We start from the raw sequence: 51,341 nt of genomic DNA on the forward strand, positions 1-51,341 counted from the left end.
GGAACGTTCCGGGGTGGCGGCCCTTCGTCGTCACAGCACGGAACGCTCGTCCGCGATGACCTTGGGTTCCTCGGGCGGATGGGTGAACTGGATCACCATGGCCGCCAGGACGCCGCCGACCAGCGGGGCCAGGATGAACAGCCACAGCTGGGTGAGCGCCGAGCCGCCCGCGAAGAGGGCCGGGCCCAGGCTCCGCGCCGGGTTCACCGAGGTGCCGGTGAGCGGGATGCCCACCAGGTGGACGACGGCCAGCGCCAGGCCGATCGGCAGGCCGTCGAAGCCGACGACCGCCACGCGGTGGGTGACCGCCAGCACGACGTACACGAACAGGAACGTCAGGATCAGCTCGGCCAGGAAGGCGCCGCCGAGGTTGATGTGCACGGCGGAGCGGTCGCCCCAGCCGTTGCTGCCGAACGCCTCGTCGGTCTTCAGGCCGGGGATCTGGTTGGCCAGCAGGTAGAGCAGGGCGGCGCCGACGATGGCGCCCAGGATCTGGGCGATCCAGTACTCCACCGCCGTGCGGACGGTGATCCGCCGGGCCAGCAGCATGCCGATCGTCACCGCCGGGTTCAGGTGCGAACCCGAGGTCGGGCCGAGCGCGTAGGCCAGGGCCAGCATGACGAAGCCGAAGGTCAGGGCGATGCCGAAGGTGCCGATGTACTCGCCGGCCAGGACGGCCGAGCCGACGGCGAAGAACACCAGGAGCAGCGTGCCGAGGAATTCGGATACGACCGTGCGGGTCTCCATGGCCTCCAGTGCGCGGAACTCCATGGCCATAAGGTCCTCCTCCAGTCCTCCTCGCGAAGATCTCTCTTTCCTCGCATTCTGGGTGCCTGGGGAGGAATCCGCCTCTTGGCCGCACAGCGTCAGCGGGCGGGGTCCGGCGCGGCCGGGCTCACCGGGTGAACAGCGGCTCTCCGGGGATCTCGGCGTCCGGCGGCAGGAGGGCCAGGTCCAGGCCGCGGACGAGGCGGGCGCGGAGCGTCTCGTCGGCGGCCAGCGCGGCGGCCAGCCGCTGGGCGACCTCGGCGGTGACGGCGTCCGGGGTCAGGCCGAGGGCGAGCGTGCCGTCGGTGTCGGCGGAGGGCTCCAGACGGGCGACGCGCACCCCGGGCTCGGCGTCCAGCAGCGCGCGCAGCGCGTCGGTGACGGCCGGGTCGGCGAGCGGGTCGCTGTCGTGCCGGCCCTCGGCGAGGGCGCGCAGCGCGGGGCCGGTGAGGGGGTAGGTCACCGGTCCTGCCATGTCGATGAGCAGCGTGTCGGCCTTCTCGTGGGCGGTCGCCAGCAGCGCCTGCCGCAGGGGCACCGCGACCGGGCGGGCGTCCGGGCGCCAGCGGTGCAGGGTCTCCATGGAGGTGAACGCGGGCAGCGCGCGCCGGCCGTCGGGGGCCTGGAGGGTGGGGACGGCCATGTCGCTGGTCTTCTCGCGGCGCAGCCCGTCCGGGCCGGTCTCCACCTCGCCGAGGACGGCCACGACGGGGACCAGGAGCCGGGCGTCGGCCAGCGCCGCGAGCAGCCGCGGCTCGGCGGAGCGGTCCTCGGCGTACGCGGCGAGCGCCGCGGCGAGTTCGGGGTCGGCCGAGCCGTTGTCGTCGGAGTAACCGGGGTCCGGGATGTTCTTGAGCGCCACGCGGCGAGCCTAACCGCTGAGAGGCCGGGGGCTGCGGTGGGGCCGTTCGGGTGGGAGGCGGGGGCCGGGTGGGGTGGGAGCGGGCGGGGTCCGGGGGGGGCGGTCGGCCGCTGGTGGGTGGGACTGCCTCTGGGGCCGGTCGGCCTCTTGCGGGTGGGCGCGGGGGCAGATCTCCGGGGCTGCAGGTGGGCGCGGGACGGATCTTCGGGGCGGCCGGCGCGCGTCCCATGAGCAGCGGTGGCCCGTCCTCGGGGTGCGGCGCGGCGGAGAAGGCCGCCTCCGTGGCCGGTCGGCCCTGGTAGGTGAGGGCACCTCTGTGGCACGGACCCGGGGCCGGTCGGCCGGGTGGCCCGTCCTCAGGGTGCGGCGCGGCGGAGGGGGTCGCGCCAGATGACGGCGGCGGTGGCGATCAGGAGGAGGCCGGCTCCGGTGGCGGCCCACGGCAGCCAGGTGGTGCCGGTCGCGCGCTCATGGGGGGCGGCGGGGCCGCGGCCGAAGTGGCGGGCGGTGTGGGCGGCGGGGACGGGTTCCTGGGGTTCGGGTTTCAGGTGGGCGCCCGCGTCGATGGCCGCCGCCGGGTCGACCATCCCCGCGCCCAACGCGTCGTTGCGGCCCTCTTCCGGGGCGTCCTGGGCGGTGTCGGTGAGCAGCCGCTTGATCTGGGCGGGGCTCAGGTCGGGGTGGGCCGCGCGGACGAGGGCGACGGCGCCGGAGACGAAGGCGGCGGCGGCGCTGGTGCCCCAGCCCTCGTAGTACCTGCGGTCCGGGTTGGCGATGACCACGCCCACGCCGGGGGCGCAGACCGTGGCGTACCAGCGGCGGGTGGAGAACGGGGCGCGGGAGCCGTAGCGGTCCACGGCCGTGACGGCGATCACGCCCGGGTAGGCGGCCGGGTAGGAGACGTGGTCGCCGTCCGCGCCGCCGTTGCCCGCGGAGGCGATCACGGGGACGCCCTTGCCCAGCGCGTACTGGATGGCGGCGTCCTCGCGCGGCTCCGGGTGGGCCGACTCGCTGTCGTCCCCGAGGGAGAGGTTGATGACGTCGGCGCCGTGGTCGGCGGCCCAGCGGATGCCGTCGGCCAGGGCGCCCGCGCGTTCGCTGCGGGCCCGCGCGCGCTGCGGGTCGCGGTCCTCCAGGATGACCCGGACGGGCAGGATCCTGGCCCCGGGGGCGATGCCGAGGACGCCGTCCGCGCGGCCCGGCCCGTGGCCGCGGCCGGCGATGATCCCCGACATGCCGGTGCCGTGCACGGCCCAGGACTTCTCGCCGCGCCGGGCGCCGAAGCCCACCAGGTCCTTGAGGGGGAGCACCTGGCCGGCGAGGTCGGGGTGGGTGGCGTCCACGCCGGTGTCCAGGACGGCGACGGTGACGCCCTCCCCCTTGGTGGTCCGCCACGCCTGCTGGACGTGCAGGGCGTCCAGGGCCCATTCCTCCGTCCGTATGCCGTCGGCCCGCGCGGGGGCGGACGGCAGCACGGCCAGCGCGGCGGCGGCCAGCGCCAGGCCGAGGGCGCGCAGCGGGTGCCTGGTCATCGCGGACGCTCCGTGGGGTGCTGGGTGGGCCGTTCCTCGACGAGTTCCTCGACGATCTGCTGGACGGCGTCGGCCGCGCCCTTCGCGTCGTGGCCCAGTCCGGACTGGGCGGGCGTGCTCGTGGCGCCGTCCCGGGTCGCCTCGGCGGCGGGGCGCGGATCGGGGACCGCGCGGCCGTCGGCGAACCCGGAAACGGCGTACAGGACGAGCGGCAGATCCGTCCGGACGCGGATGCTCCAGCTCGCGCGCTGGGCCGGGCCGAACCCGGCCGCGGCGGTGCCCTTCGCCGCGTACGGCCGGGGCAGCAGGTCGGTGCGGCGGTCCAGCCGCTCGTTGGCGAAGCGTTTGCTCAACGCCTTCATGCCGACGGGATCGGTCTTGGTGGTCTGCACGCCGACGGTGACGAGGCTGGTGCGCGTCGCGTCGAGGTAGGTGGCGCGCACCAGCCGGGCGCAGCCGACCGGCGCGAGCACCTTGGCCAGTAGGGGGTCGTACGCGCCGGAGCAGCCGCTGTCCGGGGCGACGGCGATCCGCGTCCAGGTGCGGTCGGCGCCGCCGGGACCGGCCGCGGGGCCGTCCAGCGTCGGCGGGAAGAGGGTGTCCACCGGGGCGGTGTGCCACAGCTCGCGCCCCTTGGCGAAGGTGACCTCGGCGGCCGGCCGGTCGTCCACGTCCGACGCCAGCCAGCTCCCGGCCGCCGCCCCGCCGAGCAACCCGAGCCCGAGGACCAGGCAGACGCCCGCGGCGGCGACCCGGCGGGCGGAGCGGCGGGGGGCGGGGGCGGTCCGCCGGGGGCCGGGGACTACGGGGGCGCCGGACGCGGCGGGTGCAGGCGTGCCGGAAACGGCGGGGGCGGACGCGCTTTCCCCGGGTCCGGAGGGTGCGGGCGTGCCGGTGCCGTACGGGCCCGTCGGGGCGGGCACGGTAGGCGGGGCCAACGGCGGCGCGGCCTCCGGGGGGAGGGGGGTGCGTACACCGGGGACGGGACGGGGGCCAGCGGTGGGGGCGGGCCGGGGGCCGACTGGGGCGTTCGGCGCGGGCGGAACGGGCCGGGGGGCGTCGTCGCGGGGTGCATCGGTGCGAGGGGGAACGGGCCCGGGAGCGTCGTTGCGCGGTGCATCGGTGCGCGGAGGTACGGGCCCGGGGCCACCGTTGCGGAGTGCGCCCGCGCGAGGAATGGACCCGGGGGTGTTGTCGCGGGGTGCGCCCGCGCCAGGAGGAACGGAGCCAGGGCCGCCGTTGCGGGCTGCATCGGTGCGCGGAGCGACCTGCCCGAGGCCATCGTTGCCCGGCGCACCCGCGCCAGGAGGAACAGAGCCGGGGCCGCCGTTACGAGGTGCATCGGTGCGCGGAGCAACATGCCCGGGAGTGTCGTTGCGGAGCGCCCCCGAGCCAGGAAGCACGGGCCCAGGACCGCCGTTGCGAGGTGCATCGGTGCGCGGAGCAACATGCCCGAGGCCGTCGTTGCCCGGCGCACCCGTGCGCGGAGGAACGGCCCCAGGGCCATCGTTGCGAGGTGCGCCCGCGCCACGGGACACGGGCCCGGCCTCCCCGCCCTCCGGGTGCCGGTCCGCGTTCCAGAGGGCGCCGCTGTTGGCCAGGTGGAAGGCGGCGGTGTCCCGGTAGGTGGCGGGTGGCACGGCGGGCTTCCGGGGGGTGGGCAGGGTGGCCGGCGGCTCCGGGGCCGGGGGGACGAACGGGGTCTCCGCACCCGGCCGGTGGGCGGCGGGGCTCTTGGTGGGGACGGGCGGCACGGCGGGCGTCCCCTGGAGCGGCCGGGAATCCGAGGGAGCGGACGGCACGGGCGGCTGAGCGTCCTCCGGACGGCCGGCCGCGGCGGGGCGGTGCGCCGGCGGGGCGGTCGGCTTGGGCGGTACGGGCCGTCGGCGCGGGGCGTCTTCCGGACGGCCGCCCACGGTCGGGCGGTGCGCCGGCGGGGGTGGTATGGGAGGGACGGGGCGCGCGTCGGCGCGGTCGGCTTCGGTGCTCACCCGCGCTCCCCCTCGCGCCGCTCGGCCCCGGCCCGACCGGCAATCGGGGCAGGCTGGTTGTTTCCCGGACATCGCACCGCTGACCTGCTGGTGGCGGCGCCCGCCACTCTACGGCCAGCCGGCGGCGGCGCTCCAACCCGTGTCCGGTCTGTCGCCATCTCTCCCCTACCCAGCGGTAGTCGGAGGTGGCAGGCTGCGCGCATGCCGCCGTACTCCTCCGACGCCCCTGGCGACCGGGCCCGTTACGACCGGGCCACCGCCCATCTGGACGCTCCGTTCGCCGTCGTCGACCTGAGGGCCTTCGACGCCAACGCCGCCGACCTGGTACGCCGGGCGCGCGGCAAGCCGATCCGGGTGGCGAGCAAGTCGGTGCGCTGCCGCGCCCTGCTGGAACGGGTGCTGGAGCGGGACGGGTTCGCCGGGATCATGAGCTTCACGCTCGCCGAGTCGCTGTGGCTGGCCCGCTCGGGTTTCCCCGACGTCCTGCTGGCCTACCCGTCGGCGGACCGCGCCGGCTTCGCCGAGCTGGCCGCCGATCCGAAACTGGCGGCGGCGGTGACCGTCATGGTCGACGACGTCGCGCACCTGGAGCTGATCGACGCGGCGCGGGCGGGCGGGACCGAGGAGATCCGGGTGTGCCTGGAGTGGGACACCGCGCTGCGGCTGCTGGGCGGCCGGGTGCGGATCGGTGCCCGGCGCTCCCCGTTGCGCGAGCCCGCGCAGCTGGCGGAGCTGGCCCGGTCGGTGGTCCGCCGGCCCGGGTTCCGGCTGGTGGGGCTGATGGCGTACGAGGCCCATGTGGCCGGGGTGGGCGACGCGGTGACGGGGCGTCCGGTGCGCTCGGCCGCCGTCCGGGCGATGCAGGCCGTGGCGCGCCGGGAGCTGGCGGCGCGGCGCGCGGAGGCGGTCCGCGCCGTGCGGGCCGTGGCGCCGGACCTGGAGTTCGTCAACGGCGGCGGCACGGGGAGCGTCGGGCACACCGCGGCGGAGGCGGCGGTGACGGAGGTCGCGGCCGGGTCCGGCCTGTACGTGCCCCGGCTGTTCGACCACTACCGGTCCTTCCGCGGGCGCCCGGCGGCGCTGTTCGCGCTGCCGGTGGTCCGCCGTCCGGGGCGCGCGGGCGCCAGGACCGGTGTGGTGACGGTGCTCGGCGGCGGCTACCCCGCGTCCGGTGTGGCGGGCCGGGACCGGCTGCCGGTCCCGCACCTGCCGCGCGGGCTGCGCTACGACCCCCAGGAGGGCGCGGGCGAGGTGCAGACGCCGCTGCTGGGCCCGGCCGCCGACCGGCTGCGGGTCGGCGACCGGGTGTGGTTCCGGCACGCCAAGGCGGGCGAGCTGTGCGAACGGTTCGACGCGCTGCACCTGATCGAGGGCGACCGGGTGACGCGGACGGTGCCGACGTACCGCGGGGAGGGACGGACCTTCCTCTGAGCCCGTCCTCCCTTCCTCTGAGCCCGTCCTCGTCGGTCGCGGCGTCCGGACCGGCTGCGCCGCAGAGACCAGCCTCCGCAGCCGCCGCGTCCTGACCGGCCCCGTCGTCCCCCGTCCCGATGGGTCTCATGCGAGCCCTGCGGCGGTGCGCCGCGTCATCCCTGACCGCCCGTCGTCACCGGCCCGTCCCCCGCGGCTGCCCCATACGGACCAGCCTCCGTCGTCACCCGTCCCGATGAGACACCCGTCCCGATGGGACGTCAGACCAGCCCTACGGCGGCACGCCCCCGTCCTCACCGGCCGCCCCGCCTCGACCGGACCCGCCTCGACGGGGCCCCGTCCTCCCCGGCCGCCCGTCGCCACCGGCCCGTCCTCCGCGGAGGCCCGCCCTCACCAGGCGCGAGGGCTCACTTCCGCCCGTACGCCCGGTCCTTCTGGTCCGGCACCACGGACCCGTCCGCGCGCCGCAGCGGACCCTTCGTGCCGTCGGCGTTGGTGTGGCCCTGGGTGGCGCAGGGGTAGACGCCGGACTTGCGCGGCAGCGGGTCGATGAACATCGGCTGGGCGACCCAGCGCCGGTCGGCGTTGTCGTAGGCGCGGCACATCAGCTCGGTCTTGTTGCGGTTGAGGGCCAGGTGGGCGCCGGTGGCGTCGTTCACGAACGTCACGTCGGTGTCGGCGTCGCCCGCGCCGAGGGCGATGCGGTGGGACCAGTCCTGCCGGTCCCAGGCGGCCTTGCCCTTGATCTTGAAGATCTCCTGGTTGATCCAGCAGCGCTTGCCGTCCATGTACGGCAGCACCTCGCCGTGGCCGTCCTTGACGTCACCGCAGCCGCGGATGCCGGTGGTGAGCCTGCCGTGGCGCGTCAGGCTGCGGATGCCGAGGGTGTGCGCGCGGTCCAGGCCGACGCCGCCGGACCACGCCTCGGCGATCGGCTCGGAGGAGGCGGAGACGATGTAGACGTCAAACCCGGCGGCCTTGAGGGTGCGGATCAGGTCGCGCTGCTGGTCGTAGTAGCGGACGTACGCCGGGAGCGTGTGGGTGCCGACCTTCTGGACGCTGCCGATCGGCGCGGCGAGCGCCTCGGCGCGGGCCTGGCGGGCGTACGAGCCGAGCGTGGCCGGGCGCAGGCCCGCGAACAGCTGGGGCACCCAGGCGTACTGGGGCACCGTACGGCGGTGGTGCCAGGTGCCCGCGAACGCCGGCTTGCCGTCCATGGTGCGGCCCTCGCTGCGGATCTCCATGATCTCGTCGGCGCAGGCGGCGTTGCGGGAGGTGCGCAGCGGGGCGCCCACGGGGACGGTGGTGCCGCAGGCCTTGGTCAGGGTGCGGTCGGCGGCGGCGGTCAGCCACGGGTTGGTGGCGCGCCAGGTCCTGGGGCGGGGGATCTTGTCGTGCCGCAGCGCCCAGGCGACGGTGGCGTCCGAGATGTCGTTCTTGACGACGGTGTTGTCCCAGTCGAAGGCGGCGACGGGGCGGCCCGACGGCCCGGGCTTGGGGTGCGAGCAGATGCCGCGCTCGTCGATCATCCGCTGGAGCCGGGCGCGGTTGTCGCCGTGCCACTTCAGGTTCTTGGAGAGCTGCGGGCAGTACGTGCGCTCGCCGGGGCGGGCGGCGGGCGCCGCGCCGGCGGCCGGGACGGACGTCGCCAGGGCGGCGGCGGTCACCAGGCCGGTGAGCAGGGTGCGCGTGATCCTCATATGTCTGATCTCCTCATACGTCCGGTGGGGACGCGTCCGATGGACGGGCCGCAGGGCGCCATTCGGACCTCCCGGGGCAGGACGGACATCGGGACCGGCGCGGGCCGGTCCCGATGTTGATCTTGAACGTCGGTCGGAGCCTACAGCGGAGTGACGTACGCCCCCGCGATGCCGCCGTCCACCAGGAATTCGGCCGCGTTGACGAACGAGGAGTCGTCGCTGGCCAGGAAGGCGACCGCGGCGGCGATCTCCTCGGGCTCGGCGAACCGGCCGGCCGGGACGTGCACCAGGCGGCGGGCGGCGCGCTCGGGGTCCTTGGCGAACAGTTCCTTCAGCAGCGGGGTGTTCACCGGCCCGGGGCACAGCGCGTTGACCCGGATGCCCTCCCGCGCGAACTGCACGCCCAGTTCGCGGGACATGGACAGCACGCCGCCCTTGGACGCGGTGTAGCTGATCTGGGAGGTGGCGGCGCCCATCACGGCCACGAAGGAGGCGGTGTTGATGATGGAGCCCTTGCCCTGCCGCCGCATGTAGGGCAGGACGTGCTTGCAGCACAGGTAGACCGAGGTGAGGTTGACCTCCTGCACGCGCTTCCAGGCGTCCAGTCCGGTGGTGAGGATCGAGTCGTCCTCGGGCGGGGAGATGCCCGCGTTGTTGAAGGCGACGTCGACCGATCCGTAGGTGTCGTAAGCGGTCTTGAACAGCGCCTCGACCTGGTCGGAGTCGGTCACGTCGACCTTGACGAACAGGCCGCCGACCTCCTCGGCCGCGGCCTTGCCCGAGGTCTCGTCGATGTCCGCGCACACCACGCGGGCGCCCTCGGCGGCCAGGCGGCGGGCGGTGGCCAGGCCGATGCCGCTGCCGGCACCGGTGATCACGGCGGTGCGGTCCACCAGGCGGCGGCAGACGGGCGGGGTGGCGGACGTAGCAGACCGGGCGGTCCGGTCGGCAGAGTCGGCGGAGTCGGCGGAGGCGTTCTGGTCGGCCGGGGCGGGCTGGTCGCTCACTCAGTTCTCCTCGGTGCTGATGAAGACGTTCTTGGTCTCGGTGAAGGCGGTCAGCGCGTCCGGGCCCAGCTCGCGGCCCAGTCCCGACTGTTTGAACCCGCCGAAGGGGGTCCAGTAGCGCACGCTGCTGTGGGAGTTGACGGAAAGGTTGCCCGCCGCCACGGCGCGCGCCACGCGCACCGCACGGCCCACGTCGCGGGTCCACACCGAGCCCGACAGGCCGTAGTCGGTGGCGTTGGCGATGCGGACGGCGTCCACCTCGTCCTCGAACGGGATGGCCACCGCGACCGGGCCGAAGATCTCCTCCACGGCGGCGCGGTCGGTCGGCGAGCCCTCCAGGACGGTCGGCGGGTACCAGAAGCCCTTGCCGGTGGGCGCCTGGCCCCGGATGGCGACCGGGGCGTCCTCGGGGACGTAGGACCGTACGCGGTCCCGCTGGGCGGCGGAGATCAGCGGGCCCATGTCGGTCGCCGGGTCGGCCGGGTCGCCGACGGCGACGGCCTTGACGGCCGGTTCGAGGAGCTCCATGAAGCGGTCGTAGACGGAGCGCTGGACGAGGATGCGGCTGCGGGCGCAGCAGTCCTGCCCGGCGTTGTCCAGGAAGGAGCCGGGGGCGGTGGCGGCGGCCCGTTCGAGGTCGGCGTCGGCGAAGACGATGTTGGGGCTCTTGCCGCCGAGTTCGAGGGTGAGCCGCTTGGTCCGCGCGGCGCACTTGGCGGCGATGGCGCGGCCGACGGCGGTGGAGCCGGTGAAGACGATCTTCGCGACGCCCGGGTGCTCGACCAGGGCGGCGCCGGTGACCGTCCCCTTCCCCGGCAGGACCTGGAAGAGCCCTTCGGGCAGCCCGGCCTCCCGCGCGTACTCCGCCAGGCGCAGGGCGGTCAGCGGCGTGTTCTCGGCGGGCTTGAGGAGGACGGCGTTGCCCGCGGCGAGCGCCGGGGCGGCGCCCCAGGCGGCGATCGGCATCGGGAAGTTCCACGGGACGATGACGCCGACCACGCCCAGCGGCTCGTGGAAGGTGACGTTCAGCCCGCCGGCGACCGGGATCTGCGCCCCGGTCAGCCGCTCCACGCCGCCGGCGGCGTAGTGCAGCAGGTCGCGGACGTTGCCCGCCTCCCACCGGCCGGCGGCCGTCGGGTGGCCCGCCTCGGCCAGCTCCAGTCCGGCCAGCACCGGGATGTTCGCGTCCACGACCTGGGCGAACCGGCGCAGGACGAGGGCCCGTTCGCCGGGCGGCAGGGCGGCCCACTTCTCCTGGGCCCGGGCGGCCCGCCGGACGGCGGCGTCCACCTCGGCGGGGGTGGTGCCGCGGACGGTGGCGACGACTTCCTCGGTCGCGGGGTTGACGACCTTCAGTTCGTGCTCGGTGGGGTCCACGTGGCCGGTGGCGGGACTGCCGTCCGCGTGGCCGGTGGGGTGGCTGCCGTCCACGCGGCCGGTGGGCTGGCGGTCGTGTGCGTGCTTCGGGTCGTGGTTCGGTGTGTGCGGCACGTTCGCGGTCCTCACATCCGCTCGAAGGAGCGGTGGCGCTCCCAGTCCGTGACGGCGGCGTCGTAGGCGTCCTGCTCGACGCGCGCCATGTGCAGGTAGTGCTCGACGACCTCGGCGCCGAACGCCTCCCGGGCGATGGCGCTGCCCTCCCACAGGGCGGCGGCCTCGCGCAGGGTGGCCGGGACGTGGGCGGCGGCGCTGGTGTAGGCGTTGCCGGTGACCGGCTCGGGGAGGTCGAGTCCGCGCTCCACGCCGTGCAGCCCGGCGGCGATCATCGCGGCGACGGTCAGGTACGGGTTCACGTCGCCGCCGGGGAGCCGGTTCTCCAGGCGGTGGGCGGCACCGTGGCCGACGACGCGCAGCGCGCAGGTGCGGTTGTCCGGGCCCCAGGCGACGGCGGTGGGGGCGAAGGAGCCGGGCCGGAAGCGCTTGTAGGAGTTGATGTTCGGGGCGTGGAAGAGGGTGAGTTCGCGCAGCGCGGCGAGCTGTCCGGCGAGGAAGTGCCGCATGACCGGGGACATCCCGTAGGGGTCGGTGTCGTCGGCCAGGACGGGCCGCCCGGCCTCGTCGCGCAGGGAGAGGTGGACGTGGCAGGAGTTGCCCTCGCGCTCGTCGTACTTGGCCATGAAGGTGAGCGCCATGCCCTCCTGAGCCGCTATCTCCTTGGCGCCGGTCTTGTAGATCGCGTGCTGGTCGCAGGTCGTCAGCGCCTCGTCGTAGACGAACACGATCTCGTGCTGGCCGAGGTTGCACTCGCCCTTGGCGGACTCCACGGTCATGCCCGCGGCGCCCATCTCGTTGCGGACCCGGCGCAGCAGCGGCTCGACCCGGCCGGTGCCGAGCACGGAGTAGTCGACGTTGTACTGGTTCGCCGGGCGCAGGTCGCGGTAGCCGCGGTTCCAGGCGTCCTCGTAGGTGTCCTTGAAGACCATGAACTCCAGCTCGGTACCGGCGTACGCGGTCCAGCCGCGCTCGGCGAGGCGGTCGAGCTGGCGGCGCAGGATCTGCCGCGGCGAGGCGACCACCGGCGAACCGTCGTGCCAGGCGAGGTCGGCCAGCAGCAGGGCGGTGCCCTCGTTCCAGGGGGTGCGGCGCAGCGTTCCCACGTCGCCGTGCAGGGCGAAGTCGCCGTACCCGCGTTCCCAGGAGGCCATCGCGTAGCCGTCGACGGTGTTCAGTTCCACGTCCACCGCGAGGAGGTAGTTGCACCCCTCGGTACCGTGCTCCAGCACCCGGTCGAGGAAGAACGGGGCGGCGAACCGCTTGCCCTGGAGCCGGCCCTGCATGTCGGTGAAGGCCAGGACGACGGTGTCGATCTCCCCGGTGCCGACGAGCCTGCGCAGCTCCTCGACGGCGAGCGGGGGCGTGCGGTCTGCCACGGTCATGCCTCCTGTCGGTGCATCCGGAGGTCATAAGGTAGGTCCGAGAACCATTGGTTGGGAAGGGGCTCCGATGTCGGCGGGACCGGTGACGAGGGGGGCGGCGGTGGGGAGTTCGCGGGCACGGCGTGCGGGAACGGCCCGCCCGGGGCCGGAGGGCCCGGCGGACGCGGCGGGGGCCGGCGGGGGGCCGGACGGGCGGTGCGCGGCGGACCGGCTGGGGTCCGTACTGCGTCCGGTGCGGGCCGGCAACGGCTTCGAGGAGGCGCTGGAGCAGATACTCCAGGTCGTCCGGCTGGGCCTGGTCCCCCAGGGCGAACGGCTGCCCGCCGAGCGCGAGTTGGCCGACCGGCTGGGGATCAGCCGGGTGACGCTGCGCGAGGTGCTGAAGGTCCTCCAGGACGAGGGGCTGGTGGAGAGCCGGCGCGGACGCTACGGCGGGACGTTCGTGCGGGGCCGCGCGGAGGGCGCCGGCGAGGCGGAACTGCGGCGCCGCGTCGAACAGGTGGACATCGAGGACACCCTGCGGTTCCGCGAGGTCCTGGAGGTGGGCGCGGCGGAGCTGTGCGCCGCCCGGGGGCTGCCGGACGCGGGCGCGCGGCGGCTGCGCGACGCCCTGGCCGCCACCCACGACGCCCCGCTGCCCGACTACCGCCGCCGCGACACGCTGCTCCACCTCACGCTGGCCGAGCTGTCCGGCTCCCCCTCGCTGGCCGCCCAGTACGCGGCCGTCCGGGCGACCGTGAACGACCTGCTGGACTGCATCCCGCTGCTGGTGCGCAACCTGGAGCACTCGCAGGCGCAGCACGCCGCGCTGGTCGACGCGGTGCTGCGGGGCGACGCGGACGGCGCGCGGGAGGCGATGCGCGAGCACTGCGGGGGGACAGCGGCGCTTTTGCGGGGGTTCTTGGCGCGGCCGGGGTGTTGAGGAGCGGGGGTCGGGGGCGTGAGGGAGCGAGGGCCGGGCGCGGACCGGGAAGGTGACGAGCGGGGCCGGGGCACGCCGGAAACGGGAGGAGCGGGGCTCGCTCGGCGCCGTCGTCCGTCTTTTACGCCCGGGGGCTTGCGCGCGGGCCGCCGGGAACGCAAAGGTATGCGGCTGAACCATTGATCGGATCGGTCTGGGTCCCGTCGTCGAAGTGTCTCGAAGCGGCGTCGCCCGTCGTCCCCGTTCGTCAAAGGGACGGCGTTCGCCCGGCGGGCATCACTCCGGAGGGCAGGCTCCAGGCCGAGCCGGCACCGCACGCCCTCGTCCCATCCTTCGTCCCACCCCTTCGTCTCTTCCCCCTACGTCCCTTCCCCCTACGTCCCTTCGCCCCCGGCGAGGCAGGAGCGGCAGATGGCCGACAGCAGGGATCCCCGTACCGCACCCCCCGGCGCGTCCGTGTCCTACGACGGCGGGTCCGGGACCGGCGGGCACGCGCCCGGCGGACCGTCCCCCGACACCCCGTCCGCCGGCGGGGGCGCGGCAGCCCCCGCGGACGCCTACCTGGAGCGGCGCGCGCTCCGGCGCGGCAGCGCGGGGCCGCTGCTGCTGACCGGGCTGGGCGTCGCCTACGTCGTCTCGGGCGACTTCTCAGGCTGGAACAACGGCCTGGCGCAGGGCGGTTTCGGCGGGCTCGCCATCGCCGCCGTCCTGATGGGCCTGATGTACACCTGCCTGGTCTTCGCGCTGGCGGAGCTGGCCTCCGTCCTGCCGACGGCGGGCGGCGGCTACGGCTTCGCCCGCCGCGCGCTGGGCACCTGGGGCGGCTTCCTGACCGGGACCGCCATCCTCATCGAGTACGTGCTCGCGCCCGCCGCGATCTCCATCTTCATCGGCGACTACGTGCGGTCCCTGGGCCTGTTCGGGCTGACCTCCGGCTGGCCGGTCTACCTCGCCTGCTTCGTCGTCTTCATCGGCATCCACCTGTGGGGCGTCGGGGAGGCGCTGCGGTTCAGCCTCGTGGTCACGGCCGTGGCGGTCGCCGCCGTCCTGGTCTTCGCCGTCGCCGCGCTCACGGACTTCCGGGTGGCCGCGCTCGACGACATCCCGGTCGACGCGAACGCGTGGGGGGCGAATTCCTGGCTGCCGTTCGGGGTGCTGGGCATCTGGGCGGCGTTCCCGTTCGGCATGTGGTTCTTCCTCGGGGTGGAGGGCGTCCCGCTGGCCGCCGAGGAGACCCGCGACCCGGCCCGCACGCTGCCGAAGGCAATGGCCGCCGCGATGGGCATCCTGCTGCTGCTCGCCGTGGTCACCTTCCTCGCGGCGACCGGCGCCCGCGGCTCGGCGGCCCTCCAGTCGGTGGGCGACCCGCTGGTCCAGGCGCTGCGACCGGACGGGAAGCCCACGGCGGTGAGCCGGATCGTCAACTACGCCGGGCTCGCCGGGCTGGTGGCGTCCTTCTTCTCCCTGATCTTCGCGGGTTCGCGGCAGCTGTTCGCGCTCTCCCGGGCCGGTTACCTGCCCCGCTTCCTGTCCCTGACCAGCCGCCGCAAGGCCCCCTACCTCGGCCTGCTGGTGCCGGGCGCCCTCGGCTTCACGCTCGCCGCGGCCACCGGGGACGGGGCGCGCATGCTGAACATCGCGGTCTTCGGCGCCACGATCTCCTACGCGCTCATGTCGCTCTCCCACATCGTCCTGCGCCGCCGCGAACCCGAACTCCACCGCCCCTACCGCACCCCCGGCGGCAGCCTGACCTCCACCGTCGCCTTCGTCCTGTCCTGCGCCGCGCTGGTGGCGACGTTCCTCGTGGACCGGACGGCGGCCTTCCTCGCCCTGGGCGTGTACGGGGTCGCGCTGGCCTACTTCGCCCTGTACTCCCGGCACCGGCTGGTGGCGGCGGCCCCCGAGGAGGAGTTCGCGGCCCTGGCGGCGGCGGAGGCGGAGTTGAAACGGGAGTGACCCCGACCGTACGCCCGAACCACCGCACCCCGGAGGAGTCGTGACCCCACCCCTGATCGGCGTCAGCACCTACCTGGAGGACGAGGCCCGCTGGGGCGTGTGGGCCCAGCCCGCCGCCCTGCTCCCCGCCGGCTATCACCGGCTCGTCCAACAGGCGGGCGGACTGGCCGCCCTGCTGCCGCCCGACGCCCCGGAGGCCGCCCCCGCCGCGGTCGCCCGGCTGGACGGCCTGGTGATCGCGGGCGGCCCGGACGTCCAGCCCGCCCGGTACGGCGCCGCGCCCGACCCCCGTACGGGCCCGCCCGCGCCCGAGCGGGACGCGTGGGAACTGGCCCTGATCGACGCGGCGCTGACCGGCGGGGTCCCGCTGCTGGGCATCTGCCGGGGGCTGCAACTGCTGAACGTGGCGCGCGGCGGCACGCTCGTCCAGCACATCGACGCGCACGCCGGGCCGCCCGGCGTGTTCGCCCGGCACGAGGTCGAACCGGTGCCGGGGACGGAGCTGGCCGACGTACTGCCCGGACCGGTGTCGGTGCCGACCTACCACCACCAGGCGGTGGACCGGCTCGGCGACGGCCTGCGCGCGAGCGCGCACGCGGCCGACGGCACGATCGAGGCGCTGGAACTCCCGGGCGCCGCCGGGTTCGCGCTGGCCGTGCAGTGGCATCCGGAGGCCGGGGAGGACGTCCGGGTGATGGAGGCGCTGGTGAGGGCGGCGCGGGAGCGGTCGGCGGGGCGGTGAGGGGGCGCGCCGCACGGGCGCGGTGCCGGAAGCGGTTGCCCGCGGCACGCGTCAGGAGAAGGGATCGCCCGCGACACCGGCGATCCGCACGAGCCCGTCTCCGTCGGAATCGGACACCTTCACGTAGAGGGTGAACGTCCAGTCCTCCTCGTCCGCCCGGCCGTGCGCCCATGCCAGGACTTCTTCGACGGTTGACCCGGTCACCTCGTATTCGTGCGAGGTGACGGCATTCCTGTCCCAGAAATAGACGCGGAATGTGGGGGTCTCTTGCTCCCAGGAAATGTCTCGCGGGTCTACGCGTCGTTTCTCCATGTCGGCATGCTAGGGAGGCCCGTCGCGTGGCGGTGGTCGGCAAGCGACCGCCACGCGTCAAGCGACCGCCACGCTCGGCGCGATGCGAGCGAACCTCTACCCAGGTGCCTTCACCCCGCCCTCCTCCGCGTGAGCCCCAGCAGATCGCGGGCCGGGCCCGCGGGGCGGCGGCCGGTGGGCCACACCGCCCGGAGTTCGCGCCGCAGGCGCAGGTCGCGGACCGGGACCTCGACCAGGCGCCGGGCGGCGAGTTCCTCCCGCACGGCCAGTTCGCTCAGCACGGCGGGCGCCGCCTCGTTCACGGCCGCCGCCTTCACCGCCGTGGTGGAGGACAGCTCCAGCAGCGGTTCCGCGAGGCCGCCGTGCCCGGCGAGCGCCGCGTCCAGCACCTGGCGCGTGCCCGAGCCGCGCTCGCGCAGCACCAACGGAGCGGCGGCCAACTCGGCGGCGGTCAGCCCGGCACGCCGCCGGGCCCACGGGTGCCCGGGCGCGGCGACGACGACGAGCCGGTCGTGCCCGACGACCGCGCCGTCCAGTCCCGTGGGCACGTCCAGCCCCTCGACGAAGCCGAGGTCCGCGTCCTCGTCCAGCAGCCGCCGCGCGACCGCCGCGGAATTGCCCGCGAGCAGGGAGACGGCGGTGTCCGGGCGTTCGGCGCGCAGCGCGATGAGCCAGCCGGGCAGCAAATATTCGGCGATGGTCATGCTCGCCGCGACCCGTAGCCGCGAGTCGCGCCGGACCCGCAGCGCCTGGGCCCCGGCGTCGAACGCCTCGGCGGCCTCCACGATCCGCCGCGCCCAATCCGTGACGAGCGCCCCGGCGTCGGTGAGCCGGGAACCGCGCGGGGAACGCTCCACCAGCCCGACCCCGAGTTGCCGCTCCATCGAACGGATGCGGCTGCTCGCGGCGGGCTGGGTGATGCCCATCTGCCGGGCGGCCCGCCCCAGGCTGCCCAGCCGCGCCACCGCCAGCAGCAGTTCCAGGGCGCCCAGGTCGGGCACCCGGTGCGCGAGCGGAGCGCCTTCCCGGTGCCGCTCCTCCACCGGCTCAGCGCCCATGCCGTCCGGCCTCCCCGGCCCGTACGGAGCACCCCGCGCTCGTCACCCACCTGCAACACGTCATAAACCCAGCTTATGACCTCATAGATCCGTACTCCCTGGTGGCACCGGACGGCCCTGGACAGGCTGGCCCCATGGCACCTCAAGCACGTCTCCGGCCACCGAGCGGCACCGGCTCCCACCCGGACACCGGGCGGACCGGCCCTCGCACCGTCCCGTCCCCCCGCACCGCCTCGTCCCCCTCCGTGCGCCACCTGGGCCCCAACTGGTACGCCACGGTCATGGGCACCGCGATCGTCGCCACCGCCGGCACCGCCGTGTTCCCCTCCGGCCCGCACCTCGTCTACCAGGTCGTGTGGGCGCTCTCGGTTGCGATGCTGGCGGCGCTCGTGACCGCGCGGGCGGTCCACTGGCTGCGCCACGCCGACCAGGCCAGACGGCACCTCCTCGATCCGGCCGTGGCGCCCTTCCACGGCTGCACGGCCATGGCGCCGCTCGCGGTCGCCGGCGCCACGACGGCCGTCGGCCCCGGGGTGATCGGCGAGCGGGCCGCGGTGCTCGTCCACGGGGTGCTGTGGGTCGCCGGTACGGCCCTGGGGCTGGTCGCCGCGGCGGGCATCCCGTACCTGATGGCGACCCGGCACCGGATCGCCGCGGACGGCGCGTCGCCCGTCTGGCTGCTGCCGGTCGTGGCGCCCATGGTGTCCGCCGCCACGGGGCCCGCGCTGGTGCCGCACCTTCCGGCCGGGCAGGCGCGGGCGACCCTGTTGCTGGCGTGCTGCGCGCTGTTCGGGATGTCGCTGTTCGCCACGCTGCTGATCCTGCCGCTGGTGTTCTCGCGGCTGCTGCGGCACGGCCCGCCCGCGCTCCCGCTGACGCCGACCCTCTTCCTCGTCCTGGGTCCGCTCGGCCAGTCCACGACCGCCGTGCACAACGTCGCGGAGGCGGCGCCGGGCGTGCTCGGGCACCCGTACGCGGACGCGTTCCGGGCGTTCGCCGTGGTGTACGGCGTGCCGGTGACGGGGTTCGCGCTGCTGTGGCTGGCGGTGGCGGTGGCCATGACGGTGCGCGCCGTGCGGGCGGGCCTGCCGTTCGCCATGACGTGGTGGGGGGCGACCTTCCCGGTCGGCACGTGCGTGACGGGGGCGGCGGGCCTGGCCCGCCAGACCGGCCTCACCGCCTTCCTCTGGCTCGCGGCGGGCCTGTACGCGCTACTGGTGGCGGCCTGGCTGACGGCGGGCACCCGGACGGCGCTGGGGCTGTGGCGGGGCGACCTGCTGGCACCGCCGGCGGCGAAGGCCACGCCCGTCGGGACGGCGGATGTCGCGTCCGCCAAGACGACGGATGTCGCGTCCGTGGAGACGGCTGGCGCCACGTCCGTCAGGACACCGGTCGCCGGACCCACCAAGACGCCGGACGCCGCGTCCGTCTGGACCACGCCGGCGCCCCCGGGCCCTTCCCCCTACGCCCGCACGGAAGCCCCCGTCACCCCGCAGCCCTCAACGCGGCCGTGAGGACCGCCGGCGCCTCCACCAACGACGGCCCGTACCACGTCAGATGGCGCCCGCTGACGAGCGCCGCGGGCAGACCGGGGAACGCCTCGGGGCCGTCGTCGGCCGTGAAGAGGTACGGCTCGTCGGGGAGGACGACGAGGTCGGCGCCGGACGCGTTCAGCTCCTCGACGGGCACCCGCGGATAGCGTTCGGCGTGGTGCGCGTAGAGGTTCGCCACGCCCAGGCGGGCCAGCAGGTCGCCCGCGAAGGTGTCGCGGCCGAGCACCATCCAGGGCCGCCGCCACACCGGCACCACGGCGCGCCGCGCCTCGGCGGGCCGCACGTCCCGCCACGCCTCCGCGGCCTCGTCGAGCCAGCCCGGCCGGGGCAGCCCGCAGCCGCGCACCAATACCCGTTCCAGCTCGCGCAGCGCCTGGTCCAGGTCGCGGACCTCGGTGACCACGACTTCCAGGCCCGCGGCGCGCAGCACGGCGAGGTCCGGGGCGCGGTTCTCCTCCTCGTTGGCGATGACGAGGTCGGGGGCGAGGGCAATGATCCGGTCGGTGTCCGGGTTCTTCGTCCCGCCGACGCGGGCGACGTCGAGTTCCGCCGGGTGGGAGCACCAGTCGGTGACCCCGACCAGCATCTCGGGCGCCTCGGCGGCCACCGCCTCGGTCAGGGACGGCACGAGCGACACCACACGCCGCCGAGCTGTGGGACGGGTCATTCCCCCACGGTACGCCGCGGGCCGCTCCCGGTGAGCGGCGGGTCGGGGCGGGGGACGTTCTCCTGACTCTGCGTCAATTCACGTCGTTCCGGAGCGGATCGTCACCCGGTGCGAACTTTCACGCGGTGCGGATCGTCACCTGGTGCGCATCGTCACCCGGATCGGATGATCACCCGGTGCGGCTGTGCCGCCGGATGATGTACGCCGTCCCGGCCGCGACCGCCAGCAGCACCACCCCGCCCGCCGCCTGCGAGGTGCTCACCTCACCCACGCTGCCGCCCAGCCCGGTCCGGGAACCGTCGTTCACGCCGCGGGTCGCCGCCCCTCCCTGGACGACCACCACGTCCGTGTACGTGGTGCCGCCGGGGCCGCACTCGATGGTGACCTGGTACGTCCCGTCGGACGCGGACGAGCTGATCGGCACCTCCGCCGCCATCCGCCCCGCTCCGGGGCGGAGGCTCACCTCCCCGAAGAGGTCCGATCTGGCCGCCGCCCCTTGGGACGGGGCGCAGCGCCGGTCGTCGCTGATGCTGACGGGGTGCCCCGGGACGATCGGGTTGGGCTCGGCGGAAGCCGACGCGGCGGGGGCCGCCAGGCCCACGGTGGCGGCGGCCAGCAAGGCGGTGGCGGAGAGGCGCGCAACGTTCATGGTCAGCTCCTGCCGCCGGCCGCGGTCTCGATGGCCGCGAACGAAGAACCGGCTCACTGGGAGTGAAACACCACCTACCTCGCGTCGCGACGCGAGGCCGGGTGCGAGGCCCCGGCCGGGCCGGGGTCCTCGGGCCTCCGGTGGCCTCAGCGCGGGGCTCGGCGGGTGATTCGCGGGCGGTCACCCGGACGGCCCAACGGCCCGCACGGGCTGGGAGAGCGGTCCGGTCCGAAGCGCTGTGGCGGCGGGTGGCGGGTGATCTTTGGGTGCCGGTGAACGCCGGGGGCGTTGTCCTCAATCGCCGGACGGGCTTGATTTTGCCGCGCACGGGCTTGGGTTTGCCGCGAACAGGCTTAGCTTCGTCGGGCACGGGCTTGGGTTCGTCGGGCACGGGCTTGGTTTTGCCGCGTACGGGCCTGGTTTCGCCGCCCACGGGCCTGGTTTCGTCGCGCACGGCTTGGTTTTGCCGCACACGGGCTTGGTTTCGTCGGGCTCGCCGACCCAGCGGGGGCCTGGCCGTCCGTCGTCGTTCCGAGGTCCGTGATCCTGCGCTAGCGTGACCGATCGAGCACCGTTGTGTCAGGCTCTGTCCCTTCTCGTCGGGTGTCGAGGCGGCGACTCCGCCAGCGCCCGCGAGCGCGGCGACTCCGCCGGCGCCCGCGAGCGACGCGCTTTCGGCGACGGCGGACGCGGGACCGCGGGACGGGCCCTGGGAGAGGTCATGCGGCGCGTGGCACGTCGTCCGCCGCGCCGGTCACGGCACACCACTGGGAGGCCCCGTGCGCGCTCCGGTCCACCTCGGCCCCGGCTCCGTCAAGCGGCGGGAAAGGCCCGGTCCCGGCTCCGCCGAGCTCCAGGAGCGGCCCGGCCCGAACGGCGCCGCGCCCGGCCTGCGGCTCGGCTCCCTCGAATCCGGCGGGACCAAGGTGATCTGCCTGGTCGGCTCGGCGCCCGACCGCGTCGAGGCGCGGACCCGGTTCCCGACCGGCGCGCCGGGGCCGACGCTGGCGCGGGCGGTCGCGTTCTTCCGGGACGCGGTGGCCGCCGGAGGCCCGTTGGACGCCGTGGGCATCGCCTCGTTCGGCCCCCTCGAACTGCGTCCGTCCCACCCCCGGTACGGGCACCTCGCCGCGACGCCGAAGCCGGGGTGGTCGGGCGTGGACGTCCTGGGGCCGGTGCGCGCGGCGCTCGGGGTGCCGGTGGCGATCGACACCGACGTCAACGCCGCCGCCCTCGGTGAGGGCCGGTGGGGCGCGACCCGCGGGCTGTCCACCTACGTGTACGTGACGGTCGGCACCGGGCTCGGCGGGGGCGGCGTCAGCGGCGGGCGGGTCGTCCGCGGGCTGGTGCACACGGAGATGGGGCACGTGAGCGTGCCCCGCGTGCCGGGCGACGACTTCCCCGGGTGCTGCCCATTCCACGGGGACTGCTGGGAGGGGCTGGCGAGCGGCTCGGCCCTGGCGGCCCGTTGGGGGCGGCCTGCCGAGGAGCTGACGGGTGCCACGCTGCGCCGCGCCGTGCGCTGGGAGGCGCGCTACCTGGCGGCCGGGCTGCGCAACGTCGTGTACGCGACCGCGCCCGAACGCGTGGTGATCGGCGGCGGGGTCACGGCGCTGCCCGGCCTGTTCCCGCTGCTGCGGGCGGAGCTCGGCGCGGCGCTGGCGGGGTACCCGGGCCTGCCGGAGCACGCCGCCGAGGACTTCGTGGTGCCCGCCGCGCTCGGGCCGCTCGCCGGACCGGCCGGGGGCCTGGCGCTCGCGGCGGGCGCCGCCGAGGCCCACCAGGCTGATGTCCGGCGACGGTGAGGGCCTGGACGCCGCGACCCGCGCCTGGCTGACGGAGCGGGTGTTCGGCGGCCTGCGGCGGTGGCGCGCGCACCCGTTGCCCGGCGGGTTCACCAACGAGATGGTCCTGCTGACGGGGCCGGACGACGAGCGGTACGTGCTGCGCCGGTACCGGCCCAGCGCCACGCGGGTGCCCCGCAACCCGTGCGCGGTGGAACTGGCCGTGATCCGCCGCGCCGCGCGCGCCGTGCCGGTGGCGGACGTGGTCGCGGCCGACCCGCACGGCCGCGCCACCGGGCGCCCCGCGCTCGTCTACCGGTACGTGGACGCGTCGCCGCTGAGCGAGATCCTGGACGCGCCGCCGCCCGGCGAAGCCTCGGACGCGTCCCCGCCCCGCGAAGGCGCGGGCACGTCCCCGCTCGGCCATGCCTCGGACACCTCCCCACTCAGCGAAGGCCCGGACACCTCCACCGCCGACCCACCCGGATTGGGCCATGCGGTGGGCGCGGTGCTCGCCGCGCTCGGGACGGTGACACTGCCCGGGCCGGGCCTCTTCCCCGACGCCGCGCTCGTCCCGGCCGACGGCCGCGCGCCCACCGCCGACCTGCCCGGCTTCGTCGAGCACTGCCTGGCCACCGGCCGGGCGGACGGCCCGCTGACCGCCCGCGACGGCGCGGCGCTGCGCGACCTCGCCCGGCGCACCGCGCACCGGGCCGCCGCCGTGGCCGACGCCCGCCACCTGGTGCACGGGGACTTCAACCCCAAGAACGTGCTGGTCACGCGACGGGCGGGCCGGTGGACGGTGGCCTGCGTGCTGGACTGGGAGCTCTCCTTCAGCGGCTCCCCGCTCGTCGACGTCGGCAACATGCTGCGCTTCGCGCACGCCTATCCCCCGTCCTTCACGGACGGCTTCACGGCGGGTTTCCGGGACGGCGGAGGGCACCTGCCGCCCGGCTGGCGGTCGCTGTGCCGGACGCTGGACCTGTACGCGCTCGCGGACATCCTCACCGCGCCGCCGGACGCCGCCTACTTCGCCCGCGTCCGGTCGGTGCTCCTCCGGCACCTCGCGGAGGACGGCGGCCCATCCGAGAGCGCGCACCATCCCTGACGGCGGGACGCCCAAGGGCGCGCCGTACCCGTCGGCGGGACGCCCAAGGGCGCACCGTTCAACGGCAGCGAGACGCCCGAGGGCGCGCACCGTCCCCGACGGCGGCCGGCGCACCCCTGCTCGTCACGAGCCGCTCCCCGGGCAGCCCCCAACCCGTCCCGAAGCAACCCCACGAGCGCCCCCGGCCCGCGCCGCTCCCCGAACGCCCCGCCAGCACCAACCCAATGATCCGGAAAACCCCTCCCCCGCAGATCCATTTCCCTCCCACCCGCTTTTTACCCGACGCCCAAAAACACCAGAGACCCGGCGACATCAGCGAAAAGGAAATCGACCCAAGGTACCGGAACACCAGCTAGCCAGCGGCGGGGCGGATCGTTACGCTGCCAGGAGGCCGGAAGTTCCCCGATCAAGGGAGGATTTCAACGTGGACGAGAAGAGGCCGGAAAGCGTCTTAAGTTCTCCGCCGGCGGCGGCTACAAGCTCGGGCGGGCGCACGACGGCCGACGAAAAACTGACACCCACGCCCGAGTGCATTTGCCGCGGCACACCCCCCACCCCGGAGCAGAACGAGGGCCCGTACTACAAGCCCTATACGCCGAAGAAGACCAGTTTCCGGGGCGACGTGGAGAACGGCACCCCGCTGGTGCTGCACGGACGGGTCGTCACTGTCGACGGCTTCCCCGTGGGCGGCGCGCTGCTCGACTTCTGGCAGGTGGGCGAGGAGGGCGTGTACGACGAGACCGGGTTCCGGCTGCGTGGCCACCAGTTCGCCGACGCGGACGGCCGGTGGCGGCTGGATACCGTGGTGCCCGCCGAGTACCCGGGCCGCACGCGCCACGTACACGTCAAAGTGCAGCCCCCGGACGGCGAGGTGCTGACCACCATGCTGTATTTCCCGGGTGAGCGGCGGAATCACCTGGACAAGCACTTCCGGCCGGAGTGTCTGATGGACGTGCACAAGACGGCCGAGGGCTGGAGTGCCGCCTTCACCTTCGTTCTGGACGGGTGAACCAGGTGCCCGCCGACGCGCACCGGATGCCGTGGCGGATGCTGTTCCGGATGCCGTTCCGGGTGCCCTGAAAACGTGAACCCGATGCCATGGGTACGCGGATACCGCGGCACGGATAAACGGATCGGGCCACCCCGGGAAAGCGTCATCCGGGTTCCGTTTCCATCGAATTCCAGGTGACCCGTCGCACCGTCCCGGAATGCGGGACGCGACCGGCCGGAGACCGGCTATCGATCATCGGTCACCGGCCATGGAGATCCCTGTCGTGAATTCAGGCAGGAGAACAACGGTGGACCTCAAGCGCGCACACGAGCTGATCTATTACCCGGTCAGCGATCACATGATGGAGCACGGCGAGGGAATCTACCTGTACGACGCGGACGGGAAGCAGTACATCGACTGCGCGTCCGGGACCTTCAACCTCAGCCTCGGGTACGGCCATCCGGAAGTGGTCAAGGCCCTGCGCGACCAGGCGGAGCGCCTGGTGCACGCGACCTCGGTCTTCCAGACCGAGCCCGTCAACGCGCTGGTCCGCCGCCTGGTGGAGCTCTCCCCCGCCAACCTCACCAAGGTCCACCTCAAGGTCTCCGGCGGCTCCACCGCCAACGAGGGCGCGGTGAAGATGGCGCAGGTCCTCACCGGGCGACGGGACGTGATCACGCTGTTCCGCAGCCATCACGGCCAGACCCTGATGACGGCGACGATGTCGGGCGAGTCCTTCCGCAAGGCCCCCTTCCCCAGTCTCCTGCCGGGGGTCCTGCACGTGCCCGACCCGTACTGCCTGCGCTGCTTCTACCGGGAGCGGCCCGAGACCTGCGGGCTGCTCTGCGTGGAGCGGATCAACGACTTCATCGAACACGCCAGTTCCGGCAGCGTCGCCTGCGTCGTCGTGGAACCGGTCTCGGGCAGCGGCGGCAACATCGTGCCGCCGGACGGCTATCTGGCCGCGCTGCGCCGCCTGTGCGACGAGCGGGGCATCGTCCTGATCTTCGACGAGGTGCAGACGGGCATCGGCCGGGTCGGGCGCATGTTCGCCGCCGAGCACTTCGGGGTCCGGCCCGACATCCTGACCACCGCGAAGGGGCTCGGCGGTTCCGGCGCGCAGGTCGCGGCCATCCTCGCCGACGAGCGGCTGTCCGGGCTGAGCGGCGACCACCACTCGTTCACCTATGGCGGCAACACGCTGGCCGCCGCCGCGGCGGTGGCGACGCTGGACGTCATCGCGCGCCCCGGGTTCCTGGAGAACGTGCGCGAGGTCGGCGCCCACATCATGGAGCGGCTGCGGCACCTGGCCGCCGCGCACCCGTACGTCGTGGACGTGCGCGGGCTCGGCCTGATGATCGGCGTCGAGGTCGCCGACCGGGACGGCCGCCCGGACGCCGCGCTGGCCAGGTCGCTCGCCCGGCACGGCATGGACCACGGCCTCATCCTGCGGACCTCGCGCTACGGGCGGGGCAACGTGGTCAAGATCCGTCCGCCGCTGGTCATCACCCGCCCCGAGGCCGACCTGCTCTGCGACCGGCTGGACGCCCTCTTCGCGGCGGAGGCGGCGGCATGAAGGGACGCGCCGGGGCCCGGCCGGGGCGCGCCCGGAGCACCGGCCGGTGGGCGGCGGCCACCGGTCCGACGCCCCGCGCGGGGACCGGACGAAGCGGCGCTCCCGCCCGCAGCGGCGAGAAACCCGCCGCCGGTCGCCGGGCCCCCGGACAGGACAAGGAGAAGGAGGAGGAGCCGTGTCCCCCACGCTCCCCGCGGACGGCACCGAGTTCCGCGCGCTGCTCGACCGCCTCTCCGACAAGGCGACGGCGGACTACTACAACCCGTACACGGCCTTCGACTGGCCGCCGGAGCTCCCGGCCGGGGAGTTCTGGATGTCCCCCGAGCTGCTGACCGTCCACGGCACGGAGCTGATGGACGAGCTGCCGCCCGACCGGCTGCGGGCGCTCAGCCGCTGGGAGAGCGTCCACTTCTACAGCCTGAACGTGCACGGCATCCGGGAGCTGCTGATCGAGGTGATGCGGCGCGTCCACACGCCCGGGTTCGAGGTCCCGTCGGAGTTCTTCCACCACTTCATCGGTGAGGAGAACGACCACATGTGGTTCTTCGCCACCTTCTGCCTCAAGTACGGGGGGAAGATCTACCCGGACAAGACGCTGCGGCTGCCCGAGCCGGCCCGTGACCCCCGCGTGGAGAACTTCCTCGTCTTCGCCCGCATCCTGGTCTTCGAGCAGATCGTCGACCACTACAACGTCCACCTGGCCGCGGACGACCGGCTGCACCCCACCATCCGCCACCTCAACCGCCTGCACCACCAGGACGAGTCCCGCCACATCGCCTTCGGCCGCCGCCTGGTGCGCCTGCTGTGGGAGCAGCTCGCCGAGGCCGGGGTGGACGAGGCGACCCGGCGTGCCGCCGGCGACTACATCGGCCGCTACGTCACCGCGAGCGTGGAGTCCTTCTACCAGCCCGGGGTCTACCGCGACGCGGGCATCCCGGACGGGTTCGCCCTCCGGCGGCGGCTGCTGGGCCACCCCGCCCGGCAGGCCGCGCACGCCCGGGTGCTGCACAAGACCACCGACTTCCTGACCCGGATCGGGGTGCTCGATGACGGTCGCTGATCGCCCGCCCCGTCCCGCGCCCCCGTGGTCCGTCCGGGACGGGCTGGCCACCCTGGACGAGCCCGCGACGGAGCTGCTGCGCACGCTGGACGACACCTTCGCCGCCTGGGGCACGGCCGCCGGGGCGGTCCGGATGACCTTCCCCCCGCTGCTGCGCGCCGCCGACCTGCGCACGCTGGACTACTTCCGCAACTTCCCGCACCTGGGCAGCCTGGTCGCCCGCCTCCGCCCGGACCGGCTGACGGCGTACGGCGACGGGGCGTCCCCGGCGTCCGGCGGCTCCACGGACGTCACCCCTGCCCCCGCCAACGGCACCACCGGCACCGTCCCCGCCCACGACCTCACCGCCGCCGCCCACCTGCTGCCCTCCGCCGCCTGCTACGCCTGCTTCCTGCACTTCTCCGGGATGCGCACCGACGCCCCCCTCCTCGTCACCACCGCCGCCCAGTGCTTCCGCAACGAGGACCGCCACGACGGGCTGCGCCGGATGTGGGGGTTCACCATGCGGGAGATCGTCTGCGTCGGCCCGGCCGACCGCGTCCGCGACCACCTCGACCGGTCCCACGCACGGATCGCGGCCTTCGCCGCCCGGCTCGGCCTGCCCCTGTCACGGCAGCCCGCGACCGACCCGTTCTTCCAGAAGGACGGCGCCCGCTCCGTGATGCAGGTCCTCGCCCCGGTGAAGGACGAATACGTGCACACGGACGGCACCGCCGTGGCGTCGGTGAACCACCACCGCAACTTCTTCGGGGAGCGGTGCGACATCCGGTACGCCGGGCGACCCGCCTTCACCGGCTGCGTGGCCTTCGGGCTGGAACGGTGGCTGCACGTCCTGGCGGAGCGGTTCGCCGGGGACCTGGACGCCGCCCGCGCGGCCGTGCGCGAGGCGGGGGCGGCCGTACGCGACGCCGGGGAGCGGCCGTGAGCCCGCCTCCGGAGCGCACGCCGGGGTACGGGGCAGGCACCGGCGCGGAGCGCGGGGGACGCGCCGCCGGGCCCGTACCAAAAGGGGGCTCCCAGCCCGCGCCCACCGGCCACGCCCTGGAGCGCGCCCTCGGCCTCGACCTGCCCCTCCTCCAAGCCGGCATGGGCGGAGTCGCCGGCCCCGACCTGTGCGCCGCGGTGTCCCGCGCCGGTGCGGGCGGCACCCTCGCGCTCTACAAGGAGCCACCCGACCGGATCCGCGAACTGGTCGCCGCCGTCGCCACAGCGACCACGCGCCCCTTCGGCGTGAACCTCGTCCCCGAGGTGACCGACCCCGCCACCTGCCGGGCCCAGCTCCGCGCGGCCCTCGAACGCCTCCCCGACCACGGCTTCGTCACGTTCTTCGGCCTCCCGCCCCCCGAGGCGGCGCGCACCGTCGTCCGCACGGGTCATCCCCTGGTGATCCAGATCGGCAGCGTGCAGGACGCCGGGCGGGCGCTGCGTCTGGGGGCCGGTGTCCTCGTCCTTCAAGGCATGGAGGCCGGGGGGCACCTGCTGGGCGCGATGACGGGGCCGCAGTTGCTGCGGGAGGTCCGGGCCCGCCATCCCCGGGCCGTCCTGGCAGTGGCGGGCGGGATCGCGACCGGCGCCGATCTGGCGGCGGCGCGCCGCCGGGGGGCCGACGGCGCGGTGGCGGGCACGCTGTTCGTCCCCACCGACGAGTCCGACGCGCATCCGCTGTTCAAGCGGCGGGTGGTCGAGGCGTCGGCCCGGGACACCGTCGTCACGGGGCTGTACGACATCGGCTGGCCCGACCGCCCGCACCGGGTGCTGCGCAACGCCCTCACCGCCGACGCGACCCGCCGCCCCGCGGTGTTCATCGCCAGTGCCCGCGTGGGGGCCCGGCGGGTGCCCGTGCCGCGCTACAGCGCGGCGGCGCCGTCGGCCGGTACGGAGGGCCGGATCGAGGAGATGGCGATGTACTGCGGGCGCTCGTGCGCGGGCGTCACCGGCCGGCATCCGGTGGCGTCCGTCGTCGAGCGGTTCCGCCGGGAGTACGAGGCGGCCGAGCCGCCCCGCGACCGTTTTGCCGAGGGGGAAGCATGGACGACCCGCTCAAGCCGGTGACCGACTGGCTGCGCGCCCGGAACCCGGACGTCGAGGCCATCCCGCCGGATCTGGACCTGATCGAGAACCGCCTGGTCGACTCGCTCGGCTTCATGGAATTCATCCTGCTCCTGGAAGACCTCGTCGGCCGTGAGCTGCCGTTGGAGGAGCTGGACGTGGACCGGTTCCGGACGCTGGAGGCGATCTCCGCGAACTTCCTGACGCCCCAGCGCACCGGTCACTGAGGGGCCCGGGCACCCGGGCCCTCCACCCCTGCCGGGCCCGCGGTGCCCCGGACGCCCCGAAAGGACCGGAACCGGCGCCCCCGGCCGCGCGTGGTGCGGCCGGGGGACGACCGGTTCCGTCCCTGTGTCACCTGTGTCACTGAGGCTCACGACGCGGCGGCCATGAGGACCCTCAGGCCCTCACTTCACCGGCGCCATCGCGTCCACGATGCCCGGATGGGCGTCGATCCACTTCTGCACGCCCGCGTCCTCGCGCCCCTTGCCGGCGTCCTGGACGGCCTGCTCCAGGCTCCCCAGCTCCTCGGGCGTCATCTTCCAGTCCTTCAGCCAGCCGTAAAGCTCCGGGTACTTCTTCGGGAAGCTCTTGTTGCCGAGCGTCTTGATCTGGTTGTTGGCGCCCCAGGTGCCCTTGGGGTCCTTCAGCTTGGTCAGGTCGTACTTGCTGTAGGCCCAGTGCGGCGACCACAGGACGACCGCGACCGGCTCCTTCTTGGCGTAGGCGCGCTCCAGCTCCGCGAGCATGGCGCTGGTCCCGGCCTCGGTGATCTCGAAGCCGTCCAGGCCGTAGGCGGGGGCGACGACGTCCTTCAGGCGCTTCATCTGGCCGGTCCCCGGCTCGATCCCAATGATCTTGCCGTGGAACTCGTCCTTGTGCTCCCGCAGGTCGTCCAGCGTCTTGACGTCCTTGACGTAGGACGGGACGGCGATCTCCAGCGAGGTCTTGTCGTACCAGGCCCCGACGTCGACCAGGTCCTTCTTGTACGTGTCCCAGTACTGCTTCTGCGCGACCGGCAGCCAGCCGTCCAGTTCCACGTCGATCTGCCCGGTGGACAGGCCGGTCCACATGGGGCCGACGTCCAGGTTGCGGATCTTGGGCCGGTAGCCGCGCTTCTCCAGGACGTTCTTCCACAGGTAGGTGGTGGCGATCCCCTCGTCCCAGGCCGGGTAGCCGATCACGGGGGCGGCGCCGGCGTCCCGGCCCTTGGCGTACGCGGTGGAGGCGGACGGGGCGAGCTTGTTCACCAGGCCGGGGTGCTCCTTGAGCCAGGCGCGCACGCCGTCCTGCTCGTGGCCCTCGCCCGCCTCCTTGAGGGTGTTCTCCAGGCTGGTGAGCTGCGACTCGTCCAGGTGGAAGTTCTTCATCCACCCGGCGACCTCGGGCTCGTCCCCCGAGAAGCCCTCGCGGCCCAGCAGGTGCAGGCCGTCACCGGTGCCGAAGGCGCCCTTGGGGTCCTTGAGCTTGGTGAGGTCGTACTTGTCGTACGCCCAGTGGGGCGACCACAGCGTGACAGCGATCGGCTTCTTCGCCGCGTAGGCGCGGTCCAGCTCGGCGAGCATGGAGGAGGTGCTGGCCTCGGTGAGCTTGTACTCGCCCGCCAGGCCGTATTCCTTCTGCACCTTGTCCTTGTAGATCTTCATCTCGCCGGCGCCCGGCTCGATCCCGATGATCTTGCCGCCGAACTCGCCGGCCTTGCCCTTGAGGTCCTCCAGGGACTTCACGTCCTTGACGTAGGACGGGACGGCGATCTCCAGCGAGGTCTTGTCGTACCAGGTGCCCAGGTCCTCCAGCTTGTCCCGGTACTTCTCCCAGTACGACGCGTGGGTGGTGGGCAGCCAGGCGTTGGTCTGCACGTCGATGTCGCCGCGCGCCTGCCCGGTGAACAGGGCGCCCGCCTCCAGGGGCTGGGCGGTGACCTTGTAGCCGCGCTGTTCGAGGATCTCCTTCCACAGGTACGTGGTGGCCTTGCCCTCGTCCCAGTTGACGTACCCGATGCGGATCGTGCGGCCCTTGCCGCCGCCGGCGGCGCCGCCGTCCTTGCCACCGCCGAAGATCCCCAGACCGCCCGCGACCAGCGCGAGGACGACCACCCCGACCATCGCCACCGACGTGCCGGGCTTCCACCGGAGGAACCTCATCCCGCCCAGCGCCGCCTGCGCCTTGGCCAGCGCGCGCCGCCCGAGCGGCGAGACCCGCTGGTTGAGCGCGCCGGTCATCCGGTCCAGGTACATGGCCAGGATGACGACGGCGAGACCGGCCTCCGAGCCGAGCGCCACGTCCACGGAGCTGATCGCGTTGTAGACCGACGCGCCGAGCCCGCCGCCGCCGACCATGCCCGCGATGACGACCATCGACAGGGCCAGCATGATGACCTGGTTGACGCCCGCCATGATGGTGGGCAGCGCCAGCGGCAGCTGCACCCGCAGCAGCGTGCGGCGCGGGTGGGTGCCGAACGCCTCGGCCGCCTCGACCAGTTCCCCGTCCACCTGCCGGATGCCCAGCTCCGTCATGCGGACGGCCGGGGGCATGGCGAACACGATGGTCGCCACGATGCCGGGCACCACGCCGATGCCGAAGAAGAGGATGCCGGGGATGAGGTAGACCATCGCCGGCATCGTCTGCATCAGGTCCAGGACGGGGCGCAGCGCGCCGCTGACCGCGCGGCTGCGGGACGCCCAGATGCCGAGCGGCACGGCGAGCACGATCGTGATGACGCAGGCGACGAGCACCAGCGACAGCGACTCCATGGTCGCGCCCCACTGCTGGATCGAGTCGATCAGCGCGAAGCCCAGGAAGGTCAGGACCGCGGCCGGCAGCCCGCGCAGCCACCAGGCGAGCACCGCGAAGATGCCGGCCAGCAGGAGCGGTTCGGGGGCCGCGAGGACGGCGTGGATGCCGTCGTACATGCCGTTCAGGACGGTGGAGACGAAGTCGAACAGCCAGGCGACGTTGTCACGCAGCCAGTCCACCGCGGAACTGACCCACGACCCGAGGTTGATCCTAGGCACCGGCGCTCACCTTGCCCTGCTCGGCCTGGGAAGCGCGGCCGGGGGTGCCCGGCTGGTGGGCGGCGTCCGGCGTGGTGCCGCCCGGCTTGTCGGAATCCTGCCGGGCGGCGGCGGGACCGGCCGCAGAAGGTCCGGAAGTCCCCCCGCGCGTCGTGCGCACCCGGCGCGGCAGTTCGGCCCGCCCCGCCGGCTCGCCCAGGGCCGCCAGCAGCCCCGCGGCCGTCACGGCGCCGACGAGCGCGCCGGAGGCGTCGGTCACGGCCACCGGGACCGGGCTCGCGCAGGGCGCGAACAGCTCGGCGACCGGCGTGTCGGGGCGGACGGTGGCGGGCGCGGCGGCGAGGAGGTCGGCGGCGGTGGCCAGCACGCGGCCGTCCGCGGCGGCGGTGCCCAGCACCGTGTCCGGGCGCGCCATGACGGCCCCGGCGGTCAGCACCCGGGAGCGGTCCACGTCCTGGATGAAGGACGCGACGTAGTCGTTGGCCGGGCGCAGCAGGATGTCCTCCGCGGTCCCGTTCTGCACGATGCGCCCGTCCCGCATGACGGCGATCCGGTCGCCGAGGCGCATCGCCTCGTTCAGGTCGTGGGTGATGAAGACGATGGTCTTCTTGAGGGTCTTCTGCAGTTCCAGGAGCTGGTCCTGCATGTCCCGGCGGATCAGCGGGTCCAGGGCGCTGAAGGACTCGTCCATGAGCAGCAGGTCGGCGTCGGTGGCCAGCGCGCGGGCCAGCCCCACGCGCTGCTGCATGCCGCCGGACAGCTCGTCCGGCCAGGACTTCTCCCAGCCCTTGAGCCCGGCCAGCTCCAGCGCCTCGGTGGCGCGCCGCTGCCGCTCGGCGCGCGGGACGCCGCGCACCTGGAGCCCGTAGGCGGCGTTCTCCAGCACGCTGCGGTGCGGGAAGAGCGCGAAGTGCTGGAAGACCATGGAGATCTTCTCGGAGCGGACCGCGCGCAGTTCCTTGGCTGTGAGCGAGGTGAGGTCCTGGCCGTCGAACCGGACGCTTCCGGCGGTCGGCTCCAGCAGCCCGTTGAGGGTGCGCAGGAGCGTGGACTTCCCGGATCCGGACAGACCCATGACGACGAAGATCTGGCCCTCGTCGACGGAGAACGACGCGTCGATCACCGCGGCCGTGGTGCCCTCGGCACGCAGTTCGTCGCGGCCGGCGCCGTCTTCGAGCCGCCGTACCGCCTCCTCGGGTCTTCTGCCGAACACCTTGTACACGTGCTCGGCTTGCAGCCTGGACACATACACCTCTCTGGTCGACGGGGAACGACCCGTCTCCCCCGGTGACCGGCCGTGGCTCGGTACGGGTTCCGCCCGTATCAACCGGCGCAAAAGTTGAATATGCATCGGTTCCGATCCGCGAGCGCGCCTGCCCGGATGATCGGGACACAAACACCACAGTGATCCACTTCACACCAAGGGGGATGTCACAGGCGTACGGCATCATGCGGGATGTGACCCGACGCCTGATGCTCCTCGACACCGCCTCCTTGTACTTCCGCGCCTACTTCGGCGTGCCCGAATCCGTCAAAGCCCCCGACGGCACGCCGGTCAACGCGGTGCGCGGCCTGCTGGACTTCATCGCCCGCCTCGTCCAGGACCACCGCCCCGACGACCTGGTGGCCTGCATGGACGCCGACTGGCGCCCCCAGTGGCGGGTCGACCTGATCCCCACCTACAAGGCCCACCGCGTCGCCGAGGAGGCGCCCGCGGGCTCCACCGCGCCGGACGCGGAGGAGATCCCGGACACCCTCTCCCCCCAGGTCCCGGTGATCGAGGAGGTGCTGGACGCGCTCGGCATCGCCCGCGTCGGCGTCCCCGAGTACGAGGCGGACGACGTCATCGGCACCCTGACCCAGCGGGCGACCGGCCCGGTGGACATCGTCACCGGCGACCGGGATCTCTTCCAGCTCGTGGACGACGGGCGGGGCGTGCGCGTGCTGTACCCGGTCAAGGGCGTCGGCACGCTCCAGGTGACGGACGAGACCGCGCTGCGCGAGAAGTACGGCGTGGACGGCTCCGGCTACGCCGACCTCGCCCTGCTGCGCGGCGACCCGAGCGACGGACTGCCGGGCGTGGCCGGCATCGGCGAGAAGACCGCGGCCAAGCTGCTGGCCACGTACGGCGACCTGGCGGGCATCCTGGCCGCCGTGGACGACCCGGCCGCCAAGCTCACCCCGTCCCAGCGCAAGCGCCTCACCGAGGGGCGCCCCTATCTCGCCGTCGCCCCCAAGGTCGTCCGGGTCGCCACGGACGTTCCGCTGCCGGACTTCGACCCCGCCCTGCCCCGGGAGGCGGCCGATCCCGAGCGGCTGGAAGCGCTCGCCCACCAGTGGGGGCTCGGCGGATCCCTCCAAAGGCTGCTTGCCGCGCTCGGACAGTGAGCTGTTAGGTTAGGTAAACCTAACAAGAATCACGATCATGGCAGGGGAGACCACCGTGGCAGAAGAGCGTCCGGCCCGCAGGAAGTCCAAGCTCCACCGCGCCCAGGTGGTGCGCACCGAGCAGCTCGCCCCGCACATGGTGCGGGTGGTCGTGGGCGGCGACGGCCTGGCGGAGTTCTCCGCCGGCGAATACACCGACCACTACATCAAGCTGGTCTTCCCGCTCCCCGGCGTGGAGTACCCGGAGCCCTTCGACATCGCGCGGATCCGCGCCGACTTCCCGCGCGACCAGTGGCCCCGGATCCGCACCTACACCGTGCGGACCTGGGACCCTGCAACCCGCGAGCTGGCGATCGACTTCGTCGCGCACGGGGACGAAGGCCTGGCCGGCCCGTGGGCGATGGGCACCAAGCCCGGCGACGAGCTCCTGTTCCTGGGCCCCGGCGGCGCCTACGCCCCGTCCGCCGACTACGACTGGCACCTCCTCGCCGGCGACGAGAGCGCCCTGCCCGCCATCGCCGCCGCCCTCGAACACGCCCCCTCCGGCGCCCCCGTCCGCGCCTTCATCGAGGTCGCGGGCCCGGAGGAGGAGCAGCCGCTGCACACGCCCGAGGGCGCCGAGATCGTCTGGGTGCACCGCGGCGATGCGCCGGTGGGCGACCGCCTGGTCGAGGCGGTGCGCGCTCTGGAGTTCCCCGCCGGGCAGCGCGTCCAGGCGTTCGTCCACGGCGAGGCCGGCTTCGTCAAGGAACTCCGCCGCCTGCTGCGCGTCGAGCGCGAGATCCCGCGCGAGGCGCTCTCCATCTCCGGCTACTGGCGCCGCGGCCACGACGAGGACGGCTGGCAGGCCTCCAAAAAGCAGTGGAACGAGCAGGTCGAGGCCGAGCAGGAGAAGACGGTCCCGACGGGGTCGTGAGCCGGGGCACGAGGCGGGGCCGCGTTTCCGGATGACGTTTCCCTGCGTCCCTGTGGTCCGGGCGGGCCCATGGGCCGGTGGCCGGCCCTGAGCGGCACCCCTCGCTTCCCCGCACGTCGGACGGCGCGCAGACCACCGGCATATGAGCGGACCCCACTCGCACTGGCCGGGACGGCACCTCGGATGGTCCCACCGCGCGCCGCCCTGTCACCCGCCTACCGGGCCCGCCACCCCGGCTTGGAATCCCCGCCGCGGCGGGGGCATCGGGCCGCCGCCGTATCCGCCTTCGGCGGGTGGGGTGTGTGGGGCGGACGCCCGGTGTGTTTGTGGGTCGGGGCCGCCCCGGGGTACCTCCTCGCGGCAGTTGCGCTTACCCGACGTCATCTTGTGGCGGGGCCGCCGCGCCCCAGTCCGCTGCGGGGGCACCCCGGGACGTCCCCTTCGGCCGGTGGCGCGCCCGCCCCTTGTGGGGGGGATGGACAGGCACGGGTCGGCCCGTCACAGGTCGGTGCCGGCCGTGGGCACGGAGGGCCGTCGTTTGGGGGCGGGAGGCCACCGGTTTCGACCTACGCGGGCCTATGCCGGTGCGGGCTTGCTGTGTACTGCCCGTCCTGCACTTTCCGTTCGTATGCAGGACGAACCGCCCCCGTGAGCGGCGTGCGGAAGACGGTGTCCTCTCGGGCGGCATGCGCGGTGGCCACCTTCTACGGAGACGGCAAGGCACCCGTCTGGTTCTGTCCCCGTGACCTTTCCGCTCTGTCGCGGGCCGACCCGCAAATCTTTTCCCTCCCCCCACAAGGGGCGGGCGCGCATCCCACGGAAGGGGACGTCCCGGGGTGCCCCCGCAGCGGACTGGGGCGCGGCGGCCCCGCCACAAGATGACGTCGGGGAAGCGCAACTGCCGCGAGGAGGTACCCCGGGGCGGCCCCGACCCAAAAGAACACCGGGCGTCCGCCCCACCACGCCCCTCCCGCCGAAGGCGGCAAACCAACACACCAGGGACTGCGAAACAGAGAGCGCCGCCCGCAGCCGATCGGCGCAGGCACGCCCCCGCAAGGGACAGGCGCCCGCCCCGGCGCCCACGGCGTGTCGGCCAGCACCCGCCCGCTCCCCGCGACACGCCGAAGCGGAGGAACGACAGAAGCGGAACGAAGCCGGAACGGTCCCCCCACCACCGAAACCGCCCGGCCTCCACCGGCCCCCGGACCCCGCAGCACGCCGGGATCCGGGCCACCCGTCACCCCACCGACGAGTACGCCACCACACCCCGCAACACGCCATCCATCGCCTTCCGCGCGCTACGCGCCACATCCCCACCCGGCGGCGCCGCCGCCGCGATCTGGCCGAGCACGTCGAGCAACTGCTTGCACCAGCGCACGAAGTCACCGGCCGGCATCTCCGCGTCCCGCAGCACCTCGTCCAGGCTCACGCCGGACGCCCAGCGGTATGCCGCCCAGGCGAAGCCGAGGTCCGGCTCGCGCTGGCCGACGCCCTCGGCCTGGTTGATCTTGTGCCGCTCCTCCAGGGCGTCCAGCCGGCCCCAGATGCGCACCATCTCGGCCAGCGCGTCCCGCGCCCGCCCCGAGGGCAGCTTCGGCGCGACCGCGTCGTCCGCCTGCCGGGCCTCGTACACCAGCGCCGAGGCGCAGGCCGCCAGCTCGGCGGGGCCCAGGCCCTCCCAGACGCCGTCCCGCAGGCACTCGCTGGCCAGCAGGTCCAGCTCGCCGTAGAGCCGGGCCAGCCGCCGCCCCTCGTCGGTGACCGTGTCGCCTTCCAGGTAGTCCAGCTCGGTCAGCAGCGCGCAGATCCGGTCGAAGGTGCGCGCGATGGTGTTCGTGCGGCCTTCTATCCGGCGTTCGAGCTGGCGGGTGTCGCGCAGCAGCCGGTGGTACCGCTCGGCCCAGCGGGCGTGGTCCTCGCGCTCGGCGCAGCCGTGGCAGGGGTGGGCGCGGATGGCCGCGCGCAACCGCGCGATCTGCTCGTCGTCCGTCGCCGCCGACCGCTGCCGGCGCTGCCGTTCCGGCGCCAGGTGCCCGGCCTTCGTGCGCAGCGCGGAGGCCAGGTCGCGGCGCGACTGCGGGCTGCGGGCGTTGAAGGTCTTGGGGATGCGCATCCGCTCCAGCGGCTGCACCGGCACCGGGAAGTCGATCGACGCCAGCCGCTTGACCTGCCGCTCCGCGGTGAGCACCAGCGGCCGGGGCCCGTCGTGCGCGTCGAACCCGCGGTGCCCGTTGGAGCGGCCGGACGGCGTGCCCGGATCCAGCACCAGGGCGAGACCCGCGTACTTGCCGGTCGGGACGTGGATGACGTCGCCGGGGCGCAGCCGCTCCAGCGCCGCCGCGGCGGCGGCCCGGCGCTGCGCCGCGCCCTGCTTGGCGAGCTCGGTCTCGCGGTCCTTCAGCTCCCGGCGGAGCCGCGCGTACTCCTCGAAGTCCCCGAGGTGGCAGGTCATCGACTCGCGGTAGCCCGCGAGGCCGTCCTCGTTCTTCTGCACCTGCCGCGAGATGCCCACGACCGACTTGTCGGCCTGGAACTGCGCGAAGGACATCTCCAGCAGCTCGCGCGAACGGTGCCGCCCGAACTGGGAGACGAGGTTGACCGCCATGTTGTACGACGGCTTGAAGGAGGAGCGCAGCGGATACGTCCGCGTCCCGGCCAGGCCCGCGAGCGCGCCCGGGTCCATGCCGCGCTGCCACAGCACGACCGCGTGGCCCTCGACGTCGATGCCGCGCCGCCCGGCCCGCCCGGTGAGCTGGGTGTACTCGCCGGGCGTGATGTCGGCGTGCTGCTCGCCGTTCCACTTGACGAGCTTCTCCAGGACGACGGAGCGGGCCGGCATGTTGATGCCCAGCGCCAGTGTCTCGGTCGCGAACACCGCCTTGACCAGGCCCTTGACGAACAGCTCCTCCACGACCTCCTTGAAGGTCGGCAGCATCCCGGCGTGGTGCGCGGCGATGCCCCGCTCCAGGCCCTCCAGCCACTCGAAGTAGCCCAGGACGTGCAGGTCCTCGTCCGGAATCCCGGCCGTGCGGGCCTCCACGATGCGGCGGACCTTCTCCCGGCCCTCCTGGTCGTTGAGCCGCAGCCCGGCGTACAGGCACTGCTGCACCGCCGACTCGCAGCCGGCCCGGCTGAAGATGAAGGTGATGGCGGGCAGCAGCCCCTCGCTGTCGAGCCGGTCGATCACCTCGGCCCGGCCGGGCGTCCAGATGCGCCCGCGCTGGCGCCGCTCGCGTTCGCGGTCCGCCTCGCGCATGACGCGGCCCCGGCGCTTGTCGCGGCCGAAGGAGGGGCGGCTGTTCTCCATCCGGGCCAGCCGCTCCAGGTCGGGGTTGACCTCGCGTCTGCCGCCGCCGTGCCCGTCGCGCTCCTCGAAGAGGTCGTACATCCGGCGGCCCACCAGGACGTGCTGCCACAGCGGGACCGGACGGTGCTCGGAAACGATCACTTCGGTGTCACCGCGGACCGTGTCCAGCCAGTCCCCGAACTCCTCCGCGTTGGAGACCGTCGCCGAGAGCGAGACGAGCGTCACCGACTCCGGAAGGTGGATGATCACCTCTTCCCACACGGCCCCCCGGAACCGGTCGGAGAGGTAGTGCACCTCGTCCATGACCACGTACCCCAGGCCGGACAGCGACTGCGAACCCGCGTAGAGCATGTTCCGCAGCACCTCGGTGGTCATCACGACCACCGGCGCGTCCGCGTTGACGCTGTTGTCGCCGGTCAGCAGGCCCACCCGGTCCGCGCCGTAGCGGCGGACGAGGTCGGTGTACTTCTGGTTCGACAGCGCCTTGATGGGCGTGGTGTAGAAGCATTTGCGGCCCTGCTCCAGGGCCAGGTGGACGGCGAACTCGCCCACGATCGTCTTGCCGGAGCCGGTCGGCGCCGCCACCAGCACGCCCTTCCCGGCCTCCAGGGCCTGGCACGCCTCGATCTGGAACGGGTCCAGCGCGAAGTCGTACATCTCGCGGAAGGAAGCGAGTGCGGTGGCCTGCTCGGCCGCCCTGGCGCGGGCGGCGGCATAGCGCTCAGCAGGGGACATGTCCTCGGTCATCGTGCTTACGAGCGTACCGGCCGCCTCTGACAACATCGCGATCTTTAGGGACGGCCTTTACCCACGGCCCCTCCGGGCTTCCCCGATGCCGGTGACCCCGCCCGGCCGACCGCCCGGACCGGGCCGGGCCGCGCGGCGCCCCCGGGCTTCCCTGTCCCCCACCACGCGTTCGGAAGCCGAATCCCCTACGACGAAGCCCCGCCGCCCGCTCGCGCGGGGACGGGGCTTCCGGAACGAACCGCTCGTCAGGTCACGTCACGTCGTCGTAGCCGCCTCGGCGCGGCCGGGCGGAGCCGTCCGCGGACCCGCCGGCCTGCTCGGGCACCACCGGGGCGATGGGCTCCACGTCGTCGATCGCCTCGGGCGTGAGGTCGAGCTCGGACGCCTCGTCGTCGGACGGCCCCTCGGCCAGCCTCTTCGCCTTCCGGGCGTCGTTCATCGTGGCGATCACGAGGGCAGCCGCGTAGAGGAGGACGATCGGCAGCGCCAGCGCGACCATGGACAGCGGGTCGGTGCTGGGCGTGGCGATGGCCGCGAAGACCGTGATGCCCATGACCATGCCGCGCCACCAGCCGCGCATCCGCTGGGCGCTGAGCACCCCGCCGAAGTTCAGCATGACCAGCGCCAGCGGGAGCTGGAAGGACAGGCCGAACACCACGATCATGCGGACGACCAGGTCGAGCAGCTTCTCCAGCGTCAGCAGGTTGTTCACGCCGTACGGGGTGAACTCGATGAGCACCTTCGCGGTGGTCGGCAGGATCGAGTAGGCGAAGTACGCGCCGATGAGGAACAGCGGGAAGCCGACGCCGACGAAGCTGAGCGAGTACTTTTTCTCGTGCCGGTGGAGCCCGGGCGCCAGGAACGCCCACAGCTGGTAGAGCCAGACCGGGGCGGACAGGATGACACCGCTCATCAGGGACACCTTCAGCGCCAGCGTGAACGGCCCGAGCAGGTCGAGCATCACGATCTGGGCGCAGGTGCTGCCCTTGTCCTGTTTGGCGAGGTCCGTGAACAGGGACTCACAGCCGACCGTCTGCAGGATCGGCTTGGTCACGAAGTTGATGATGTCCCCGTAGAAGAACGCGGCGACAACCGTGCCGACCAGAATGGCCAGCACGGACTTCAGGAGCCGGTTGCGCAGCTCGCGCAAGTGCTCCATGAGCGGCATCCGACCCTCAGGGTCTTTGTCCTTGCGTTTCTTCGGAAGGGCGGATTTGAGCACCCCACGTCCTCATCTCGTACAAGAGGCAACGGCCGCGGACCGCTGCCCCACTACGGCCCTCGGTCAGCGCTGCGTCGTGCTGTCGGTCGGCTGCGCGACCGGCCGGGCACTGGTGACGTCGCCCGGAGCGGCCTGAATGGTCTTGGGGGCTTCCTGCGCCGCGTTCGGCGGGTCGGACGGCGCCGCCTGCGTGTCCTTGCCCTCCGACTTCATCGCCTTGGCCTCGCTCTTGAGGATGCGGGCGGACTTGCCGAGGGAACGCGCCATGTCGGGGAGCTTCTTCGCACCGAACAGCAGAATGATCACGACAAGGATGAGGAGGATCTCGGGAACGCCGATCTTTCCACCGAACATAACTGTGTACCTTCTCACCGAGGCGGCTGGGAGTGGGGCTGCCCGACTGATCGGACACGTGTCCGTCCTGCCGTGCTTGCAGCGATCGTAACGCGCAGGGGTGAACGAGCGGCAATCCCTGTGCATACGCCCGGTTGCGGGCCGCGCCTCGCTCCTCGGCCCGCCTTCAGCAGCGTACCGTTCGCTCGTACGTCCCAGCAGGGTCCGTCATTCCTTTCCTCGCCCCCTGGCGGCCAGCGGCGTCGCCGCCCGCTCCAGGTCGGCCGCCGCCCTCTGGATGCGCCGCGAGGTCTCCCCGACCTGCCGTGCCAGCCTCCTGACCTCGACGAACACCCGTACGGCGAGGATGGCGAGCACGGCGACACCGAGGAAGCCGAGGGTGACAGCGATCATGGGCCAGAGCATGGAACGAGCCTATCCAGGGGCGGGGCGGGGACGGTCGGCCGCTTCCGCCGTCCGGGACGCGGGAGCGGCGATTACCGGCCAGGGGTCAGCCGATGTGCAGCCGGAGGGTGCGCACGCCGCCTCCCGTGAGGAGCTCGACGATCCGCTCCCCGGCGGGCTTGCGGACCGCCGCGCCGCACTCGGGGCAGGTGAAGGAGTAGAAGGTGGTGCGGCGGCTGGCGCCGATGGCCAGCCGGAAGGCGTCCGAGGCCAGCTCGAAGCGCGCCCGGCAGTCAGGACAGGCGGCCTTGAAGAGCACCGGGCCGGACGACGTCATGGCGCGTGCCATTCCCGCGCTTCCCCCTACTCCTCGTACGCGGCGAGCGCCTGCCGCGCGGCCTCCCGGGCGCTGTCCGCCAGCACCGGCGGCGAGACGATCCGGCCGTCCCGCCCCAGCCGCAGCCCGAGCCGCCGCAGGGTGGCCGGATCCGGCGTGCGCAGCGTGATCCGCAACCCCCCGTCGGGCAGCTCCTCGGCGCTGTCGTGCGGGTAGTACTCGGCGACCCAGCGCCCGCCCGGCCCGACCTCGATGACCACCTCGGGGTCCTCGGCGGACGGCTGGACGAGCCCTTCGGACAGGTCGCGCAGCTCGACGGGCGGCGGGTCGGACGGCGCGTCCAGCAGCTTGATCTCGGCGACCCGGTCCAGCCGGAAGGTGCGGCGCGCCTCGGACAGCCGGCACCACGCCTCCATGTACGTGTGCCCGACGGCGAACAGCCGGATCGGGTCCACCTCGCGCTCGGTCAGCTCGTCGCGTCCGGGCGAGTAGTAGCGCAGCCACAGCCGGCGCCGCTCGGCGATCGCCCGGTCCACGTCCGCGAACACGCCGCCCTCGGACTCGAAGGTCACCGACAGCCGGGAGCTGGCACCCGCCGCCTCGCCGGCCGCGGCCTCCAGCTTCGCGGTGGCCCGCAGCAGCGCCTGCCGGTCGCCCTCGCGCAGGCCGGGGAGGGTGGCCACGGCGCGGGCCGCCACCAGCAGCGCGGTGGCCTCGTCGGCGGCCAGCCGCAGCGGCTCGGCCACGTCGTCCGGGTTGTGCCACCAGATGCGGTCGCCGTCGGTGTCGATGTCCAGCAGGTCGCCGCCGCGGAAGCTCGTCCCGCACATGGGCAGCACGTTCAGGTCGGCGATCAGCTCGTCCTCGCTGATGCCGAAGGCGCGCGCCACGTCGGAGACGTGGGCGCCGGGCCGCTCGCGCAGGTACGTCACCAGGGACAGCATCCGGCGGGTCTGGTCGATCGCGTTCGTCGCCACGGAAGTGTCGTCCCTCTCAGCCCTTGGCCACGGCGCGCAGCCGGTCCACCACGTCGGCCCGCAGCTCGGCGGGTTCCAGCACGACCACGTCCGGTCCGAACTCCACGAGCCAGGCGTCCAGCCCGTGCCCGTAGGGGATCTCCAGCTCGTCCCAGCCGTCGTCCAGCGCCCGGACGCTCAGCGCGCGGGCGCGCAGCGGGTAGCCGTGGTCGGCGCGGAGCCGGATCCGGGCGGTGCCGGTAGCGGTCTCCCCCGCCCAGCTCTCGACGGTCTCGCGGACGGTGACGTGGTCGGGCACCTCGGCGGTGAACGCGCCCTGCCGGGAGCGGACCTTGCCGGTGATCCGGGAGAGCCGGAAAACGCGCTCGGCCTGCCGGTCGCGGTCCCAGCCGGCCAGGTACCAGTGACCCCGCCAGCACTCCAGTATCCAGGGCTCGACCTGGCGCTTCTCCGGGTGGGCGGCATTCGACCGGCGGTAGTCGAAGACCACCGGACGGCGGTCGCGGCAGGCCAGCATCAGCGGCTCGAAGGCCGCCTCGTGGGCGGGGATGCGCGGTTCGAGGGCGCTGTGGACCTGCGGTCCGTCGTACGCGGCGCCGTCCTCGGCCAGCGGCATCCCGGCGGCCCGCAGCTTCTGCAGCGCGCCGCTGGCGGCCCCGGCCAGCCGGGCCTGCTGCCAGATCTTGGCGGCCAGCCCGAGGGCGGCGGCCTCCTCGGCGTCCAGGGTGATGGGCGGCAGCCGGTTGCTGTCCCGGCGGGCGAGGTAACCGGTGTCGCCTTCGAGCCCCTCGACGGTCTCGATGACGAGGCCCAGCTCGCGGAGATCGTCCTTGTCCCGCTCGAACATGCGGTTGAACGAGTCGTCACTGCCCGACGGGCCGTCACCCGACCCGAACGCCTCGACGTACGCCTCGATCGAGGACCGCAGCTCGTGCTTGGTGAGCGGGCGCCGGGTTCCCAGCAGACACAGCGCCAGGTTCATCAACCGCTCCGCCTTGGCAATCGCCATCGACGCCCTTTCTTTTCGCACTCCCGACCGTCGACCGTACCGCCCCCGGTCCGTACGACAAAAGCCGAGTCCCCCCACCAGGAAGGACCCGCCCTCCCCCGGCCACACCCTGACCGGATGCCGACGGTCGACACGACACAGAATCGAGCCCGTCCGGCGCTTGAGGACAACGCCCCCGGCGTTCACCGGACCCAAAAACACCCGCACCCAGCCCCCACCGCCCCCAGGCGCACCGGCGCGCATCTCATGCCCGTCCGTTCCCGGATACCGGAGGACGACGAGCCTCCACATCCAGCCCGTCCGGCGCTTGAGGACAACGCCCCCGGCGTTCACCGGACCCAAAAACACCCGCACCCAGACATCCGCCCCCAGGCGGACACGGCACGCATCTCAAGCCCGTCCGGCGCTTGAGGACACCCACCGGCGGTCCGACAGACACGGCACAAAACCCAGCCCGTCCGTCGCGGAAGGACGACAAGCCACCACACCCAGCCCGTCCGGCGCTTGAGGACAACGCCCCCGGCGTTCACCGGACCCAAGAACGCCCGCACCCAGACATCCGCCCCCAGCCCCCACCGCCAAAACGCCAACGACCCGGCGACCAGACCCCCCGCAAGGGGCCGGCCACCGGGTCGATGTCCCGGAAAAAGGGACAGGCCCCGGAAAGGGGATACGTCCCAAAAAGGGAAAGACCTCAGACCGAAACCAGGTCGCAGACGAAGATCAGCGTCTCACCCGGCGCGATCCGGCCACCGCCGGCCCCGCGGTCGCCATACGCCAGGTGCGCCGGAATCGTCAGCCGACGACGGCCACCGACCTTCATCCCCTGGATGCCCCGGTCCCAGCCGACGATGACCTGACCGGCACCGAGCTGGAACTGCAGCGGCGTGCCGCGGTTCCAGCTCGCGTCGAACTCCTCACCGGTGCTGTAGGCGACGCCGACGTAGTGGACGGAGACGGTGTCCCCGGCCTTGGCGACCGGCCCGTCGCCCTCCCACAGGTCCACGATCTCCAGCTCGGTGGGGGCCGGGCCCTCCGGGAAGTCGATCTCGGGCTTGTCGATGTTCACGGATGTGCTCCTATGCGCGAATCTTTACGAATCTCGCACAGTCTCGCAGATCACCGATCAGGCCGTGCCCAGGATGTCCACGGAGAAGACCAGCGTGTTCTTCTGCAGCTCGCTGCTCGGAGCGTCACCGTAACCGAGCTTCGGCGGGATCACGACCAGCACCCGGTCCCCGACGTGCTTGCCGACGAGCGACTGGTCCCAGCCCTTGACGACCGACTGGTTACCGATCTGGAAGGCGGTGGCCCCACCGTGGTCCCAGGAGGAGTCGAACTTCTTGCCGTCCTCCCATTTCACGCCGGTGTACTGGGCGATCAGCCCCTGTCCGGCCTTGACCTCCGGGCCCTTGCCCTTGATGAGGACCTGCTGCTTGAGCTCGGTGGGGGCCTTCTCGCCCTTGGGAACGGTGATCTCCGCGGCCTTCTCCCCCTCGGCCTTCACCTTCGGCATCCCGTCCTCGGGCGCCGCCTGCTCGCCCTCGGCCTTGGCCTTCTTGTCCACCGAGGCGGTGCCCGCCACGTCCACGACCCACACCAGGCCGTCCTCGGGCTTGATGCCGGCCTGCGGGTTCAGCTCACCGACCAGCGCCTTCGCCGTGCCCTCGACCTCGACACGGCTGCCGACCTTCTTGCCCTCCACGGCCTTCAGCAGGTGCTCCATCACGGCGGGCGGGAGCTGCCCCTGCGGGTCCTGCGGAGCGGTGGTCTGTACGAGCATCTGGTGGCGCGGCAGCTTGGGGTCCATGTTGGGCCGCGGGGACCAGGTGTCGCCGAGGTTCTGGCCGTCCTTCATGGTCTGGCCGGCGTAGTCGAGCCGGACGTAGTCGCCCTTCTTCACCGTGGCGCCGTCGCCCTCGATCACCGTCTTGGTGACCACGTCGTCGCTCGGCTTGGCGTCCTTCGGCGTGGTGATCTTGGGCTTCTCCCCGAACTTGCCCTCCACCTTGACGACCGCGGAGCCCGATGAGCCCTCCTTGCCGTCGTCGTTGCCGCAGGCGGTGGCGAAGAGCAGGAGGGGCACGGTCAGCGCCGCGGCGGCGGCGCGCCGGGTGTTCTTCGTGAGGTTCATCAGTCCAACTCGGGCTCGGGGGATCAGTGGGCAGTGCCCGCCACTCTACGACCTGCCCCCGGAACCGGAACCCTGTACGACGTGGCGGGGTGCCAGGAGCCTCCCGCCCCCTGGCACCCCGCCACGTCGGCCGCCGCGCCTCACATGCCCGCGATCAGCTTCTCCACCCGGTCGTCCACGGAACGGAACGGGTCTTTGCACAGCACCGTGCGCTGCGCCTGGTCGTTCAGTTTCAGGTGGACCCAGTCCACCGTGAAGTCCCGGCGCTGTTCCTGGGCGCGGCGGATGAAGTCACCGCGCAGCCGGGCACGCGTCGTCTGCGGGGGCACGGACTTGCCCTCGAAGATTTTCAAGTCGTTGCAGATGCGGGCGGCTTGCCCCTTGCGTTCCAAGAGGTAGTACAGCCCCCGGCGGCGGTGGATGTCGTGATAGGCGAGGTCTATCTGCGCGATCCTCGGGTGCGACATCGTGATGTTGTTCTTCGCGCGGTACCGCTCGATCAGCTGGTATTTCATCACCCAGTCGATCTCGGTGGCGACCTTGTCGAGGTCTTCGTCCCGAATGGCGTCGAGGGTGCGGCCCCAGAGTTCCAGGACGCGTTCGACGGTGCCGGTGCGGATTCCGCGCCGTTCGCAGAAATCCACGGCCTTTTCGTAGTACTCCTGCTGGACCTCCAGGGCCGACGCCTCGCGCCCGCTCGCCAGCCGGACCTTGCGCCGGCCGGTGATGTCGTGGCTGACCTCGCGGATGGCCCGGATCGGGTTCTCCAGCGTCAGGTCGCGCATGACCGTGCCGGCCTCGATCATGCGCAGCACCAGGTCGGTGGCGCCGACCTTCAACAGCATGGTCGTCTCGGACATGTTGGAGTCGCCGACGATGACGTGCAGCCGGCGGTAGCGCTCGGCGTCGGCGTGCGGCTCGTCGCGGGTGTTGATGATCGGCCGCGAGCGGGTCGTCGCCGAGGAGACGCCCTCCCAGATGTGCTCGGCGCGCTGGCTGACGCAGTAGACCGCGCCGCGCGGGGTCTGCAGCACCTTGCCCGCGCCGCACAGCAGCTGGCGGGTCACCAGGAACGGGATGAGGATGTCCGCGAGCCGGGAGAACTCCCCGTGCCGGGCCACGAGGTAGTTCTCGTGGCAGCCGTAGGAGTTGCCCGCCGAATCGGTGTTGTTCTTGAAAAGGTAGACGTCGCCCGCGATTCCTTCCTCGTGCAGGCGGCGTTCGGCGTCCACGAGCAGACCTTCGAGAATGCGCTCACCGGCCTTGTCGTGGGTGACCAGTTCCGTCACGTTGTCGCACTCGGGTGTTGCGTATTCCGGGTGCGATCCCACGTCGAGGTACAGGCGGGCGCCGTTCCGCAGAAAGACATTGCTGCTGCGGCCCCATGACACGACACGGCGGAAGAGGTACCGCGCCACTTCGTCGGGAGACAGTCGGCGCTGTCCCCTGAACGTGCATGTGACGCCGTACTCGTTCTCCAGCCCGAAAATGCGGCGGTCCATGATGGAACATTACGCCTGACGGCCTGCTCTGAAACCGTGTTCGACGGCCCCTTTCCGATCATTTTCCGCCGTGACCGGCGCGTGCGCGGGCCGCGCGGGAGGCGCCAGGAACCGCCGGGCGGCCAGCATGACGAGCAGCGCGGCGACGCCGCCCGCGCCCGCGACGCCGAATCCGGCCGCCGGTCCGCCCGCCTCCACGGCGGGCCCGACGGCGGTCATCCCGACCGCCGACCCCACCCCGAACGCCGTGACGAGCCAGGAGAACGCCTCGGTGACCGTCCCCCGCGGCGCGTGCCGGTCCACGACCACGAAGGCACAGGCGAGCGCGGGCGCCAGGAACACCCCGGCGAAGGCGGCCAGCGCGGTCATCCCCGCCACCCCTGGCGTGAGCGCGAGCGGCGCGTACCCCAGCGCCAGCAGGGCCATCAGCACCCGCAGCCGGCGCTCCGGCTCCCCCTGCCACTGGCGTGCCCCGTACGCCACGCCGCCCACCAGCGCCCCGGCGCCCAGCGCGGACAGCAGGTAGCTGGAGACCAGGCCGCCGCCGTGCTCGTCGGCGTACGCCACGGCGGCCACCCCGATCGAGCCGAGCGCCAGGCCGACGAAGAAGAACGAGCCGATGAGCACCAGCAGCCCGGAGGAGCGCAGCGCCCCCAGCCAGTGCGCCTCGCGCGGCGCGCTGCGCCACTTCCGCGAGGGCGGGGAGAGGACGACGGACAGCGCGCCGAGCACCCCGAGGGCGTTGACGACCAGCACCGCGGCCCCTTCCGACCAGGCGGCCACGGACAGCGTCAGGACCAGCGGCCCGACCGCGAACAGCACCTCCTGGGCCACCGCGTCCAGCGCGTAGGCGGCGTGCACCCGGTCCTCGCGCTGGAGCACGGACGGCCACAGGGCGCGCAGCCCGCCCTCCAGCGGCGGGGTGAAGAACCCGGCGACCACCATCGCCGCGTACGCCACCGGCAGCGGGTCCAGGCCGACGGCCACGAGCAGCACCATGCCCAGGGCGGAGACCACGGCCGAGGGCAGCAGCACCCGCGGCTGCCCGTACAGGTCCACCGCCCGGCCGAGCAGCGGCTGCCCGAGGGCGTTGAAGACGCCGTAGACCGCCGACAGCGCGCCCGCCAGGACGTAGCTGCCGCCCTCGGAGCGGGTGAACAGGACCACCGCCAGTGGCCCGATGGCGTTCGGCAGCCGGCCGACCAGCGTCCCGGCCAGCAGCCGCACCGCGTGCCGCGTCCTGAGCAACTGCGCATACCCCGTCGCCATGCCCGCCCCTTCCTGCCCGGGGCCACCCGGGAAGTGTTACGTATAACGTACCGGCGTCATACGTAACATGGCGGCGGACCGCAGGTCCACCCCCCATTCACGACTCGATCCATTTCGTTTTTTCTCCATCAAAAGCCTGTGCCGAGTACGAGGAGCGAAGACCCCCGGTGATCTCCCACGACCCGCCCCGCCCCGAAGCCCTGCCCGCCGGGGCCCCCACGACCCGCCCCACGCGGGTGACCAGCCGGGACGTGGCGCGGGCCGCGGGCGTCTCCCAGGCGGCGGTCTCGCTCGTGCTGGGCGACAAGTGGCGCGGCCGGGTCTCCGCGCCCAAGGCCGAGGCGGTGCGCACCGCGGCCCGCGAACTCGGCTACCGGCCCAACCTGGCGGCGCGCAACCTGCGGCTGGGCCACACCCGCACCGCGCTCCTCGTCGTCCCCGCGCTCACCAGCGAATTCTTCGCCCGCGTCTACACGGGCGCGGCCCGGGTCGCCGCCGACCACGGGTTCGGCGTGGTCCTGTACCCCTCCCCCGAGGGCATCGGCCCGGCGCGCGACCCGTTCGCCTCGGCGAGCGCCGCGCTGGACGGCGTGATCGCCTCCTCCATGGCGGCCGAGGCGCTGGCCGCGCTGCGCGGCGAGGGCCTGCCGCTGGTGATGCTGGACAGCGACCCGCGCGACCCCCGCGCCGCGGCGACCGTCAACCTCGACCTCGCCGACGGCGTCCGCCAGGTGATCGCGCACCTGCGGGACCTGGGCCACCGCCGCATCACCCACCTCGCGGCCGATGTCGACTCCTGGACCTTCGCGCTGCGGGCCCGCACCGTGGCCGAGACGCTGCGCGAGGCGCCCGGCGTGGTGCTGCGCACCGAGCCCGCGGCCCTGGACGTGACGGCGGCGCTGCGCGCGGCGCGGGCGGCGCTCACCGCCCCGGGCCCGCGCCCCACCGCGCTGCTGTGCGACGACGACATCCTGGCCGCCGGCGCGTGCAAGGCCGCCCGGCGGCTGGGTCTGCGGGTCCCCGAGGACGTGTCGGTCACCGGCTTCGACGACCTGGCGCTGGCGGGGGCGGTGGAACCGGAGCTGACGACCGTCCGGCTGCCCGCGGAGGAGTTCGGGGCGGCGGGGATGCGCGCCCTGATGGCCGCGCTGGACGGCCGGCCGTCCGGGCCCACGACGCTGCCGGTGACCCTGGTCCCGCGCGGTTCGACCGGGCCCGCGCCGGCGGACGCCCCCGAAAACGCCGCACGCCCCGGTGGGGACTGACCCACCAGGGCGTGTGCGGAAGAACGCGGAGCGAGGAGCGCTCCGGGGCGGCGCCTACTCCGAAGTGCCGGAGGACTCCGAGGAGCCGGAGGACTCGCCCTCGGCCTCGTCCGCGCCGTCGGGCAGCGCGGCGCCGTTCTCCTCCAGCAGCCGGGAGAGCTGCCGGCCCAGGATGCGCTTGAACTTGCGCTGCTGCGGTCGCGTGCGGTCCAGCGTCGCGACCTCAAGCTGCTCGGCGGTGAGCGTGCGCTCGCCACCGTTGTTGTCCCGGGACAGGGACTCCACCGCGAGCTTGAGCGCCTCGCCCAGCGTCATGCCGTCCCGGTGCCGCTGATCGAGGTAGCTGCTGATCTGATCGGAATTGCCACCGACCGCGACCGAGCCGTGCTCGTCCACGATCGAGCCGTCGTGGGGCAGCCGGTAGATCTGATCGTCCTCGGGCGCGGCGCCGACCTCGGCGACGATCAGCTCGACCTCGTACGGCTTCTCGGCCGCGCTGGAGAAGATCGTGCCGAGCGTCTGGGCGTAGACGTTGGCCAGCCCCCGCGCCGTCACGTCCGCGCGGTCGTAGGTGTAGCCCCGCAGATCGGCGTACCGCACGCCGCCGATGCGCAGGTTCTCGAACTCGTTGTACTTGCCGACCGCCGCGAAGGCGATGCGGTCATAGATCTCGCTGACCTTGTGCAGGGCGCGGGAAGGGTTCTCGGCGACGAAGACCACGCCGTCGGTGTACTGCAGCACCACGACGCTGCGCCCGCGCGCGATGCCCTTGCGGGCGTACTCGGCGCGGTCCTCCATGGCCTGCTTGGGTGAGACATAGAACGGCGTCGACACCGGCTATCCGTCCCTTTCTGTCAAAGGCTCTCTCAGTGACGCGTGCATACGGATCAGCCGTCCGTCAAAGGAGCGCGGCGCGCGGGCCGTCCGGCTCCTCCAGCCGCCGCTCCTGGATGGCACGGGCGATCTCCGACACCTCGGCCTCGGTGAGCTTGCGGAAGCCGTCCTCGGTGATGACCGTGACGATGGGGTAGATCCGCCGGCCCAGGTCGGGCCCGCCGGTCGCCGAGTCGTCGTCCGCGGCGTCGTAGAGCGCCTGGACGACGGCGGTGGCCGCCTGGTTCTCCGTGAAGTCCTCGCGGTAGAGCTTCTTGAGCGAGCCGCGGGCGAAGACCGAGCCGGAGCCGGTGGCCGCGAACCCGTGCTCCTCCGAGCGCCCGCCCGTCACGTCGTAGGAGAAGATGCGGCCCTTCTCGCGGTCGATGTCCCAGCCGGCGAACAGCGGCACCACGGCCAGGCCCTGCATGGCCATGCCGAGGTTGCCGCGGATCATCGTGGACAGCCGGTTGGCCTTGCCCTCCAGCGAGAGCTTGGCCCCCTCCACCTTCTCGAAGTGCTCCAGCTCCAACTGGAAGAGCTTGACCATCTCGACCGCGAGCCCGGCCGTGCCGGCGATGCCGACCGCGGAGTACTCGTCGGCCGGGAAGACCTTCTCGATGTCCCGCTGCGCGATCACGTTGCCCATCGTCGCCCGCCGGTCACCGGCGAGGATCACGCCCCCGGGGAACGACACCGCCACGATGGTCGTGCCGTGCGGCGCCTCGACGGCCCCCTTGACGGGCGGCAGCGGGCGGTTGCCCGGCAGCAGCTCCGGCGAGTGGTCCGAGAGGAAGTCCATGAAGGACGAGGATCCAGGCGTCAGGAAGGCAGCTGGTAGACGCCCGGTGCTGCGAGTGTTGGCTTCCACACGTTTCCTTCCGGATATTCGGCGGCCCGCCCCTCCCCGGGACGGTGCGGCCGACTTCTCATTTGTCCAGCGCTGCGACGCAGCCGAGGGTCGGTACGCCGAGACCCTACCCGTCTCCCGGGCATGATCCACATGCTGTGCTGCCGACACCGCCGCCGGTGCTCCCCTGAGCACCGGC

At 73.4% G+C, this 51,341-nt stretch carries 43 protein-coding genes; 16 read left to right on the forward strand and 27 right to left on the reverse strand.

What is annotated here, in order from left to right; genetic code table 11:
- Window positions 1–30 precede the first annotated feature (30 nt).
- The 4 genes from ABZX96_RS30690 to ABZX96_RS30705 form a co-directional block, all read right to left on the reverse strand.
- On the reverse strand, window positions 31–747 hold the full coding sequence (locus ABZX96_RS30690; protein ID WP_355550750.1) for an MIP family channel protein: 717 nt from the start codon (window positions 745–747) through the stop codon (window positions 31–33).
- A 148-nt stretch (window positions 748–895) separates the two neighbouring features.
- Window positions 896–1,630: an SseB family protein gene (locus ABZX96_RS30695; protein ID WP_355550681.1), complete on the reverse strand. Its 735-nt coding sequence runs from the start codon at window positions 1,628–1,630 to the stop codon at window positions 896–898.
- A 356-nt stretch (window positions 1,631–1,986) separates the two neighbouring features.
- Window positions 1,987–3,162 carry a type VII secretion-associated serine protease mycosin gene (mycP, locus tag ABZX96_RS30700; RefSeq protein WP_355550683.1) on the reverse strand — a complete coding sequence of 392 codons (1,176 nt, stop codon included), beginning with the start codon at window positions 3,160–3,162 and terminating at the stop codon, window positions 1,987–1,989.
- Window positions 3,159–4,085: a hypothetical protein gene (locus ABZX96_RS30705; RefSeq protein ID WP_355550684.1), complete on the reverse strand. Its 927-nt coding sequence runs from the start codon at window positions 4,083–4,085 to the stop codon at window positions 3,159–3,161. Before ABZX96_RS30705 ends, mycP begins: the two co-directional genes overlap by 4 nt.
- Window positions 4,086–5,354: 1,269 nt before the next feature.
- Here ABZX96_RS30705 and ABZX96_RS30710 point away from each other — a divergent pair.
- The gene (locus ABZX96_RS30710) at window positions 5,355–6,584 is read left to right on the forward strand and encodes an amino acid deaminase/aldolase (RefSeq protein WP_355550685.1); all 1,230 of its coding nucleotides are present in this window, start codon (window positions 5,355–5,357) and stop codon (window positions 6,582–6,584) included.
- 407 nt (window positions 6,585–6,991) lie between these two features.
- Here the strand turns inward: ABZX96_RS30710 and ABZX96_RS30715 are convergent, their stop codons facing one another.
- From ABZX96_RS30715 to ABZX96_RS30730, 4 genes are all read right to left on the reverse strand, one after another.
- Window positions 6,992–8,284, reverse strand: coding sequence for a haloacid dehalogenase-like hydrolase (locus ABZX96_RS30715; RefSeq protein WP_355550686.1), 1,293 nt, complete (start codon window positions 8,282–8,284; stop codon window positions 6,992–6,994).
- 140 nt (window positions 8,285–8,424) lie between these two features.
- Entirely contained in the window at window positions 8,425–9,180 is a 756-nt protein-coding gene (locus tag ABZX96_RS30720; protein ID WP_355550752.1) for a 3-oxoacyl-ACP reductase, read from the reverse strand.
- A gap of 111 nt (window positions 9,181–9,291) precedes the next feature.
- A complete protein-coding gene (locus ABZX96_RS30725) occupies window positions 9,292–10,668 on the reverse strand; it encodes an aldehyde dehydrogenase family protein (RefSeq protein WP_355550753.1) in 1,377 nt (458 codons plus the stop codon).
- A 125-nt stretch (window positions 10,669–10,793) separates the two neighbouring features.
- The gene (locus ABZX96_RS30730; protein WP_355550755.1) at window positions 10,794–12,161 is read right to left on the reverse strand and encodes a glutamine synthetase family protein; all 1,368 of its coding nucleotides are present in this window, start codon (window positions 12,159–12,161) and stop codon (window positions 10,794–10,796) included.
- Between the two features lie 73 nt (window positions 12,162–12,234).
- Between ABZX96_RS30730 and ABZX96_RS30735 the strand changes: the two genes are divergently transcribed.
- The 3 genes from ABZX96_RS30735 to ABZX96_RS30745 all read left to right on the forward strand — a co-directional run bounded on the left by ABZX96_RS30735 (window position 12,235) and on the right by ABZX96_RS30745 (window position 15,787).
- Window positions 12,235–13,089 carry an FCD domain-containing protein gene (locus tag ABZX96_RS30735; RefSeq protein WP_355550687.1) on the forward strand — a complete coding sequence of 285 codons (855 nt, stop codon included), beginning with the start codon at window positions 12,235–12,237 and terminating at the stop codon, window positions 13,087–13,089.
- Window positions 13,090–13,500: 411 nt separating this feature from the next.
- Window positions 13,501–15,045: an ethanolamine permease gene (gene eat / locus ABZX96_RS30740; protein WP_355550689.1), complete on the forward strand. Its 1,545-nt coding sequence runs from the start codon at window positions 13,501–13,503 to the stop codon at window positions 15,043–15,045.
- A 40-nt stretch (window positions 15,046–15,085) separates the two neighbouring features.
- The gene (locus ABZX96_RS30745) at window positions 15,086–15,787 is read left to right on the forward strand and encodes a gamma-glutamyl-gamma-aminobutyrate hydrolase family protein (protein WP_355550691.1); all 702 of its coding nucleotides are present in this window, start codon (window positions 15,086–15,088) and stop codon (window positions 15,785–15,787) included.
- A gap of 51 nt (window positions 15,788–15,838) precedes the next feature.
- On the opposite strand, the gene ABZX96_RS30750 is transcribed toward ABZX96_RS30745, so the two are convergent.
- Window positions 15,839–16,099, reverse strand: coding sequence for a hypothetical protein (locus ABZX96_RS30750; RefSeq protein ID WP_355550693.1), 261 nt, complete (start codon window positions 16,097–16,099; stop codon window positions 15,839–15,841).
- Between the two features lie 110 nt (window positions 16,100–16,209).
- Window positions 16,210–17,157 (reverse strand): LysR family transcriptional regulator, encoded by a 948-nt coding sequence (locus ABZX96_RS30755; protein ID WP_355550695.1) that lies wholly within the window; start codon window positions 17,155–17,157, stop codon window positions 16,210–16,212.
- 134 nt (window positions 17,158–17,291) lie between these two features.
- Between ABZX96_RS30755 and ABZX96_RS30760 the strand changes: the two genes are divergently transcribed.
- A complete protein-coding gene (locus ABZX96_RS30760) occupies window positions 17,292–18,671 on the forward strand; it encodes a TDT family transporter (RefSeq protein WP_355550697.1) in 1,380 nt (459 codons plus the stop codon).
- Here ABZX96_RS30760 and ABZX96_RS30765 read toward each other — a convergent pair.
- Together ABZX96_RS30765 and ABZX96_RS30770 are read right to left on the reverse strand one after the other, a co-directional pair.
- Complete coding sequence (locus ABZX96_RS30765) at window positions 18,643–19,377, reverse strand: helical backbone metal receptor (RefSeq protein WP_355550699.1); 735 nt, start codon at window positions 19,375–19,377, stop codon at window positions 18,643–18,645. The two genes, ABZX96_RS30760 and ABZX96_RS30765, sit on opposite strands and share 29 nt — an antisense overlap.
- 169 nt (window positions 19,378–19,546) lie before the next feature.
- Window positions 19,547–20,026 carry a hypothetical protein gene (locus ABZX96_RS30770; protein ID WP_355550702.1) on the reverse strand — a complete coding sequence of 160 codons (480 nt, stop codon included), beginning with the start codon at window positions 20,024–20,026 and terminating at the stop codon, window positions 19,547–19,549.
- A gap of 779 nt (window positions 20,027–20,805) precedes the next feature.
- On the opposite strand from ABZX96_RS30770, the gene ABZX96_RS30775 reads away from it, so the two are divergent.
- The 8 genes from ABZX96_RS30775 (at window position 20,806) to ABZX96_RS30810 (ending at window position 28,821) form a co-directional block, all read left to right on the forward strand.
- Complete coding sequence (locus tag ABZX96_RS30775) at window positions 20,806–21,831, forward strand: ROK family protein (RefSeq protein ID WP_355550704.1); 1,026 nt, start codon at window positions 20,806–20,808, stop codon at window positions 21,829–21,831.
- Window positions 21,815–22,918, forward strand: a complete 1,104-nt coding sequence (locus ABZX96_RS30780) for a phosphotransferase (protein ID WP_355550706.1) — start codon at window positions 21,815–21,817, stop codon at window positions 22,916–22,918. The genes ABZX96_RS30775 and ABZX96_RS30780 overlap by 17 nt, the downstream gene beginning before the upstream one ends.
- A 424-nt stretch (window positions 22,919–23,342) precedes the next feature.
- Complete coding sequence (locus ABZX96_RS30785; protein WP_355550708.1) at window positions 23,343–23,927, forward strand: dioxygenase; 585 nt, start codon at window positions 23,343–23,345, stop codon at window positions 23,925–23,927.
- 289 nt (window positions 23,928–24,216) lie between these two features.
- The gene (locus tag ABZX96_RS30790; RefSeq protein WP_355550710.1) at window positions 24,217–25,485 is read left to right on the forward strand and encodes an aspartate aminotransferase family protein; all 1,269 of its coding nucleotides are present in this window, start codon (window positions 24,217–24,219) and stop codon (window positions 25,483–25,485) included.
- A gap of 175 nt (window positions 25,486–25,660) precedes the next feature.
- On the forward strand, window positions 25,661–26,545 hold the full coding sequence (locus ABZX96_RS30795; RefSeq protein ID WP_355550712.1) for a diiron oxygenase: 885 nt from the start codon (window positions 25,661–25,663) through the stop codon (window positions 26,543–26,545).
- Window positions 26,532–27,470 carry an aminoacyl--tRNA ligase-related protein gene (locus tag ABZX96_RS30800; protein WP_355550714.1) on the forward strand — a complete coding sequence of 313 codons (939 nt, stop codon included), beginning with the start codon at window positions 26,532–26,534 and terminating at the stop codon, window positions 27,468–27,470. Before ABZX96_RS30795 ends, ABZX96_RS30800 begins: the two co-directional genes overlap by 14 nt.
- Window positions 27,467–28,597, forward strand: coding sequence for a nitronate monooxygenase (locus ABZX96_RS30805; RefSeq protein ID WP_355550716.1), 1,131 nt, complete (start codon window positions 27,467–27,469; stop codon window positions 28,595–28,597). The genes ABZX96_RS30800 and ABZX96_RS30805 overlap by 4 nt, the downstream gene beginning before the upstream one ends.
- The gene (locus ABZX96_RS30810) at window positions 28,573–28,821 is read left to right on the forward strand and encodes an acyl carrier protein (RefSeq protein ID WP_355550718.1); all 249 of its coding nucleotides are present in this window, start codon (window positions 28,573–28,575) and stop codon (window positions 28,819–28,821) included. Before ABZX96_RS30805 ends, ABZX96_RS30810 begins: the two co-directional genes overlap by 25 nt.
- 180 nt (window positions 28,822–29,001) lie before the next feature.
- Here the strand turns inward: ABZX96_RS30810 and ABZX96_RS30815 are convergent, their stop codons facing one another.
- Both ABZX96_RS30815 and ABZX96_RS30820 read right to left on the reverse strand, forming a co-directional pair.
- Window positions 29,002–31,608, reverse strand: coding sequence for an ABC transporter permease/substrate binding protein (locus ABZX96_RS30815; protein WP_355550720.1), 2,607 nt, complete (start codon window positions 31,606–31,608; stop codon window positions 29,002–29,004).
- Window positions 31,601–32,854: a glycine betaine/L-proline ABC transporter ATP-binding protein gene (locus tag ABZX96_RS30820; protein ID WP_355550722.1), complete on the reverse strand. Its 1,254-nt coding sequence runs from the start codon at window positions 32,852–32,854 to the stop codon at window positions 31,601–31,603. The genes ABZX96_RS30815 and ABZX96_RS30820 overlap by 8 nt, the downstream gene beginning before the upstream one ends.
- A gap of 227 nt (window positions 32,855–33,081) precedes the next feature.
- Between ABZX96_RS30820 and ABZX96_RS30825 the strand changes: the two genes are divergently transcribed.
- Window positions 33,082–33,996: a 5'-3' exonuclease gene (locus tag ABZX96_RS30825; RefSeq protein ID WP_355550757.1), complete on the forward strand. Its 915-nt coding sequence runs from the start codon at window positions 33,082–33,084 to the stop codon at window positions 33,994–33,996.
- A 37-nt stretch (window positions 33,997–34,033) separates the two neighbouring features.
- On the forward strand, window positions 34,034–34,912 hold the full coding sequence (locus tag ABZX96_RS30830; protein ID WP_355550724.1) for a siderophore-interacting protein: 879 nt from the start codon (window positions 34,034–34,036) through the stop codon (window positions 34,910–34,912).
- Window positions 34,913–36,149: 1,237 nt separating this feature from the next.
- Here the strand turns inward: ABZX96_RS30830 and ABZX96_RS30835 are convergent.
- The 11 genes from ABZX96_RS30835 to ABZX96_RS30885 form a co-directional block, all read right to left on the reverse strand.
- Window positions 36,150–38,966 (reverse strand): DEAD/DEAH box helicase, encoded by a 2,817-nt coding sequence (locus ABZX96_RS30835; protein ID WP_355550726.1) that lies wholly within the window; start codon window positions 38,964–38,966, stop codon window positions 36,150–36,152.
- 250 nt (window positions 38,967–39,216) lie between these two features.
- Window positions 39,217–40,188, reverse strand: coding sequence for a twin-arginine translocase subunit TatC (gene tatC / locus ABZX96_RS30840; protein WP_355550728.1), 972 nt, complete (start codon window positions 40,186–40,188; stop codon window positions 39,217–39,219).
- A gap of 63 nt (window positions 40,189–40,251) precedes the next feature.
- The gene (gene tatA, locus ABZX96_RS30845) at window positions 40,252–40,542 is read right to left on the reverse strand and encodes a Sec-independent protein translocase subunit TatA (RefSeq protein ID WP_355550730.1); all 291 of its coding nucleotides are present in this window, start codon (window positions 40,540–40,542) and stop codon (window positions 40,252–40,254) included.
- A 207-nt stretch (window positions 40,543–40,749) separates the two neighbouring features.
- Window positions 40,750–40,947 carry a hypothetical protein gene (locus ABZX96_RS30850; protein WP_355550732.1) on the reverse strand — a complete coding sequence of 66 codons (198 nt, stop codon included), beginning with the start codon at window positions 40,945–40,947 and terminating at the stop codon, window positions 40,750–40,752.
- An 85-nt stretch (window positions 40,948–41,032) separates the two neighbouring features.
- A complete protein-coding gene (locus tag ABZX96_RS30855; protein WP_355550734.1) occupies window positions 41,033–41,275 on the reverse strand; it encodes a hypothetical protein in 243 nt (80 codons plus the stop codon).
- Between the two features lie 14 nt (window positions 41,276–41,289).
- Window positions 41,290–42,240 carry a WYL domain-containing protein gene (locus ABZX96_RS30860; RefSeq protein ID WP_355550735.1) on the reverse strand — a complete coding sequence of 317 codons (951 nt, stop codon included), beginning with the start codon at window positions 42,238–42,240 and terminating at the stop codon, window positions 41,290–41,292.
- A gap of 16 nt (window positions 42,241–42,256) precedes the next feature.
- On the reverse strand, window positions 42,257–43,249 hold the full coding sequence (locus ABZX96_RS30865) for a WYL domain-containing protein (protein WP_355550737.1): 993 nt from the start codon (window positions 43,247–43,249) through the stop codon (window positions 42,257–42,259).
- Window positions 43,250–43,943: 694 nt separating this feature from the next.
- Window positions 43,944–44,318 (reverse strand): FKBP-type peptidyl-prolyl cis-trans isomerase, encoded by a 375-nt coding sequence (locus ABZX96_RS30870; RefSeq protein WP_355550739.1) that lies wholly within the window; start codon window positions 44,316–44,318, stop codon window positions 43,944–43,946.
- 57 nt (window positions 44,319–44,375) lie between these two features.
- Window positions 44,376–45,383, reverse strand: coding sequence for an FKBP-type peptidyl-prolyl cis-trans isomerase (locus ABZX96_RS30875; protein ID WP_355550741.1), 1,008 nt, complete (start codon window positions 45,381–45,383; stop codon window positions 44,376–44,378).
- 140 nt (window positions 45,384–45,523) lie between these two features.
- Entirely contained in the window at window positions 45,524–46,885 is a 1,362-nt protein-coding gene (gene pafA, locus ABZX96_RS30880) for a Pup--protein ligase (protein WP_355550743.1), read from the reverse strand.
- Window positions 46,886–46,894: 9 nt separating this feature from the next.
- Window positions 46,895–48,154, reverse strand: coding sequence for an MFS transporter (locus tag ABZX96_RS30885; protein ID WP_355550745.1), 1,260 nt, complete (start codon window positions 48,152–48,154; stop codon window positions 46,895–46,897).
- Between the two features lie 200 nt (window positions 48,155–48,354).
- On the opposite strand from ABZX96_RS30885, the gene ABZX96_RS30890 reads away from it, so the two are divergent.
- Window positions 48,355–49,419, forward strand: coding sequence for a LacI family DNA-binding transcriptional regulator (locus ABZX96_RS30890; RefSeq protein WP_355550759.1), 1,065 nt, complete (start codon window positions 48,355–48,357; stop codon window positions 49,417–49,419).
- Between the two features lie 54 nt (window positions 49,420–49,473).
- On the opposite strand, the gene prcA is transcribed toward ABZX96_RS30890, so the two are convergent.
- Together prcA and prcB are read right to left on the reverse strand one after the other, a co-directional pair.
- Window positions 49,474–50,253, reverse strand: a complete 780-nt coding sequence (gene prcA, locus ABZX96_RS30895; protein WP_355550746.1) for a proteasome subunit alpha — start codon at window positions 50,251–50,253, stop codon at window positions 49,474–49,476.
- A gap of 64 nt (window positions 50,254–50,317) precedes the next feature.
- The gene (prcB, locus tag ABZX96_RS30900; RefSeq protein WP_355550748.1) at window positions 50,318–51,163 is read right to left on the reverse strand and encodes a proteasome subunit beta; all 846 of its coding nucleotides are present in this window, start codon (window positions 51,161–51,163) and stop codon (window positions 50,318–50,320) included.
- Window positions 51,164–51,341: the final 178 nt, after the last annotated feature.

It is taken from the genome of Streptomyces sp. NPDC003077, from assembly GCF_040611095.1.
Taxonomy (GTDB): domain Bacteria; phylum Actinomycetota; class Actinomycetes; order Streptomycetales; family Streptomycetaceae; genus Streptomyces.

Coding starts and splice junctions, on each gene's coding strand:
- ABZX96_RS30825 (WP_355550757.1), top strand. CDS start 33,082: ATGCTCCTCGACACCGCCTCCTTGTACTTCCGCGCCTACTTCGGCGTG.
- ABZX96_RS30855 (WP_355550734.1), bottom strand. CDS start 41,275: ATGGCACGCGCCATGACGTCGTCCGGCCCGGTGCTCTTCAAGGCCGCC.
- ABZX96_RS30735 (WP_355550687.1), top strand. CDS start 12,235: ATGTCGGCGGGACCGGTGACGAGGGGGGCGGCGGTGGGGAGTTCGCGG.
- eat (WP_355550689.1), top strand. CDS start 13,501: ATGGCCGACAGCAGGGATCCCCGTACCGCACCCCCCGGCGCGTCCGTG.
- ABZX96_RS30830 (WP_355550724.1), top strand. CDS start 34,034: ATGGCAGGGGAGACCACCGTGGCAGAAGAGCGTCCGGCCCGCAGGAAG.
- ABZX96_RS30850 (WP_355550732.1), bottom strand. CDS start 40,947: ATGCTCTGGCCCATGATCGCTGTCACCCTCGGCTTCCTCGGTGTCGCC.
- ABZX96_RS30715 (WP_355550686.1), bottom strand. CDS start 8,284: ATGAGGATCACGCGCACCCTGCTCACCGGCCTGGTGACCGCCGCCGCC.
- ABZX96_RS30835 (WP_355550726.1), bottom strand. CDS start 38,966: ATGACCGAGGACATGTCCCCTGCTGAGCGCTATGCCGCCGCCCGCGCC.
- ABZX96_RS30885 (WP_355550745.1), bottom strand. CDS start 48,154: ATGGCGACGGGGTATGCGCAGTTGCTCAGGACGCGGCACGCGGTGCGG.
- ABZX96_RS30800 (WP_355550714.1), top strand. CDS start 26,532: ATGACGGTCGCTGATCGCCCGCCCCGTCCCGCGCCCCCGTGGTCCGTC.
- ABZX96_RS30780 (WP_355550706.1), top strand. CDS start 21,815: ATGTCCGGCGACGGTGAGGGCCTGGACGCCGCGACCCGCGCCTGGCTG.
- ABZX96_RS30865 (WP_355550737.1), bottom strand. CDS start 43,249: ATGGCGATTGCCAAGGCGGAGCGGTTGATGAACCTGGCGCTGTGTCTG.
- tatA (WP_355550730.1), bottom strand. CDS start 40,542: ATGTTCGGTGGAAAGATCGGCGTTCCCGAGATCCTCCTCATCCTTGTC.
- ABZX96_RS30875 (WP_355550741.1), bottom strand. CDS start 45,383: ATGAACCTCACGAAGAACACCCGGCGCGCCGCCGCCGCGGCGCTGACC.
- pafA (WP_355550743.1), bottom strand. CDS start 46,885: ATGGACCGCCGCATTTTCGGGCTGGAGAACGAGTACGGCGTCACATGC.
- ABZX96_RS30765 (WP_355550699.1), bottom strand. CDS start 19,377: ATGACCCGTCCCACAGCTCGGCGGCGTGTGGTGTCGCTCGTGCCGTCC.
- ABZX96_RS30690 (WP_355550750.1), bottom strand. CDS start 747: ATGGAGACCCGCACGGTCGTATCCGAATTCCTCGGCACGCTGCTCCTG.
- ABZX96_RS30810 (WP_355550718.1), top strand. CDS start 28,573: ATGGACGACCCGCTCAAGCCGGTGACCGACTGGCTGCGCGCCCGGAAC.
- ABZX96_RS30710 (WP_355550685.1), top strand. CDS start 5,355: ATGCCGCCGTACTCCTCCGACGCCCCTGGCGACCGGGCCCGTTACGAC.
- mycP (WP_355550683.1), bottom strand. CDS start 3,162: ATGACCAGGCACCCGCTGCGCGCCCTCGGCCTGGCGCTGGCCGCCGCC.
- ABZX96_RS30750 (WP_355550693.1), bottom strand. CDS start 16,099: ATGGAGAAACGACGCGTAGACCCGCGAGACATTTCCTGGGAGCAAGAG.
- ABZX96_RS30760 (WP_355550697.1), top strand. CDS start 17,292: ATGGCACCTCAAGCACGTCTCCGGCCACCGAGCGGCACCGGCTCCCAC.
- ABZX96_RS30770 (WP_355550702.1), bottom strand. CDS start 20,026: ATGAACGTTGCGCGCCTCTCCGCCACCGCCTTGCTGGCCGCCGCCACC.
- ABZX96_RS30755 (WP_355550695.1), bottom strand. CDS start 17,157: ATGGGCGCTGAGCCGGTGGAGGAGCGGCACCGGGAAGGCGCTCCGCTC.